This window comes from Corallococcus silvisoli (assembly GCF_009909145.1).
GTDB lineage: Bacteria > Myxococcota > Myxococcia > Myxococcales > Myxococcaceae > Corallococcus > Corallococcus silvisoli.
In genome coordinates this window covers 57672-115342 of the sequence record NZ_JAAAPJ010000009.1, presented here as the reverse complement: position 1 = coordinate 115342, position 57671 = coordinate 57672, and the positions used below count along the sequence as shown (strand labels likewise).

Here is a 57671-nt window from a genome sequence, read left to right as displayed (position 1 = left end):
TCCTCGAGCAGTTCGCCGAGCAGGTCCACCACGCGCGGGTCCTGGCTTTCGCCGAGCGCGCTGGCGGCCTCGCCCCGGACGATGGCGGAGAGGTCCTTCGCCGCGCGGGTGAAGAGGACCAGGTCGTCCGCGTTGTTCTGCGAGGCCAGCTTCTTCACGGCCGCGGCGCGGATCTCCGGGCGGGGGTCCTGGATCTCCGCGAGGAGCTGATCCCGGTTGCCGTTGCACCCGACGAGGAGGGTCAGGGCGAGGAAGAGGGGTCGCACGCGGATTCGCATCGTTCTCCCGGAGCGGCGGACGCTGGAGGTAGGCGGCGGTTATATCAACGCCCCCCCGGGCCGCCCACCGACGGCACGACCCGGGAGGAAGGGTGGCTCAGCGAGGACGGCGGGGACCACCGCGCGGGGCCGGGCGGCCTGCCGCTCCCCGAGGCGCCTTGCTGTTCCAGCGCGGCTCGGAGTCACGCGTCTTTCGCTCTTTCCAGTCCTTGAAGCTGGCGCCCTCGCCCGGGGGGGCCTTCTTCACGCCCGCGCGGACGATGCGCTCGCCGGAGGCGCTGGCCGAGGGTTCACCGCCGCCGCGAGAAGCGCCCCGGCTGCCGGAGCCCTCCGCGCGAGGCTTCCACTCCCGGCGCTCCGGACGGCCCGCGCCGCCAGCGGACTCGCCGCGAGGCTTCCATTCCCGACGCTCCGGACGGCCTTCGCCGCGCGAAGCCCCGCCCGCGCCGGCGGGCTTGCCGAACCGGGCACCCCCGCGCGCGCCACCCTCGTCACTGCCGAAGCGGCCCGCGGGCTTGCCGAAGCGGGCGCCGCCAGCGGGCTTACCGAAACGGGCACCCCCGCGCGCGCCACCCTCGTCACCGCCGAAGCGGGCGCCACCGGCGGGCTTGCCGAAGCGTGCGCCACCGCGCGGCGCGCCCCCTTCGTCCCCACCCCGGCCGGCGGGCTTGCCGAACCGGCCACGCGGAGCACCGCCCTCGTCACCGAAGCGGCCGGCGGGCTTGCCGAAGCGGGCACCCCCGCGCGCGCCACCCTCGTCACTGCCGAAACGGCCGGCGGGCTTGCCGAAACCGCCGCGACGGGCACCGCCTTCGTCACCGAAGCGTGCGCCACCGGCGGGCTTGCCGAAACCACCGCGACGGGGGCTCTCGTCACCTCCGGGCTTGCTGAACCGGCCACGCGGCGCGCTGTCGTCGCCGCTACGGCCCGCACCGGCGGGCTTGCCGAATCGCCCACCACCGCGAGGGGCACCCTCGTCACTGCCGAAACGGCCTGCCGGCTTACCGAAGCGGGCGCCGCCACCGCGCGCGCCGCCCTCGTCGCTGCCGAAACGGCCAGCAGGCTTGCCGAAGCGGGCGCCACCACCGCGCGCGCCGCCCTCGTCGCTGCCGAAACGGCCGGCGGGCTTGCCGAAGCGGGCGCCACCACCGCGCGCGCCGCCCTCGTCGCCGAAGCGACCCGCGGGCTTGCCGAACCGGCCACCACCGCGCGCGCCACCCTCGTCACCGCCACGGCCTGCACCCGCAGGCTTGCCGAAGCGGGCGCCACCGCGCGCGCCGCCCTCGTCACTCCCGAAGCGGCTCGGGCCACGCGCCGCCGCACCGGCGGGCTTGCCGAACCGGCCGCGCGGGGCTTCATCACCGTCACGGCCCGCACCAGCAGGCTTGCCGAACCGGCCGCGAGGCGCCTCGTCACCGCCACGGCCCGCACCGGCAGGCTTGCCGAACCGGGCACCCCCGCGCGCACCGCCCTCGTCGCCGAAGCGACCCGCGGGCTTGCCAAACCGGCCGCCACCGCGTGCGCCCGCCGCATCGCCACCCGCCGGCTTGCCGAAGCGGCCACCCCCGCGAGGCGCACCGCCCTCGGCGCCACCCGCCGGCTTGCCGCCGCGCGAGGCACCGCGAGGCGCACGCTCACCTTCGGGCTTGCTGAACCGGCCCGCGCCGCGCGCGGCCTTCCCGTAGGTGGCTCCCTCCGCGGCGTCCGACTCCGTCATCTCCTCACCGTCGTCATCGAACGACGGCACGTCCGCGTCGAGATCCGCGTCGTCGTCCGTGGCCAGCGTCGCCCCGCGCTTCGCGAACTTCGGCGGACGCGTGCCTCCGTCCTGCACGCCCTTCCAGTCCTTGCGCTCCGGACGCGCCTCGCGCGTCTTCACGCCGCTCGCGGGCTTCTTGTCCGCACGCTCCGCCTTGCGCGGCGCCACGGGCGCGTCGTCGTCCATCGACAGCTCGGCCTCGTCGTCGTCCGCTCCGTTGAAGCCCGGCGCGTGACGCCCATGCCGGCGCGGCGGCAGCCGCAGCTCCGCGGCCGACGGCTGCGCGCGGCCGTCCGCCACCTCGTTGAGCTGGTTCACTTCAGCGACCTTCAGCGGCCGAAGCTCGCCGGGACGCAGCCCCTCCACGCCCACGCCCGCGTAGGCCGGACGGAACAGGCGCACCACCGGGTGCCCCACCGCCGCGCACAGGCGCTTGATGAGGTGAGGACGGCCTTCCGCCACCACGATCTTCAGCCAGGTGTTGCGCTCGGCCTTCTCGAAGATGTCCACCGACACGGGCGTCGCCATGCCGTCTTCCAGCCGCACGCCCCCGCGCAGCTTCTCCAGCGTGGGCATGTCCGGCACGCCCTTCACCTTCGCCAGGTACGTGCGCGGCACCTGGAAGCTCGGGTGCGTGAGCTTGTGCGCCAGCGCCCCGTCATCCGTGAAGAGCAGCGCCCCTTCGGCGTCGTAGTCCAGACGGCCCACGGGGAACAGGCGGCGGCCCGTCTCCTCCACGTAGCTGGCCACCGTGGGCCGGCCCTGCGGATCCGACAGCGTCGTCACGACGCCCACGGGCTTGTAGAGCAGGTAGTACGACGATTCTTCCGGCGGCGTGACGAGCTTCCCATCCACGGTCACCAGGTCCGTGCCCGGCTCCACCCGGCTGCCCAACTCCGTCACCGTCTCGTTGTTCACTCCCACCCGACCACTGGTGATGAGTTCTTCCGCGTGCCGGCGCGAAGCCACTCCCGCGCGAGCCAGGTACTTCTGCAAACGTTCCGCCGCCATGCCTTGCCTTCTTCCAGTTGCCGCCCGTCACTCGGGCTTGGGGCCCTCGCTATCACCCTTCTCGGGCGATGGGGGGCTTTCCAGGATGCTGGAGCTGACCTTCTGGCTGCGCTCCGCCGCCGCCATGGCCTCCTCCAGTTCCTCCAATGCGGCCTCGCTGGCCGCCTCGTTCTTCTCCATCCGCTTCGTGAACCCCGGGTCCGACAGCGCCGCCACCGTCCCGGACGCGGGCGGTGCCGGCGGCGCCGCCTCCTTCTCCACGATGTCCCGGTGCTCCTGGGTCAATTCATGGAATTCCCGGAGCGTGGGCAGCGCGGACAGGTCCTTCAGCGCGAAGAACTCCAGGAACTCGCGCGTGGTTCCATAAAGAATGGGGCGGCCGACTTCTTCCCGCTTGCCCAGGATTTTCACCAGCTTGCGGTCCATCAGCGCCTTGAGCACCGCGCCGCAGTCCACGCCGCGGATGTCCTCCAGCTCGGGCCGGGTGACGGGCTGGCGGTACGCGATGATGGCCAGGGTCTCCACGGCCGCGCGGGTGAGCCGCTGCGGCTTCACCCGGAGGTAGCGCCGGACGTACTCCGCGGAGTGAGGGTCCGTGCGGAACTGCCACCCGCTCGCCACCTCGTACAGCACGACGCCGCTGATGCCCTCGCGGTGGATGCCGGAGAGCTGATCGAGCGCCACGGGGATGGCGTCCCGGGAGATGCCGGTGGCCTGGTAGAGCTCGTCCACGGACAGGGGCCGCTCCGCGACGAAGAGCACGCTCTCCAGCACGGTGCGGATGCGGTCCGCGGACAGGTTGCGGCTCTTGGAGACCAGCTTCTCGAAGGAGCTCTGGAGGTCCGGGACGCTGTCGTCCGAGTCCTCCTCGATGGCCGCGGGCTCCACCCCGTCCAGCTCCGCCTCGTCGGGCCCGGGGCCGGTGACGGCGGCGATCTCCTCCTCGGAGAACTGTCCGGGGCCTCCGGGCGTGCCGGGGGCGGGCATTTCGTCACCGTCGTCGGGACCGTTACCGGTAGTCACTCTCGTCGACCTCCGTGGGGAGCAGCTTCTCCAGCGCGTCCCCGTTGGGCGTCACCTGGATGGGGCCCAGGGGCTCCTCCTGGAAGACCTTGATGAGGCGGCGCTTCACCATCTCCAGCATGGCGATGAAGGTGATGACCACCTCCTGGCGCGTGGCCGCCTCCGTGAACAGCGCCTCGAACACCACCTGCCCGTCCTTGCGCACCCGGTCGGCCAGCCGGAGGATGGCCTCGGACAGGCTCACCCGCTCCAGCACCACCTCGTGCTGCACCTTGGGCGTCAGGCGCTCGAGCACCCGGTCGAGCGCCTCCACCAGCTTCAGGACGCTGATCTCCTGGAGCCCCACCTCGTCCTCGGGGATGGGCACGGCCTCCACGGGCACCTTCCGCGCGAACACGTCGCGGTCCAGGATGTCCTGCTTGGCCAGGTGCTCCGCGGCGTCCTTGTACTTCTGGTACTCCAGCAGCCGGCGCACCAGCTCCGCGCGCGGGTCCTGCGCCTCCTCCACCGCCGCCAGCGCGTCCGCGCCTTCCGGGACCTGGGCCGCGTCCTGCCGGGGCAGGAGCATGCGGCTCTTCAGGTGCGCGAGCGTGGAGGCCATCACCAGGAACTCCCCGGCGATGTCCAGGTTCAGGTCCCGCATCCGCTCCAGGTATTCCAGATACTTGGCGGTGATGAGGGCCAGCGGGATGTCGAAGATGTCAACCCGGTGCTCCTTGATGAGATGGAGCAGCAGGTCCAGCGGGCCCTCGAAGTTGGGCAGCGCCACCCGGAAGGCATCTCCGGGCGTGCGCGGCAGTCCCTCCCCGTCGGGGTCCGGCGGGAGGTCGTCCGGCGGTGGGGGCTTGCGACCTTCGCTCACCGGCCGGCGTCCTTCTGGGAGAGGGGCTTCGTCATGCGAAAGGGCCCGAAAATCCGGCCTTTAGCAGCATGCGCCGGGGGGACAGACCTCCTTAGCAATGCCTCCCAGGTGGGTCAAACATTTGAACAGGAACGGGTGTTCAGGGGATTCCCACGGCCCGCCGGACCTGGTCCATCAGGCGGGTGGCTTCCGCCCGGGCGCGCTGGGCGCCGTCCTGGAGGATGCGCTCCAGTTCCCCCGGGTCGGCCAGCAGCTCCGCGCGGCGCTGGCGGGCGGGGCCGAAGGTGGCGTGGAAGGCCTCCAGGAGCTTCTTCTTGTAGTCGCCGTAGCCCTTGCCACCGGCCTTCCAGGACGCGTCCACGTCCGCGAACTCCGAGGCCGGGAGCATCAGCTTGAGCAGATCGTACAGCGGCGCGTCCTGGGTGGGCTTGGGCGCGTCCACCGGCGTGGAGTCCGTCTTGATGGACATGATCCGCTTCTTGATGTCCTTGTCCTCGCCGAACAGCTCCAGCGTGTTGCCGTAGGACTTGGACATCTTCTGTCCGTCGATGCCGGGCACCGTCGCGGCGAACTCGTGCACGTGGGCGGACGGCAGCTTGAGGATGCCGGGCGCGTGGCCCCGCTCCTTCCCTTCCGGATCCGCCGGGTCGTAGCCGGGGACGTACTGGGTGTTGAACTTCACGGCCCAGTCGCGCGCGAACTCGATGTGCTGGATCTGATCCTTGCCCACCGGCACGGAGTCCGCGCTGTAGAGCAGGATGTCCGCCGCCATCAGGACCGGGTACGCGTAGAGGCCGAAGTCCGGGCTGATGCCGCGGGCGACCTTGTCCTTGTAGCTGTGGGCGCGCTCCAGGTGGGCCTGAGGCACCACGGTGCCGAGGATCCAGTTGAGCTCCAGCACCTCCTTCACGTCGCTCTGCCGGAAGAGGACGGCCTTCTTCGGATCCAGGCCCAGCGACAGGTACGTGAGCGCCGCGTCGCGCGTCAGGTCCAGGGCGAGCTTCGGATCCCGCACGGTGGTGAGCGCGTGGTAGTTGGCGATGAAGTAGTAGGCCTCGCCCTGGTCCTGGAGCTGCACGAACTGGCGCAGCGCCCCGTAATAGTTGCCGATGTGCAGCCTTCCGGACGACTGGACACCTGAGAGAATCCGCATCGCGATTGCGCTCCCCATTGACGGGTAGAGGACACGGCTCGTTCGCATACCCGCCGTCCCCCTGCAACCTTCCGTTGCGGCTGGCCCCCCGTCTTCAATGCCTGACATCCGCCTGCCCGGCCTGCCTGGAACATTTCGCCCGGACAGGAAAAGCCCAGCAGTTCCGGGGGGTTGAGGGGGCTCAGGTCCGACGGTACCCTGGTGGGCGACGCAGCACGTGGCCTGCCTTGGAGGGCGCCAACGGATGGAAGCGTTCACGGGAAACCTGGCCAGCTACCGGCTCCAGTTGGTGATGCCCGCGCTGTTCACGGCGCCGGGGGTGGAGGGGACGCTGCGGGTGGAGCGGGGCGCGGTGCGCCGGGAGTTCTACCTGCGGGACGGGCACCTGGTGGGAGTGGCCTCCACGGATCCGCGCGAGCACCTGGCGCAGGTGCTGGTGAACCTGCGCATCCTGGACGCGCCCCGGGCGGCGGCGGCGTTCGAGGCGGCGGAGGGCGCGAACCTGCCCTATGGCACGTTCCTGGTGCAGCGCTGCTTCGTGGCGCTGCACGAGCTGACCGAGGCGATGGAGCACAAGGCGCGCGAGGCGCTCTTCGACTGCTACGCCTGGGAGTCGGGCGAGGTGGAGTTCACGTTGGGGCTGCCGTTGCCGGGCCGGGCGGTCGGGCTCCGGCTGCCCCTGGGCACGCTGCACCGGGACGCGGTGGCGCGGCTGCGCGAGTGGTCCCTGTTCCGGGAGATCTTCCCCCGGCTGGACATGACGTTCCGCGTGTTCCGCGAGTTCGCGGTGGAGACCTTCTCCGAGGAGGAGGACGTGCTCCTGGACCTGGCCACGGGGGGCGCCACGCTGGGCGAGCTGCTCGCGAGCGCGAAGGAGACGCCCCTGTTCGCCGCGCGCTGGGTGCTCCACCTGTACCGGAGGGGCGCGCTGGCGCCGCACCGTTCGACGGGCCCCACGGTGGGCGAGTCCACGGAGTTCACCGAGCTGTTGGCGCTGGTGCGCGCGTTCCTCTCCTCGCGCAAGTACGACCTGGCGGTGGCGCTGGCGGCGCAGGTGCTGGAGCGCGGGCCGGTGCCGGAGGCGCACGCGCTGTACCGCGAGGCGGAGGTGGGGTTGACGCTGGCGTTGAGCGACGCGCTGTTCGCGTTGGACGGGCGGCTGGTGTTCGAACCCATCCCCCGCCCTGCCCCGCCGGACCTGACGGCGGACGACCTGTACCTGTACTCGAAGCTGCGGGGCAGCCGGAGCATCCGTCAGGCGCTGCGCACGGCGGCGATGGGCGAGCTGGCCGCGTCGCGGTCGGTGGACCGGCTGAGGGCGGCCGGACTCATTCGCGTGGCCCCCATGGCCGAGGGGACTCCGGAGCCCTCGCCCCGGCGCACCACCACGGATCCGTATGGTTTGAACCTGGGGGACCTGGGCGGGAGCTGAGCTCCGGGGCCCGGCGCTCCCGCGGCCGGGACTCCAATGCCAGACACTGGGAGTTGATCGCGCGGCGCACCCGGCCCGAGCGCCAGACCCGCGGGTGGACCCCCTCCCCCGAACGTCACGAGGCGGAAGGGCGCTTCCTCGCCGGAGGCTTCGGCTTGAAGGCGTCGCTGCGCGGGTGGAACTCGTCGTAGACCTTGCGCAGCCGGGCGCTGTTGACGTGCGTGTAGATCTGCGTGGTCGCCAGGTCCGCGTGGCCCAGCATCTGCTGCACCGCGCGCAGATCCGCGCCCCGCTCCACCAGGTGCGTCGCGAACGAATGCCGCAGCTTGTGCGGTGACAAAGGCTTCAAGATGCCGGCCTTCAGCGCGTAGCGCTTGAGCAGCTTCCAGAAGCCCTGCCGGGTGAAGCCCTCACCGCGCGGCGTGACGAACAGCGCCTTCGCCTCGCGCTTGCCCAGCATCTCCGGCCGCGACAGCGACAGATACGCCTGGACCTGCTCGATCGCCACGCGGCCCAGGGGGACGATGCGCTCCTTGGAGCCCTTGCCCTTGGTGACGAGGTAGCCCGACGTGAGCTGCACGTTGTTGAGCTCCAGCGTGCACAGCTCCGTCACGCGCAGGCCGGTGGCGTAGAGCACCTCCAGCATCGCCTTGTCGCGCAGGCCGGTGACGGTGCGCGGATCCGGCGCGGCGAGCAGCTGCTCCACCTCCTCCAGCGTCAGGAACACGGGCAGCTTGCGGGGCGACTTCGGGGTGTCCACGTCCTCCGTGGGGTCCTTGTCCGCCAGCCGCTCCGCGACGAGGAACCGGTGGAAGACGCGGATGGCCGCCAGGTGCCGGGCCTGGCTGCGGCGGCCCAGGCCCTGCTTGCCCAGGCTGACCAGGTGCGCGAGCACGTCCTCCTGGGTGACGCGGGCCGCGTCCTCCCGTCCGCGCGCGCGCAGGTCCGCGAAGTACACGGTGAGGTCCGCCGCGTAGGCGTCCACCGTCTTGCCGGACAGGCCCCGCTCCGCGCGGATGAAGGCGATGAACGCGTCGAGCAGTCCTTCCATGGTCCCTGGAGGGTAGCGAAGACGCCCCCCAGGGCAACTCCCTGGCGGTGGAGTCCACCACGACCGGCTGGCGGGGGAAGCCCATCCCACCCAGCACGCCGTTGCCTTCGGCCGGAAGCGCGGCCAGCCTCTGCCCTTCCCTGAACCAAGGAGCAGCGATGACGCACGCACGGACCTGGATGTGGATGGCGGTGCTGACGCTGGGCAGCGTGGGCACCACGTCCCTGGCCCAGCCAGCCGCCCCCGCGACGACGGCCGCGAAGACCCGGGAGGGCAAGGTGAGGAGCATCACCGGCGCCAGCATCCAGTTGGAGGGCGCCACCGCGGCGGCCCCTCCGCTGACCTACGTGGTCGACACGTCGAAGCCGCAGCTCAAGAAGACCCTGGAGGGCCTCAAGTCCGGCGACTCCGTGCGCGTCACCTACGCGCCCAATGACATTGGCGTGAAGGTCATCACCCAGGTCGAGAAGCTCTGAAGTCGCCCCGTCACGCCGTCCCCACGTCGCTCAAGCGTGGGGTTCGGCGGCGGCCTCCTGCGCGTGCGCGCGCTCCAGCGCCTCCACCACCCACGGCCAGCCCACCAGGATGTTGCCCGGCGAGCGCAGGCACGCGTCCGCCACCGCCAGCACCTCCGCGGGCCGCGAACGCACCGCCAGCGCCAGGTGGCGCCCCAGGAACGGGTGCGGCAGGTAGCTCAGGTTGTGGTGCCGCACCGGCACCCAGCGCAGCGTGGGCCGCCCCGTGAAGCGCTCCACCGCGTACGCCATGGCCTGCGCCAGCACCTCCAGCGCGTAGAACGGCAGCCGGAAGGCGCACGCCAGGAAGGCCACCAGCGCGCTCGCGGCCACCGCGCCCGCGAAGGACACCGACGAGGCGCCGCTCCACACCAGCATGGGCACCAGGCTCGTCGCGATCGCCGCCACCTGCACGTTGCGCACGGACGGCCCCCGCCCGCTCGCGAGCCCCCCGATGCTCCCCGCGGACAGGCCCGACACGATGCCCAGGCAGATGCCCACCACCATCGCCGCGGAGCCCCCGGACTCCGGCCCAAAGGCGCCGCCCGCCGTCGCGTGCAGCCCCGCGAGCATCGACACGCTCGCCAGCGACCCCAGCATCACCCCCGACGCGAGCCCCGACACCAGCGCCACCACCAGCCCCACCGTGGTGCACAGCGCCGCGGAGATGATCCAGAGGCCCCGCATTGGCACGCCCAGCACGCGAAGCCCCAGCCCCGCGACCACCGTGAGGCCCGGCGACAGCACCACCAGCAGCCACAACATCCGCCGCACGAAGGCCCCCGCCGCGCGGCCCCCTTCCGCCTGCTCGCGCCACAACTGCCCGATGCGGCCCGCGGGCGAACGGATGCCCGCCTCACGCAGGCGGTAATGCAAATCAATCGGCCGGAGCACCAGCAAGCCCAGCAGCGCGAGCGCTCCCGGCACTCGCTCCGGTAAATCAACGACTGGCGTTGATGGACAGTCCTCCTCAGCCAAGACTTCCCCCTCTGGAATGGATTTCAGGACTCCAGACTACCCTTGCCTTGCCTCAGGATTTCAAGCGTATCGCCTATCAGTGAAATCACCGTGGACGGCTCGTTCAGGGTCACGCCACCGTCAAGGATGAGTTCCAGCCCGTGCCCCAACGCCGTCTTGATGTCCCGGGCGTCTGACAAAACCGTACCGTCGGTATGTGTGGCGGAGGTGGTGATGAGCGGGCGGCCGAGCGCTTTCGCCAGCTCGCGAGGCAGGGCGGCGTCCGGCACGCGGAGTCCCACCTGCTTCTGCTTGGTCATCATCACCTCCGGCACCAGGCGGGTAGCCTCCAGGATGAAGGTGAAGGCCCCGGGGGTGAGGCCCTTCATCGCGCGGTAGGCGAAGTTGCTCACGTGCGCGTAGCGGGCGACGTCCGACAGGTCCGGGCAGAGCAGCGACAGGGGCTTCTTCTTGTCGCGGCCCTTCAGCTGGTACAGGCGTTCAATCGCCTTCTTTGCATTCAAATCACAGCCAAGTCCGTAGTACGTGTCCGTGGGGTAGGCGATGAGGCCGCCCTTCTCCAGCACCTCCACCGCCCGCGCGACATGGCGCGGCGACGGATGATCCACGTCCACCTCGAGGATGGGGGCGACGGCGGCGGGCATGATGGAAGGGAACTCCTGGAAGGCGCGCGGGTGGCGCGTCCCTGCACTATGCGCCGCCGCCTGCCTCCTCCGCACGGATTTCGCCACTGCCCATCAGCGCGCGCCGGGTCAGCACCGGCCCCACCAACTCGTGCGCGGTGATCATCGCGACGATGAGCACCTCCACCTGGGGCCCGAACGACGGGAAGGTGCGCGACACCAGCGCCGCCAGCCCGAACGTCACGCCCGCCTGGGAGATGAGCCCCATCCACAGGTAGCGCTTGAGGCGCGGGTCGTCCGCGGGGGCGAACCTGCGGCACGCGGCCCAGATGGCCAGTCCGCGCAGCACCACGAGCAGCAGCGCCGCCGGCCCCACCGTCACCAGCGCATCCAGCTTCAGCCCGGCCCCCGCCGCGGCGAAGAAGAGCGCGAACACCGGCAGGCCCGCCTGGTTGATGGCCTGGTGGATGCGGCGGCCCTCGCGCTCGTCCAGGTTGGCGATGAGCGCCCCCGCCGCCAGCGACACCAGCAGCGGCGACAGGTGCAGCCGCGCGCCGCCCTCCGCCGCGGCGAACGACAGGCCCACGAGGAACAGCGGCAGCTCGCGGTTGACGCCCCGCATGTACAGGAGCATCGCCACCGCCAGCAGGCACCCCACCCCCACCGAACCGAACAGCTCCCACCCCACCCCGCCCACCAGCGCGGGCAGGTCCAGGCCGTTTCCAAACGTCGCCCGGGTGATGCCCGCCGCCAGGCCGAAGGCCACCATCACGAACAGGTCCCCGATGATGACCAGCGCCATCAGGAACTCCGTGAAGGGCCCCCGCGCGGACGTCTCCTGCACGATGGCGATGGTCACCGTGGGGGAGAACGACACCACCACCGTGGACAGGAGCGCGCTCACCGCCAGCGCCTGGGGCACCGTCATGGGCGCGAGGAACGGCAGCACCGGCTTGAGCGCGAACGTCGCCCCGAAGCACACCGCGAACGTCACCCCGCACACCGCCGCGCAGAGCAGCGCCACGCGCGCGCCCACCCGGCGGATGAGCCCCAGGTGCAGCTCCGTGCCCGCGACGAGCGCGATGAGGCTCACCGCCAGCCCCTTCACCAGCTCCAACCCCTTCACGCCCGCGCCGGGGATGAAGCCCAGCGCGTAGGGCCCCACCGCCACGCCCACCAGGATGTAGCCGGTGAGGCGCGGCAGGCCCATGCCCTTGGCCACCTTGCCCGCGAACAGGCCGCACAGCAGCAGCGCGCCCGCCGCCAGCAGCACGGGCGTGCCCGCGTCCGCGCGCACCGCCTGGGCCTGGGTGATGGCCGCGAGCAGGGCCATCAGCAGGAGCAACCGGAAGACGGACCCCTTCATGCCGCCACCCCCGCGTCACCGGCGGGGGGCTCCGCCTGGGTCGGGGGGGGCGGGGGCTCCGCGGCCAGCACCTGCCGGAACGCCCCGTGCGCGAGCATCTCGTTGACGACCGCGCCCACCGCCACCACGTCCAGCACCCGCTGCGACATGGAGCCCGGCACCAGCAGCACGTACTCCGCCACCAGGCACAGGGCCAGGCCGCCCTGGGAGATGAGCGCGTAGCCGAAGCGCGGCGGCAGGTCGAGCACGCCCTGCGTGAGCCGCTGCGCCACCCGGCCTCCCAGCACCTTGCCCAGGAAGCGCAGGCCCACGAACGCGGGCAGGAGCGCCCACGCCGACAGGTCGCGCGCGTGAATGCTGCAGCCCACCATGAACACCAGGACCAGGTACGTGGGCCGCTCCACCCGCGCCAGCGCCCGGGCCACGCGCTCCACCGTGCGGCCGCCCATCAGCGCCAGCGTCGCCCCGCAGGCCACCCCGGCCAGCAGCGCCGACAGCCGCAGGTACGCCGCCGCGCCGCCCACCAGCGCCACCATGCCCAGCGTCACCGTGGTCTGCTCCGCGGGGTCCTTGAGCGAGCGCGTGAGGAACGCGAGCAGCGCCCCGCACGCCACGCCCAGGAGCAGCGCCAGCCCCAGCAGGCCCAGGCCCTGCGCCGCGTTGCCGGTGGCGCCCAGCACCAGCCCCAGCGCCAGCACGCCCAGGCCCACCGCGTCGTCCATCATGGTGAGCAGCGCGACGCCCAGGCCGCGCGCGCGCTCCAGCCGCCCGTTGCGGTAGCCCAGCACCGCGAAGTGCCCCGACGACAGGCTCGCCGCCGCGCCCAGGAGCGCCGCCGCGCTCACCGCCATCAGGGGGCGCAGGCCGCTGGACAGCATCAGCGGCACCAACAGCGGCAGCGCCACGAAGAGGAACGCCGTGCCCGCGTGCGCGAGCGCCGCCGCGTACACGGGCCTTGGCAACAGCCGCAAGAGCCGCGGCTCCAGGTTGAGGCCCAGCAGCACGCCCCCCGTCCCCAGCCCCAGCGCGATCAGCGGCCGGAGGGAGTCCAGGTTGCGGGCGGTGAGCACCCCCAGGCCGGAGGGCCCCAGGAGCACGCCGAAGATGAGGAACAGCAGGCCGCTGGCCGCCAGCTGCGCCAGCGCGGGGAAGCGCGCCGGGTCCAGCAGCGAACGGCTGGACGCGAGCAGCGACAACGCCGCGACGATGAGGAAGACGAGCAGCGCTTGCACGATGGGTGCTTACACCCGCCCGCCCCCGCGCGTCATCAACGCCGGTGCGTGGGCGCCGCGATCACGGGCAGGGCCACCAGCCGACCCATCGGAGGGTCGTCCGCGTCCATCTCCAGCTGGACGCGCTGGATCATGCGCTCCAGCTCCTCCTGTGGGAGCGCGGGCAGCACGCTCACGAGCACGATGCGATCTTCATCCGCGCCCAGGGCCAGACTGCGCAGACCGGCGAACACCGGGACCTCCGCGGACAGGGCCGCGGCGGCGCTGCGCGCCCGGATGACCAGCGGTTCCGGGATGCCGAACTCCCGGAGCCGGCGGATCGCCCGCTCGGTTGTTTCCACCTGCTCGAGGAACGTGAGGACCAGGTACACGCGGCCGTCATACCGGAAGACCGCGCGTCCTGTCCCCCGTTACTCGTTGTTGCCCGGCTGGGCGGGCTCGTCCGGGGCGGCGGCCGGCGCGGCGGTGCCCTCCGGGGCGGGAGCCGTCCCCGACTGGAGCTCCGCGGCGGCGCGGGCAGCGCGCTTGCCCTCCTCGATCAGCTTCTTGACCTTCTGCCCGCCCTTGCGGCCGATCTCCTCATAGAAGTTCGGTCCTCGGGTGGCCTTGACGCGGTCGCCACCCTTCTTGCCGATCTCCTCGTAGAACTTGGCGCCGCGCTCGGCCTTCACGGTCTCGCCGCCCTTGCGGCCGATCTCCTCGTAGAAGGAGCGTCCGCGCTCGGCCTTCACGGTGGCGCCGCCCTTGCGGCCAATGGTCTCGTAGAACTCGCGGCCCCGCTCGTTGCGGACGGTCTCCCCGCCCTTACGACCCGCCTCCGCGACCGTCATGCTGCCCTTGTTGTCCTTGTCCGACATGTCCGTGTCTCCTCTCGTGACTGCCCAACCCCGTCCGCGCCTGGGTGTCCCTTGCCTGAAACCTTGGGACGGAAGCGCCCCGATGCAAGCAAGCTCCGTACACCGCCAGCCGTTCTCTCCAGACATTGCATGCATAATCCCCAAGGATTTCGCGCGCTTGTCGGGCCTGCTGGGCATCCGGACAGGACGGGTGATTGCCCGGCAGGACGCTCTCGGTGTTCACAACAATTCATGTCACGTTGCCGATTCCCTGCTCGGTTCCCACCTTGTGCGCAACGCCTGACACATCGGTCTGGCGCGCCTGGGGGAGGCTGCGGTGGCGAGTGGCGGCAGGAGCGGACTGGCGACATGGCTGCGGATCCTCGCGCCGATGCTCGTCTCCATTGGCGGTCTGGTGATGCTCCGGCTCCTGGGGCCGGACTTCATCGATCAGCGCACCATCCGGGAGCTGCTGCTCCCACTGGGGGACTACGCCCCCGTGGCATATGTGGCCTTCCTGGCGATCCGGCCCCTGTCGCTGCTGCCAGGCCAGGTCGTCACGGCGGTGGGGGGGATGATGTTCGGAACGCTGGCCGCCACCCTCTATTCACTAACAGGCAGCTTCCTGTCCGCCACCCTGCTCTACTTCGTGGCGCGGAAGCTGGGCACGCGGCCCATGCAGCGGCTGACGGGCAGCAAGTACCCGGCGATCGCGAAGGCGGCGCGGCGGCACGACTTCCAGTTCACGTTCCTCGCCTGCCTCAATCCCTTGTGCCCCACGGACATCATGTTGATCGCGGGCGCGGCGAGCGGCGCGCGCTTCTGGCCGTCCGTGCTGGGCGTGGTGCTGGGCACCATTCCAGGCACCTTCCTCACCGCGCAGTTCGGCAGTGGGCTCGCGCAGGGACGCACGGTGATGACCGCCGTGTCCGCGGCGGGCATGCTCGTGTCGCTGATCCTGGGGGTCGTCTTTGGCCGCCGGTTCTACAAGGAGATCAGCGACGCGCCCGCGGAGCGGACCGTTCCGTCGGCGGACGCGCGGGACGTGGAGGACCGGCCCCTTCCCGTTTGAAGGTCCTCCTCCCCCCCCGCCGTGGGGCCCGCGCCCGTTCCCGGCGCCCTGGGTCGGCACCGCGCGCGGGCCGGCGGGGCCCCCTTCCCCGTGGGGCCTGGGCCATTTGATGCGGTGAAACGCAACTTCCCGGGCAAGGCGCGGATAACCTACCTGAGCCTACGTCCCCCGGTGGTTGGAGGTTTCCCCCATGAGCACGATCGACCGCACCCGTTCCCTCGCCGTGCCGCCGTCCACCGCGAAGCCCTCCGCGGAGCCGCTGGCGAAGAAGCCCGTGGCGCACGTGCCGGCCTTCCAGAAGTCCTCCTTCGAGCAGGCGCCGACGCGGCAGAACGCCGTGTCGCCGGGGGCCACGGCCCGGCTGACGGGCGCGGCATCCGAGCAGGCCGGGGCGGCCAACAAGGGCCTGCTGGGCGGCATCATCGACGCCGCGGTGGGGGGCATCCAGGACATCCCGCGCTTCATCGAGATGGGCCTGGACGTCTTCAACGCCACCACGGTGCGGGAGGTGACCAGCCTCTTCGGCGGCCCCAAGCCGGACCGCGCGCAGGACGGCATGTTCGTGGGCGCGGGCGGCAAGACGTTGCCGGCGTCGACGAAGCTGGGCGACGTGCCGGGCGTCACGCCGAAGAACAACCCGAACCCGGACAAGACGCTGCTCTACGTCAACGGCATCATGACGCCGACGGACGGCCAGCTGAAGGAGATGCAGGCGCTGGCGGACAGCTCCGGCGCGAAGGTGGTGGGCATCCACAACGCCACGGAAGGCCTGGTGAAGGATCTGGGCCAGTGCATCACGGACAAGCTGGACAAGGGCAAGAACCCCGCCGTGGACACGCTGGCGGACACGCTCTACTCGGAGCTGAAGGCCGGCCGTGACGTGCATCTGGTGGGCTACAGCCAGGGGGGCCTGATCACCGCGCGCGCGCTCAATGACGTGGCGAAGCGGCTGCGGGTGGAGGACGGGCTGTCCGCCGCGCAGGTCGAGGCCAAGATGAGCCACCTGCAGGTGGAGACCTTCGGCGCCGCGTCCACGAAGTACCCGGACGGTCCGCAGTACGTGCACTACGTCAACAACGCGGACCCCGTGCCCACGCTCACCGGCCTGGGCGGCGACGTGGATCCGCTGGCCTTCCTCAAGGACGCGGGCAAGGGCGCGGTGGTCCACCGCTTCACCGACGGCAACCTGAACCCCATCAGCAATCACATGCTGGACACGCTCTATCTGAAGCACCGCGTGGATTTTGATCAGGCCCGGCAGAACCACTTCTAGGTCCCTCGCTCGGGTCGACGACCCGGTGTCCCCTGGACGCGCGCGTATTTCGCGTCGGGGGACGGGCGGGTGAGGCGTCGTCTAGGATGCGCCGCCCATGACGCCCTTCCCTGTCGCTACCGCCCTCACCATCGCAGGCTCCGACAGCGGTGGTGGCGCGGGCATCCAGGCGGACCTCCGCACCTTCTCCTTCCACCGCGTCCACGGCACCAGCGCCGTGACGGCCATCACCGCGCAGAACACGCGCGGCGTGTCTCGTGTGGACCTGCTGCCCCCGGAGTCCGTCACCGCGCAGGTGGACGCGGTCGCCGCGGACATGCGCGTGGACGCGGTCAAGGTGGGCATGCTGGCCCACCGCGCGCTCATCGAAGCCGTGGCGGATCAGCTGGCGCGGGTGGCGATGGGCCCCCTCGTGGTGGATCCCGTCATGGTGTCGCGCGCGGGATCGCGGCTCATCGACGACGCGGCCGTGGAAGCGCTGCGAGGGCGCATGCTGCCCATGGCGGCGATCCTCACGCCCAACCGCCATGAGGCGCGGCTGCTCGCGGGCATGGACATCGAGACGCTGGAGGACATGCGCGAGGCGGCACGGCGCATCCACGCACTGGGTCCCCGCGCCGTGCTCGTCAAGGGCGGCGGCATGGCGGGCGCGCTGCGCGGCACCGACGTGTGGTTCGACGGGGCGCGGATGGAGACGCTCTCGGTCGAACCCGTGGAGACGCCCAACACCCACGGCACGGGGTGCACGCTGTCTGCGGCGATCGCCGCTCGGCTCGCGCTGGGGACGGCGCCGCTGGAGGCCGTGCGGCTGGCCAAGGAGTACGTCACCTCGGCGCTGCGCTACCCGCTCGCGGTGGGGCGCGGGAATGGGCCCATCGGGCACTTCTTTCCGCTCCTCCAGGGATAAAGACAGACATTGAATAAATTTCATGTCTGTCTTATTTGTTTACATGTATTTGTTTGTTTCACGCCCTTCCGTGTATTCATGAGGGTGTTGGATGACCTACTGCTCTCTTGAGCATGTGGGCATCCCATGTTCTGGGTCGCGAGTGTGAGCGGTTGAACTCATTCATCCGCGCACCTGCTCACTCTTTCATGTAGGCATGGCCGATCAGAACACCCGGACTGTTCGATTGTTCAGTCTGGGCTGGCGCGAAACTGCCTCAATGTTTGTTCAGTGTCGGTTCAGGTGCGCGAAAGCCCCGTGAAAAAACCACGGAAAGACTGTTCAGTGCTTTTGAGCGTCGGAATCCAGGCCGTCGATGCCCGGCAGCCGCTGCGCGAGCAGGCCCAGCAGCTCCTGGGTGGAGAGGCGCGCCGCGGCGTCCTTCCCCTCCAGCACGCCCGCCACGAGGGCCCGCTTGTGCTCATGGAGCGAGAGCATCTGCTCCTCGATGGTGCCCTTCGCCACCAGCCGGTACACCGTGACGGGGCGCTGCTGGCCGATGCGGTGGGCGCGGTCGGACGCCTGGTCCTCCACGGCCGGATTCCACCAGGGGTCCAGGTGGATGACGCTGGTGGCGGCCGTCAGGTTGAGGCCGAAGCCGCCCGCCTTGAGTGAAATCAGGAACAGGGGCGCGTCTCCCTCCTGGAAGGCGCGCACGCGCTCGGCCCGGGCCCCCGCGGGCGTCTGCCCGTCCAGGTATTCGTAGGCGATGCCCTGCGCATCCAGCACCTCGCGCACCAGCGCGAGGTGGGACGTGAACTGGCTGAACACCAGTGCACGGTGGCCCTCCTCGCGCAGCTCCTGGATGAGCTCCATGAAGCGCTCCAGCTTGGAGGACTCCAGCTTCGACGCCGCGTCGTACAGGCGGGGATGCGACGCGAGCAGCCGCAGCCGCGTCAGCGCCGCCAGCAGCTCGATGCGCCGCTCCTGGTCCTTCATCTTCTCCCTGCGCGTCTCCAGGTCCGACAGGGCCGCCAGGCGCGCGTCCTCGTAGAGCGTCCACTCCTGCGGGGACAGCACGACGGGCACATGCACGTCCGTGCGCGGCGGGAGCTGGGCCTCCACCTGGGCCTTCGTGCGGCGCAAGAGGAACGGCTGGAGGACCCGGGCCAGCGCGGGCGCGGCGGTCGGGTCCACCTGCTTCTCGATGGGCGCGGCGAAGCGCGCGCGGAACGCCTCCAGGCTTCCCAGCAGCCCCGGGAAGACGACGGCGAAGAGCGCCCACAGCTCACCCAGGTGGTTCTCCAGGGGCGTGCCGGACAGCGCGAACCGGAAGTCCCCCTGGAGCGCCCGCGCCGCGCGGAAGCGCTGCGTGACGGCGTTCTTCAGCGTCTGGGCTTCGTCGAAGACGAGCGTGGAGAAGCGCAGGGCGGACAGCCGTTCGATGTCCCGCACCAGCAGGCCGTAGCTGATCACCAGCACGTCCCGGGGCCCCAGGCGCTCCAGCGTGAGCCCCCGGTCCTCCGCTTCGGAGAACAACGTCACCTTGAGCGACGGCGCGAAGCGCTTCGCCTCGTCCCTCCAGTTGAAGGCCACCGACGTGGGCGCCAGCACCAGCGCGGGTCCCAGCTTCGCGCGCTCCAGGAGCACCGCCAGCGCCTGCACCGTCTTGCCCAGGCCCATGTCGTCCGCGAGCACCCCGCCCGCGCTCCACGACGCCAGCCGCGTGAGCCAGCGGAAGCCCTCCAGCTGGTAGTCGCGCAGCTCCGTCTTGAGCGTCGCGGGCACCCGGGGCTTCAGCTCCTTCGCCGCGAAGATGCGCTCGACCAGCGACTTCCAGGACGCGTCCGCGTCGATCTCCGCGCCCGCGGCGCCCAGCCCCGCCAGGGCCTCCGCCGCCGCGGGGCCCACCTCCAGTCCGTGGCGCGATGCATGGGTGTGATCCGACAGCCGCTCCAGGTGCTCGCGGAGCGCCGCTTCGATCTCCACCCACGTGTGCGCATCCACCTGGACGAAGCGCTCCTTGCGCCGGGCCGCGTCCAGGAGCCGCGCCAGCTCCACGCGCTCGCCCTCCACCGACAGGCCGCCCAGCACGCCGAACCAGTCGCGCTTGCGCTGGAGGATGACCTTCAGATCGTGCGCGCCCCTGCGCGGCACCAGCCGCATGGAGGTGCCCACCCACTCCAGCTCGGGTCGAGGCTCCAGCTCCGCGCACGCGGCCAGCACCGCGAGCCCTCCCTGCGCGCTGTGGAACTGGAAGCAGAACGGCAGCTCCTGGGGCTCCGCGGTGTGCAGGGGCAGCCGGGCCTGGAGCGCGGCGGCCGCCGTCAGCTCGCGCCCGAAGTCGCGCACGGCGTGGAAGGAGCGCGCGTCGCGCCGCACGTACACGTCGCGAGGGCCCTCGCCTGGCAGGAACGCGGGGCCGTCCGGCAGCGGGCGCAGGCGCAGCTCCAGCCGCACCTCGCCCCCGGGCTGCCCCTCCAGCCGCAGCACCGGGAGCTGCTGGGGGAGCACGGACTCGCCCATCACGCTGCGGGGCATGGCCACCGGCAGGCGCAGCGAGAACCGCGAGAGCTGCTCCAGGAGCGCGCCGTGGCTCTCCGGAGGAAACACGTTGCCGTGCCGGTGGAGCACCGTGGCGAGCGCGCGCATCTCCGGGCTGATGTCCAGCACGGTGAGCACGTTCGCGCCCTCGTCCCAGAGGAACACGGCCTCCTCCGGCTTCGACTTGCGCACGCGCTCCAGCAGGGACGGCGGCAGCGCGGTGCCGTCCACGCCCGCGTTCACCATCACCGTGCCGCCCCGGTCCTCGGCGACCAGCCCCACCTTCTCGCGCTCGACGCGCACGGGCAGGTCCTGTGTGCCCTCCAGGGAGAGGCGCGGATGGTCGATGAGCTCGAACAGCAGCGCGCGCGAAGCCGGGGCCACGGAGTCCGTCAGCAGCGCGGCGATGCGCGCGTCCGCCGCGCCAAGCTGCGAGCCGTACTCCTGCAACAGCTTGCGCCGGCCGACCTTCGCGCCCGTCGTGCGCTGGCCCTTCTTCGTGCGCCGGTGCACGTAGGGCGCGACCTCCACGCCGTAGCCTTCGATGACGTCCAGGCGCCAGGAGATCTCCACGCCCCCCGTCCCGCCCGGGCTCTCCTCCACCGCCCGCTCCAGCGCGCGCAGCGTGCGCGCCCACGGCGGCCGCACCAGCTCCTCCAGCGTCTCGCCGAACGCCTCCGTCCAGCGCTGCCGCAGCCAGACGAGCGTGGTGTCCACCGCCGCCAACTGGTGCACGCAGACCGTCGCGCCGCACGTGCAGTCCACCGTCACCGCCGAGGGGCTGAACGTCAGCCGCGCGTCCGGCAGGATGAAGCCGCTGCCCGGCGGGGACACCGGCAGCTCGGAGATGCGCGTCTCCTTGAGGCGGAAGCCCGGCAGGTCCGGCTCCTCCACCAGCGCCTCCAGCGACAGCGCGCGCGCCGGACGGGGCGCCACCCCCGCGGGCACCCGGGAGCGCCACGCCATCAACATCCCGTGGACGACGTGGGTGCGCGCCTCGGCGGGGGGCACGAGCCGGTCGTTGATGGAGGCCCGCGCCTCGATGGCTCCCTGCCGCTCGTCCTCCGCGTAGCGCCAGGCGAGCTTGGGCAGCAGGTCCCGCATGCGCGGCGTGGGCAGCACCTCCGCGGTCCAGCGGTCGAGCGTGTCCTGGGCCAGCAGCTCCACCAGCCGGCGGCGGGAGATGACGGCGCGCACCTGCGGCAGGTACGCGGCCTCCACTCGAGGGGTGAGCAGCGCCAGGCTCAGCCGCGCCAGGTGCTCCAGGCCTTCCGCCTGGAGCCACGCGCGCAAGGCCGCCTCCGTCTGGAACGGGGGCGTGTTGGGATCCTGCGGGGACTGCTCGGCCATGGCGACGACGGGGTCGTCAATCTACCTTGGCGACGCGGCGGCGATCACCGAGGAACTCTTCCACTCCCAGCACGATGTTTTTCGCCACCTCGTCCTGGAAGCGCTCGGACGCCAGGCGCTTCTCGTCCTCCGCGTGCGACAGGAAGGACGTCTCCACCAGGATGGCCGGCATCTTCGCGCCCAGCAGCACGTAGAACAGCGCTTCCTTGTGGCCCAGGTCCTTGATGCCGTCGTACTGGCCCGACAGGCCCGACACCAGGCTGTGCTGCACGGCGTTCGCCAGCCGCGACGACTCCTCCGTGTTCGCCTTGGTGGCCAGGTCCGCCAGGATGAACTGGAGGTCGCTGATGCCCTTCTCGGACGACGCGTTCTCCCGCGCGGCCAGACGGATGGAGTAGCGGTCCGCGGACGTGTTGAGCGTATACGTCTCGATGCCGCGCAGCTTCTGCGTCGCCGCCGAGTTGCAATGCACCGAGATGAACAGGTCGCCGTGGGCCTCGTTGGCCAGCTTCGCGCGCTCCTCCAGGCGGATGAACGTGTCGTCGTCGCGGGTGAGCACCACCTCCAGGCCTTTCTCCCGCAGCCCGTCCGCGACCTTCTTGGAGATGGCCAGCGCCACGTCCTTCTCCATCGTCCCCGCCTTGCCCACCGCGCCCGAGTCGTGGCCGCCGTGGCCCGGGTCGATGACCACGCGCCGCACCTTCAACCCCAGCTGCTCCGCCAGCGTCAGCTCCGCGTTGCGCGTCTGCTTCGCCACCGCCTTGAGCCGGGCCTGCGCCACCTGCGCGTCCACGGGCGCCGTCACCGGGCGCGGGGCCTCCGGCATGGGCGCCACGGCCACCGCGCGCGGCGGCTTCGACACCGCGACCTCCGGCTCGGCCGGCTTCGGCTCGCTCCGGGACGCCGTCGCCACCGGGGTGCTGTCCACCGCCGGAGCGGACGGCTTCGCGGCCACGGCCGGGGCCTCCGGCTTCACCGCCGGCGGGGTGCCGCGGGAGGAGGCCACGGACTCGGTGTGCTTCGTGTCGCCCGCGCCCTTCGCGGAATCCTTCGCGTCCAGGGCCCGGTCGGCGACGGTGGGCGCGTCCTTGATGACCGGGGCCGCGTCCTTGGTGTGGCCTGGACCGGAGGCAGGGGCGCTCGGATCCAGGCGCGGCAGCACCGGGGACGGCTCGCGCGCGAGCTTGGTGATGGCCTCCACCAGGGCGGAGCGGTCCTGTGGCGTGGCCTCGGCGACGGCGGTGTCCGCGGAGCCCTTCACCACGGGGGGCAGCGGCTTCACCGTGGGCTTGGCCGGGGTCGGCCGGGTGGCCGGGGGCAGCGAGGCCAGGAGCGCCTTGATCTCCTTGTTCTGGTCGCCCTTGGGGTTGGTGGACAGCGACTCGGTGAGGACCTTCCGGGCGGCTTCCGGCTTGTCCAGGCGGTTGACGTGGATGCGCGCCAGCGCCAGCGCCGCGTCGTCCGCGAGCCGGTGCTTCGGGTGGGCCTCCACCAGCTTCGAGTAGTCCGTGATGGCCGACTGAAGGTCCTCCTCCACGAAGGAGATGCGGCTCAGCTCCTGGAGCAGGTCGCCCGCGGTGAAGAGCGCGTCCGGCGCGCGGTCGCTCTTCGGGAAGCGGCTGGCCACGGACTCGAAGCGGTGCACCACGTTGAGCCAGTGGTGGCGCAGCTTGCGGCGGGCCGAGTCGTCCTTCAGCGCGTAGTACGCGCGGCGGGCCTGCTGGTACGCCTCCTCCGCTTCGTCGCGCTTGCTGGCTCCGACGGCGCTCGAGGCCGTGAGCAGCAGCACGGGCAGCACGAAGTGGGAGAAGCGTACGCGCATGAAAGCCTCCGGACGTTGCAGCTAGCTACAGGCGTGTGTCACACGGCCCCCGGGGGCCGGCAACTTTTCAGCCCCACCCGGACGTCCTTCAGCGCACCCAGCCCAGCTTCCGCGCCAGCTCCTCGTCGATGACGCGGCACCAGCCCGGCTCGCTCGGCACCACCGCCGCCAGCACCTTGCCGCCGTTGCGCACGGGGGCCCGCTGGGGGCGGCAGCGCGCCCGCACCCCGATTTTCACGTCCTGGCGGAAGAAGTGCCCGGGGAACTCCGCCTCGCCCTTCCCTTCCGGCAGGAACCCGTCGTCCGGCGTGAGCCACACCAGCGCGCCCAGCCGCAGCGGGACCACCTCCCGGCGCCACAGCCGCCGGACCTCCCAGGCGAAGCCGGCCAGCGCCACCAGCGCGCCCAGGCCCAGGCCCCAGGGCAGCCACCCCACCCGGGCCGCCCGGGCCCTCGCGTGGGCCGCCTCGCGGGGGCGCCCCGGCTGCGACGGATCCACCAGCAGCATCACCCGCTCGCCATGCCCCAGGGACGCCGCGGTGTCCAGGTGCGTGCGCACCCCCGCCACCGAGTGCTCCACGTCCGCGAACGTGTAGAGCACGTCCAGCGTGCCGTCGGCGTCCTCGGGCGCGTTCGGAGGCGGCAGGTGGCTGCGGTCCACCAGCGCCTCCACCAGCTCCGCGCGGGCCGCGAAGCGCTGCTCCTCCACGAAGTAGCGCCCCACGAAGCCCGCGCCCAGGCCCAGCAGCGCCATCACCGCCAGGCCCAACAGCACCCCTCGCGCGAGCCGCGCCATCGCCCCCGGAACCTGGGCGAGGCGGACGCGGCGAGGGGCATGGGGGATGGCGAGCTGCATGCGGGCATGAAGCCTACTTCACCCCCGCGACGCGCGCTTCATTCGCGCCCCGCCGTCCCCACGAAGCGGAGGCCACGAAGCGAAGGCCACGCTCCCGGGCGTGGACTCCGGCGAGGACGACACCTCCAGCTTGGGGCGCTTCGCCGCGTCCAGGGCCCCATGGCTCTCGTCTCACGGGCAGGGCGGACTCAATGTGTATTCAGGAAGAGCTCAGCTCCTGCTTCAACTTCGCCAGCAGGTTGAGCGCATCCAGCGGCGTCATGCGATCAATGGAAGCATTTCTCAATGCTTCAAGGACCTCCGCGTGCGCGGGAGGTGTCGCGGGGGCGGCGGCCACCGGAGCCTGCGGCGGCGCGGCCCCGAACAACCCCAGCTGCCCCGCGTTCGAGGGCGCGCGCTTGGTGGAGCGCACCGCCACCCGGGGACGGCCCGCGTCGTCCAGCTCGCCCGACTCCAGGTTCTGGAGCAGCTCGCGGGCCCGCGACACCACCTCCGGCGGCAGGCCGGCCAGCTTCGCGACCTCGATGCCGTAGGAGCGGCTGGCCCCGCCGGGCACCAGCTTGCGCAGGAAGATGACCTTGCCGCCCTGCTCCTTCACCGCGACGCACAGGTTCTTCACCCGGGGCCGCTCGCGCGCCAGGTCCACCAGCTCGTGGTAGTGCGTGGCGAAGAGCGACCGCGCGCCCACCTTGTCGTGGATGTGCTCCGCCACCGCCCACGCGATGGAGAGGCCGTCGAACGTGGACGTGCCACGGCCAATCTCATCCAGGATGACCAGGCTCTTGCGCGTGGCGTGGTGGAGGATGTGGCTGGTCTCCGTCATCTCCACCATGAACGTGGACTGCCCGCGCGCCAGGTTGTCCGCCGCGCCCACGCGCGTGAAGATCCGGTCGCACAGGCCGATGCGCGCCGCCTTCGCCGGCACGAACGAGCCCGCCTGCGCCATCAGCGCCGTCAGCGCCACCTGCCGCATCACCGTGCTCTTGCCCGCCATGTTCGGGCCGGTGATGACCAGCAGCTGCGCGTCCTCGGGATCCAGGCGCACGTCGTTGGGCACGAACGACTCACCCGCGCCCAGCATCCGCTCCACCACCGGGTGCCGGCCGCCGGTGATGCTCAGCCCCTCGCTCGCGTCCACCTGGGGCCGCGTGTAGCCGTACTCCGCCGCGCACCGCGCGAAGGACACCAGCGCGTCCGCCGTGGCCACCGCCTCCGCCGCGGAGCGGATGCCCGGCGCCGCCGCGATGACCTTCGCCCGCAGCTCCTCGAAGAGCTGGAGCTCCAGCACCACGCGGCGCTCCTCCGCCGTGAGCACCTTCTCCTCGTACTCCTTCAGCTCCTCCGTGACGAAGCGCTCCGCGCCCACCGTCGTCTGCTTGCGGATGTAGTCCTTGGGCACCGCGTGCAGGTTCGCCTTCGTCACCTCCAGGTAGTACCCGAAGACCTTGTTGTAGCGGATCTTCAGCGACCCGATTCCCGTGCGGTCCTTCTCCCGCTGCTCCAGCTTGAGCAGGTAGTCCTTGCCGGTCGTGGACAGCGCCACCAGGTCGTCCAGCTCCGCGTGGAAGCCCGGCCGGATGAAGCCGCCCTCGCGGATGACCACCGGCGGCTCGTCCGTCACCGCCCGCATCAGCAGGTCCGCCAGCTCCGGCAGCGCGCCCAGCGGCCCGGACAGCGACTGGAGCAGCGCCGCGTCGCACCGCGCGAGCGCCGCGCCCAGCCTCGGCAGCTGCGCCAGGGACAGCCCCAGCGCACGCAGGTCCCTCGCGTTGCCCGCGCCCAGCGACAGCCGGCCGCACAGCCGCTCCAGGTCGCCCACCTCCTTGAGCGTGGCCACCAGCTCCTCGCGGTACACGCTCTTGCCGGACAGCTCCTCCACCGCGTCCAGCCGCGCGTGGATCTCCGGCAGCGAGTACAGCGGCGCGGACAGCCAGCGCGCCAGCTTGCGCGCGCCCAGGCCGGTGGCGGTGCGGTCCAACACGCCCAGCAGCGAGCCCTTCCGGCCGCCGTCGCGCAGGCTCTTGAGCACCTCCAGGTTGCCCCGCGAGGACTCGTCCATCACCAGGCAGCCCGTGCGCTCCTGACGCGACAGCCGGTCCACGTGCGCCGCCGCCGTCTTCTGCGTGTCCTTCAGGTAGCGCAGCGCCGCCCCCGCCGCCCCGGTGGCCAGCGGCGAGCCGTCCAATCCGAACGCGGACAGCGACTGCACGTTGAAGTGCGAGCGCAGGAAGGCGGACGCCCGGGTGTGCTCGAAGGCCGCGCCCTCGCTCTCCGCCACCGCCGGCGCGCGCGACAGCCGCTGGCACACCTGCACCACCTCCGGCGCGTCGCGCTGGCCCTGCGGCACCAGCAGCTCCCGCGGCTCCACGCGCGACAGGCCCTCCACCAGCTCCGACAGCCCCTGCGCCTCGAAGGTGTAGAACTCGCCGGTGGACGCCTCCAGCAGCGCCGCGCCGAAGCCCGCCTCGCTCCAGCACACGGCCGCCAGGAAGTTGCTGGCCTGCGGCTCCAGCACCTCGTCGTCCAGCACCATGCCGGGCGTGATGACCCGCGTCACCTCGCGCTGCACGATGCCCGGCCCCGCGCCCGGCTCCGTCACCTGCTCGCAGATGGCCACCTTCAGGCCGTGCTCCACCAGCTTCGCGATGTACCGGCGCGACGAGTGGTACGGCACCCCGCACATCGGGATCTTGTCCGAGCCCTTGGCCCTCGCCGTCAGGGTGATCTGCAGGAGCTCCGAGGCCTTCACCGCGTCCTCGAAGAACATCTCGTAGAAGTCACCCAACCGGAAGAAGAGCACCGTGTCCGGATGGAGCGCCTTCACCTCCAGGTACTGGCGCATCATCGGCGTCAGGGAGGCGATCTCCCGCGCACCCGCGGGCGCCTCACCCGTCCCGACGTCCGGCGTCGTCTCTTCCTCGGGCAGCACCACCGCCGCTGCCTTGCCTGTCTTCGTCTGCTGCGTCACCGACATCCCCGACCTTCTCGCATGGGCTTCCAGCCGGATCAACGAACCGGTGCCCCTACCCACCGCGTATGCCTACCACCGCTGTCCGACATTTCGGCAGGGCCCTTTCCGAAAACGGTTTGCAGCCCCCCCGGCCCCCGGCAGGCTGCCCGCCGACATGGCGACCTCCTCCAACATGAACCGTCCTCCCGTCCCCGCCCTGTTCAAGGTCGCGCTCGCGCCGGTGCAGGCCTTCTTCCGGCTGGAGGCCAGCAGCGGCATCCTGCTGGCCCTGTGCGCGGTGGCCGCGCTCGCGTGGGCCAACTCCCCCTGGGGGGCCACCTACGCCGCGGTGTTCGACGCGCCCCTGCGCCTGGAGATCGTGGGCCACGGCGGGCACTTCACCTTCCGCGAGTTCATCAACGACGGCCTGATGACGCTCTTCTTCTTCCTCGTGGGGATGGAGATCAAGCGCGAGCTGTCCTCGGGGGAGCTGCGCACCTTCTCCCGCGCGCTCCTGCCCCTCATCGCCGCGCTGGGGGGCATGGTGGTGCCCGCCCTGCTCTACGTGGCCTTCACCCACGGCACGCCCGCGCAAGGGGGCTGGGCCATCCCCATGGCCACCGACATCGCGTTCGCCATTGGCTGCCTCACGCTGGTGAAGGCCCGCGTGGGTCATGGGCTGGTGGTGTTCCTCACCGCGCTCGCCATCTTCGACGACATCGGCGGCATCCTGGTCATCGCGCTCTTCTATGGCACAGGCCTCCACGTCGAATGGCTGGCGGTCGCCGCGGGGCTGGCGGCGGTCCTCTGGGGGCTCAACCGCTTCTACGTGCGCAACGGGCTGGCGTACGCGCTGGTGGGGCTGGGGCTCTGGTACGCCATGCACCACGGCGGCATCCACGCCACGCTGTCCGGCGTGGTGCTGGGCCTCGCCATCCCGGCGCTGCCCACCCGGCCGGGGCGCGAGGTGCTGGAGGAGCTGGCGGAGTACATCCGCGGGCTCGTGTCCCAGCCGGACGACGAGGGTGAGCGCGCCGCGCAGCTGCTCCACATCGAGGAGGCGCTGGAGGACATCGAGCCGCCGCTCAACCGCTTCGTGCACCTGTGGCACGGCTACGTGGCGTACGGCATCGTGCCGCTGTTCGCGCTGGCCAACTCCGGCGTGGACGTGTCCGGCATGTCGCCGTCCGACCTGCTCAAGCCCCTGTCGCTGGGCATCATCACCGGCCTCTTCGTGGGCAAGCAGGTGGGCATCTTCCTGTTCACCTGGGCGGCGGTGAAGGCGGGCGTGTCCCCGCTGCCCGCCGGGGCGAGCCTCGCGCAGCTGCACGGCGTGTCGGTGGTGGCCGGCATCGGCTTCACGGTGGCCCTCTTCGTGGGCGGACTGGCCTTCGCCGGACAGCCGTCCCTGCTGGCGGAGGCGAAGCTGGGCATCCTGACGGGCTCGCTGCTCTCCGCCGTGGTGGGCTACGTGCTATTGCGCTACGTGGCCCGTCCGCTCCAGCCGGCGGTGTCCGCTCCGTCATGAACCTCCAGGACCTCAACCGCATCCGGCAGATCACCCTCATCGCCGCCCGCCACGGCTTCGGCGAGGTGGCCGAGCGCGCGGGCGTGTGGCGCATGCTCGGCGGCCGCAAGGAGAAGGTGGAGGTTTCAGAGGAGGCCCGGCGCGCGTCCACCGCCCGCCGCTTCCGCCTCTTCCTGGCGGAGCTGGGCCCCACCTTCATCAAGCTGGGGCAGGTGCTCTCCACCCGCGCGGACCTGCTGCCCGCGGAGTTCGTGGACGAGCTGGCCACGCTCCAGGACCACGTGGAGGCCATCCCGCTGGAGGAGGTCCAGGCGCAGATCCGCGAGGCGCTGGGCAAGGACGTCCAGGAGCTGTTCGCGCAGGTGGACCCGCAGCCGCTCGCCGCCGCGTCCATCGCGCAGGTGCACCGCGCGGTGACGCTGGACGGCGAGGAGGTCGTCATCAAGGTGCAGCGGCCCGGCATCGCCCAGCGCATCGACGCGGACCTGGGCGTGCTGCGCTCGCTCGCGCGCCTGCTGGAGGCCGTGGTGGAGGAGACGGGCATCTACACGCCCTCCGGCATCGTGGACGAGTTCGACCGGGCCATCCACGAGGAGCTGGACTTCCTCAACGAGGCCACCAACATCCGGGCGTTCCTGGAGAACCACAAGGACCGCCCGTACCTCAAGATTCCGCGCGTGCACGCGTCGCTCTCCAGCCGCACCGTGCTCACGATGGAGTTCATCCGGGGGGAGAAGATCAACCCCGCCGCCCTGGCGGAGGCGGACCGCAAGCAGGTGGCCCAGAACATCCTGGAGGCCAGCTTCCGCCAGCTCTTCGACGACGGCCTCTTCCACGGCGACCCCCACCCGGGGAACCTGCTCCTCCTGGAGGACAACCGGCTGGCGCTCCTGGACTTCGGCGTCGTGGGCCGGCTCACGCGCCCCATGCAGGAGACGCTGGTGATGCTGTGCCTCGCGGTGGCGCTCAAGGACAGCGACTCCGTGGCGCGCATCCTCTACCGGGTGGGCGTGCCGGACGCGCGCGCCAACCTGATGGGCTTCCGCAACGACATCGAGTCCATCCTGGGCCAGCACCTGCCCACCACGCTGGGGCAGGTGGACGCCCGCACGCTGCTGCGCGACCTGCTGGACCTGGCCGTGAAGTACCGCATCCGCATCCCCAAGGAGTACGCGCTGCTGTCGCGCGCCTCCATCTCCACGGAGGGCATGCTGCGCGGCCTCTACCCGGAGCTGAACATCATCGAGGTCGCGCTGCCCTACGCGAAGGAGCTGATGGCGGGCAGGTACGATCCCACCCAACTCCAGGGCGGGCTGATGCGCACGCTCCTGCGCTTCCAATCCATGGCGCAGGATCTGCCCACGCAGCTGTCGCAGATCCTCCTGGACCTGGAGACGGGCAAGTTCAGCGTCACGGTGCGCGCGGAGCAGTTCGACAAGCTCAACGAGAACCTGCGCAGCGTGGCCGTCATCGCCTTCCTGGGCCTGTGCGCCTGCGGCTTCATCGTGGGCGCCTTCATCGCCTTCGCGCCCCGGCCGCCCATGTACGGCAACGTCCCGGTGCTGGGCATCGTGGGCATCGCGCTGTCGGCGGCGCTCTTCGGCGCGGTGCTCACCTGGTACCTGTTTGGGGGGCGCTTCGGGAAGGTCAGCGTCAGCCGCTTCCTGAAGAAGCGCCGGTAGCCCGGGCCGCCGTGCCCGACGACGTGGTGGGTGTGACACCGGCCCACCCATGGGCAGACAGGCCAGGGGGCGCATGTCACGAGAGCAAGAACCCATCCGTTGAGGGGTGCACAGTCGCGCGCGGCCCGGCTAGGCTGCGGGGCTTCCCGTTCTCCCCTCTAGCCCCCGTGCTCGAATTGTTCGCGAACCCATCCGCCGCCCGTCGTCCGTACCGCGCCCCGCTGGCCACGTTGTTCGCGGCCGCGCTCCTCGCCACCACCGCCGGCTGTGCTGGCGGGCTCGATGATCCCGAGCGCTTCACCGGAGGGACCTCCTCCTGCGCGCCCGGCACCACCGCCACGAGCCTCATCCAGGCGCAGTGCTTCGCGTGTCACTCCACTGAGACGAAGAACATCGGCGCGAACCTGGACCTCCAGGCGGCCGGGTTGCCGGGGCGGCTCTACACCACCACCGCGTCGTGCAACGCGGCGCCGCTGGCGGACAGCGCCAACCCCTCCCAGTCCTTCTTCCTGAAGAAGCTCTCCGCGTCGCCCGGCTGCGGCGCGCAGATGCCCCAGGGCAATCCGCTGAACGCGGCGGACACCGCGTGCATCTCCGAGTGGCTCATCGCCGGAAAGCCGAGCTCCCCGTGAAGACGCGCGCCCCCTACGCCTCGGCCGCCGCCCTCCTCGGCGCGGTGCTGCTCCTGGCCCCCGCGGCCCACGCCGCGCCGAAGAAGACGGCCCGGACGTCGCAGTCCTCTTCGAAGAAGTCGAAGGCCTCCACCGTGGCGGAGGCCCGCCGCGTGGCGGTGCTCGCCTCCGGTCCGCACGCGGACGCCGCGCGCGACGTGCTGGAGGCGGAGCTGGCCCGCCGCCCGGCCCGCTACGAAGTCGTCCCGGAGTCCGCGGTGCGCGCCGCCGCGTCGCGCCTGGGGCAGGACCCCACGCAGCCCGCCGGCGCCGCCGCCGTGGCGAGCGAGCTGGGCCTGAGCGCCGTGCTCGTCGCGGACACGGCCACCGTGGGGAAGAAGCCGCAGGTGCGCATCACGGTGCGCAACGGCAAGGACGGCAAGGCGCTGGCCTCGCCCGCGGCGGCCCGCCCCGCGACGGAGAAGCTGGTGCCCGCGGCCGTGAAGCGCCAGTGGACCGCCCTGGAGCGCGGCCTGCTGAAGTCCCGCGCGCCGGAGGCCGCGGCGGTGGCCCCCACGCCGCCCAAGCCCGTGGAGCCGGAGCCGTCGGTGAAGCCCGCGACGCCCATCGCGGAGACGCCCTCCACGACGCCGTCGGCCACGACGCCGAAGACGCCTGACACGGGGCCTTCCCGCAAGCCGGTGGCCGCCGCGCCGAAGCCGGACGAGGCGAAGGCGCCGGAGGACGGCGCCCCCACGCCGCAGGAGCTGCACTCCGCGCCGCTCGTTGAGGGCGCGGTGGGCCTGCGGCTCTTCGGCCGGTCGCTTCGCTACAAGGACGACGTGTTCGGGGTGCTCCGGCCCTACACGCTGGGCGCCGACGTGGGCGGCTTCGCGCTGCCGGGCGCGCCGCAGGTGTCGGGTGACATCACGGTCTACCCGCTCGCGCGCTTGAAGACGGGCGCCCTGGCGCGGCTGGGCATCACCGGCGCGATTGATCAGTCCTTCGGCTTGAAGTCCACCGGCTCCACGGGCGCGGTGTCGTTCCCCACCGTCGCGCGCGAGTGGCAGGCGGGGCTGCGCTACGTGGTGCCCTTTGGCGCGCGGGACCGGTACGGCTTCGAGATCACCGGCACCTACGGGATGAACACCTTCCGCGTGGACGCGGTGGACGGTGAGCGTCCGGTGGACCTGCCCAACGTGGAGTACAAGACCGCGGGCCTGGGGTTGGGCTTGAGGGCGGAGCTGACGGAGAAGCTCGATTTCAACTTCCGCCTCGGCTACCTGCACCCGCTGGACTCGGGCGAGCTGTCCTCGGACGCCTGGTTCCCCCGGATGTCGGCGGGCGCCGTCACGGGCAGCGCGATGGTGGCGTACCGGCTCAACCGCTTCCTGGACGTGCGGTTGAAGGCGGACCTGCGCCGCTACTTCTTCAAGTTCAACCCCGAGCCGGGCGACCCCTACGTCGCGGGTGGCGCGGTGGATCAGTATCCCGGCCTGTCGCTCCAGCTGGGCTTCCGCTACTGACCGTGCCCTCCCGTCGGTCCGTGTCACGCACGGACCGGCGGTGTGGGGGCTGGGTTCTCGATGCGCTCCGCTCTCTTCGCCCTGTTCGCGGCCGTTGGCGTGTTGCCCCTGGGGCCCGTGGCGCTCGCGGCCAACCCGCCCCTGCGCAGCTCGAACTACGCGATCGACGTGTTCCAGGGACCGGTGCTGGCACCCGTGCGGGTGTCGGGGCTGGCCGGCGCGTACGCGCCCCTCGCGGAGGGCGTGGAGGGCATCGGCGTCAACACGGCGGCTCCGGCGGCGCGCTCGCTCTATTCGACGAAGTACGTCGACTATGACCTGTCGCTGGGCTTCACGTTTCCCAACTCGCTGCGCGACACCGACTTCGATAACAACGGCAAGGTGGGCTTCGCCTACAAGGACTTCCTCTTCACCCAGATGGGTGGGCTGATCCAGTGGGGCCCCTGGGGCGTTGGGGGGCTCGCATCCCTCCAGAACTACACGCTGGGCCTGGACGCGAACGGGCAGCTCCTCCAGCTGAGCATGACCCGCTTCCAGCTCCAGCTCGCGCGCGCGCTGCTCGATCGCGAGCTGGTGGTCGGTGTCGGCCTGCGCGCGGTGTCCCTGGGAATCGACGCGGGTGAGGAGACGAAGACCAACCTCGCCAGCATGTTCGGCATCAACGTCGAGGCTGGCGCCCTCTGGACCCCGCTGGCGCTGCCGATGCGCGCGGCCCTGTCGCTCCGCGCCCCGGTCCAGGGGCGGCTGCTGCCGGGCAGTCCGACCCCCGCCGACGCTGACGGCAACGTGAGGGTCGCGGGCCTCTATCTGCCCTCCTCGGTCAAGCTCCCCTGGGAGATTGAAGCAGGGTTCGCCTACCAGTTCGGCCCCCGCCCTCTCCAGATCGCGTGGGGCCCGGACCGTGAAGAGCAATACAGGATCCTGCCGCGCGGGAAGCTGCTGCTGACGGGCTCGGTGCTCATCAGCGGCGCGGTGTCGAACGCCATCGGCTTCGAGTCCTTCCTGTCGCAGCAACTGGAGCGGTCCGGGCGCCGGGTCGTGTTCTCGCCGCGCGTGGGGGCGGAGATCGAGCCCATCGAGAATCGGCTCCAACTGCGCCTGGGCAGCTATCTCGAGCCCAGCCGCTTCGATGGCATCCAGCCGCGCCTGCATGGCACCGCCGGGGTCGAGCTGCGCCTGTTCCGGTGGTCTGTCTTTGGCCTGACCTCGCCCGAGACCTCATGGCGCATCAACAGCTTCATCGACGTCTCCCGCCTCTATCTCGCCTGGGGCGTGGGCGCCGGCATCTGGCACTAGTCGAGCCGGATTGGCCGCCGTCCAGGACGGGGCCCGACAGCGTTCGTTCAACCTGGACAGGCACAAGGCCTTGCGTGGCACGGCCCCCTTCGAGAGAACCAGTCGTAAATCTGGATAGCTAGCTTTAACAGCAAATGCCGGTAGGCTATACGTGGTCGCAGGCTCCGTCCGGCGCCAAGGGCAGGACCTCCCGTTGAAAGGCCGTGCACCCGGTCATGACGCCTCCTCGACGCATCAGCCCCAAGGCGGGCCTGCTCCTGTTCATCCCGTTTGTCTGTCTGACCCTGGCGGTTCGGAGCGTCGCGTTCGCGCCGCAAGGCGTGGACCTCGACTTCAGCGCGTATTGGGCGGCGGCCCGGATGGCCTTCTCCCACCAGACGAGCCCCTACAACGGCGAGACGCTGCGCGCCGTGGGAGGAGAATGGCTTCCAGGGCGACAGCCCGTACCGCCCTTCATCTACACGCCAACGGCCCTGCTGCCCTTCGGGCTCATCGAGCACCTGGAGTTCGTCACTGCGGCCCGGGTCATGCTCGTCATCAACCTCCTCGCCAGTGCGGCCATGTTTGCCTTCATGGCCTCCGCGCTTGGACTGACGAGAAGCCGGCGAACGTTCAGGTATGGGATTGTCTACACCCTGCTGTTCGCCCCCATCTACTCGTCGCTGGGCATGGGCCAGGTGAACCCGGTGTTGCTCCTGCTGGTCTGCGTTGTGTGGCACGTGCACCGGAGCGGGCGGATGGCGGGGGTGGGAGGCCTGGCCGGAGCGGCCGTGGTGTTCCTCAAGTTCCACTTCGGCCTGTTGCTGCTCCCACTCCTGTTGCGGCGACAGTGGCGGATCGCGCTCTGGGGCAGCGCGTTCCTCCTCCTGGGCGCGGGCCTGTCCTGGGCGCTACTGCCATTCGACGGCTGGAGCCAGTGGCATGAGCACGTCGTGCGGGCCAGCTCGCTCACCCAGTTGCCCAAGGGGCTCAGCGGGGTCACGGATCCGTCCAATCTGAGCGTGCCGGCCCTGACGGGACGCTTCCTGCTGAAGAACCCGGCGTTTCCAAGCAACCCGGTCCCGCCCTGGTTCGCCGCCGCGGTTCCCATGGTGTTGTGCGGCGCCATCGCGAGCATCGCGGTCGGAGTCCTGTGGCGCCTCAGCCGGACGCCCTGGACTCACGAACGCGCGAACCTGGAGATCTGCCTCGTGCTGGCGACCATCTTCGAGGTGTCGCCTGCCTCGTGGGGCTCGCAGTTGGTGTTCCTGCTGCCGGTCATCTACCTGCTGGGCTGTGAGGTGGTCGCGTCGCCGGAGGAGCCTTCCGCGCGGCGGCTCCTGCTGGGCGCCGCGATGTGCGTCGTGGCCGTGCACCCCATCTTCTTTCGGCTCCAGGCCTCCGGTGCCGTCCTGGGCGTGGCCACGCTGCGCTCCCTGGCGCCGCTGCTGTTGTGGGCTTCCCTGGTGATGTGGGCGCTGCGCCACGCTCCTGTGCGCAAGCCCGCCGAGGTGTCCCCCGTCACCACCGCGCCTGCCGTCTGAAGCCGCGCATTCGTCGCGTGGGTTCGCAAGCGCCTTGTCGCGCGCGGTCCCGCGCGTTTGACTCGAGGACCATGGCCCCTGTGCTTCATCGACTGTTCCTCGTGGGTGTCCTCCTCGTCATGGGCTGTGGAGGGCTGCGCCGGTCCCTCGCCGAGGAGGGCTATCTGCGACAGCAGCTGTATGACTACAGCTACGACGTCCCACTGGATGCGCTGTGGGGAGAGGCGGTGGCGGTGACGGCGCGGGCGGCCAGCGCGAAGGAGTGGACGGAGGGCACCCGGAGCGCGGAGGGGGTGCGGACCTTCGCGGTGAACTTCCCCGGGGCCAAGGCCGATTCGCTCGGCGAGACGGGGCTGCTCGTCAGGGGCTGGGAGGCGGAGGGACGCAGCCACCTCCACATCTTCCGCGTGTCCCAGCGCCGGCCACCTCCCCCCTCCGACCTGGGTTCGCGCGCCGAGGATCTGGAGATGAAGGTCCTGGAGCGCTTCCGTCCGGAAGACGCGCGGAGGTTCCAGGAGGGCGCGAAGCAGGCGGGCCAGCGCGCCCCGTAGGTGTCAGTTCATCGGCACGACGAGCACCTGGGGCCGCCGCGGGACGACGTCCACCTCCCGCACCTGCTCGTTCGAGCCCAGTTGGATGCGCACCGAGTGCCGTCCCGTCGGGAGCGACAGCCGGGCCACCTGGAACTCCGCGGGGAGGCTGAGCCAGCCCTGCTCCATCCGGGTGCCCACTTCGATGACCCGGCGGGAGAGGAGGACCCCGGCCACGGGCGGCAGGAGGATGTAGCTCGCCACCAGGCCCGTGTTCACCGCGATGGACCCAGCCCGCTCCGTATCGGAGAGGACCCCCAGCCCACCGCGGCGCAACAGCAGGTTCTCCAGGGAGGTGACGGTCTCGAAGGGCCACGCGTGGCCCCCGACCTCCACCGCGGCCCGCGCGTGGGACCAGTCGCGGGCGCAGACGGACCAGACGGATTCCATGGAGTTGGGCAACACGCAGCGCTGGGGAATCCTCCCCGCCTCCACGATGACGACCAGCTCCCCGTGCGAGTCCTGCGCGCCGGTCTCCTGCTCCCCCACCCCGGGGAGTAGACGCTCCAGCTCCGCGCGCTCCACGCGTTCCAGGCGCCGCGACTCGGCGAGGAGCTTCGGCTCCAGGTGCTTCAGGTGGGACGGCGCTCCGGGGGGCGCGCGCCGGGTGACGCGCCACGCCTCCAGGTAGTCGAGGAACGCCGACTCCTCGTTCCCCGCCAGCTCGTGCGCCAGCCCGCTGACGTACAGGCCGATGGCGCTGCGCTCCAGGTACGCGCGGAAGTCCTCGTCGAAGGGCACGAGCATCAGGTGCTGCTCGAACCGGGCGCGGTGCACCTTCTCCAGGTGCTGTCGCAGGTGCAGCGCGTTCGTCAGGCGCGCCTCCACGGCGGCTTCCTCGGGGCGTCCCAGCTGGAGGTAGTTGAGCGCGTTCAGCGTGTGCAGCGCCTGTCGCTCCAGCGTCCCCATGCGCCAGGGGGCGCTCCCGAAGAGCTCCTCGGACAGCCTCACCGTCTCGCGAGCATCCGCGAGCGCCGCCGTTTCGTTCAGGGCGCGGCTGCTCGCCTCCCACGCCCCCGCGCGGTGCAGCAGCCCGCCCTGGTCCGCGCTGACGAGCAGGGCATCCAGCGAGGCGCGGCTCGCCTCGGCGTCCAGCTCCTTCAGCGCCTCGGTGTACTGGCCCGCTTCCGCCAGGGTGCGCACCTGCGCGGTGTGCAGCACATAGCTGGGGGTGCACGCTGTCAGCAGCGCGAAGAGCGACAACCCCAGGCGGACGCTCGGGACGTGAGGATGCATACGGGCCGTGAGCGTAGAGCGTGTCCGCGAGAGAGGCGAGGCCTGCCCTCGGGGGGCCTCCGCCCCGGGACGCGCCTACCGGTAGACGGGTTGGATGACCGCGCCATCGTCCAGCTCGGCCGGGAGGTCGCTCGCGACGAGCTCGCCGGGCTTCAGCCCCTCCTTCACCTGGATGCGGGTGCCGTCACTCGTGCCAATCGAGATGGGGACGAGCCGGATCTTGTTGTTCTCCACGACCGCGGCGCGGACCTGACCCGAGCGCACGATGACGGCCGCGTCAGGAACGGTCGGGAACGGCGGGGTGGTGACGTTCACCTCGACGTGCACGAACGTCCCCGGCAGGATCCCGACGTTCCGGTTGTCGAGCCAGATCTCGGACAGCATCGTGCGCGTGCGAGGCTCCAACTGGCCCGAGATCCGCGAGACGCTCGCCTGGAGTCGGCGGTTCGGCTGGTCATCCGTCCAGACGACCGCCGGGTCTCCGACGCGGATCGACGTCGCGGCGTCCTGGCCGAGGTACACCGTGATGCGCAGCGTGCTCGTATCCGCCAGGTCGACGATGGGCTGCGCCGCCTGCGTCGAGCCCGTCGCCGCGGGAATGAGCGCGCCCGGGTCGGCATAGCGCGCCGTCACCAGCCCGGAGAATGGCGCTTCGATCACCTGGTAGCTGTGCAGCTCGCGCGTCCGCCTCAGCGTCTCCATCGACGTGCGCAGCTGCGCGTCCGCGACCTCGTGGTCCTGGCGCGACATCACCCCCACCCGGGCCAGCTCCTCGGCCCGCGCGGCCAGCTGGCGGCGCAGGTTGAAGTCCGTCTCGGCCGCGCGCACGTCCTGCTCCGTCTCCGGAGACCAGAGGATCGCGAGCACGTCGCCCTTCTTCACGCTCAGGCCCTTGTCGGTGTTGATCTCGCGCAGGTAGCCCGGAATCTTGGCGTACAGCGTCGTGGACAGGAACGGCCGCGCTTCTCCGGGCAGCGTGAGGCGCCGCGATGCGCCCCCTTTCTCCACCTTCGTCACCAGGACCGTCGGGCCGAGGTTCGCCGCGCGCTGGCGCTGGTCGGCCCCTGCCCGCTCGCTGGCTCGCCGATGCAGATACAGCACCGCGACCGCCGCGACGGCGACGAGCACGAAGACGGCGCCGACGAGCTGGGTCTTGCGGCGGCTCACGGCAGCGGCTCCATTTCCTTCTTCAGGCGGGCGTCGTGGAGGTGCTTCGAGGGCTCCTTGCGCCGCAGGAGGGCGTAGACCAGCGGCACCACGAACAGCGTGACGAACGTGGCGACCAGCAGCCCGCCAATGACCGCCCGCCCGAGGGGCGCGTTCTGCTCGCCGCCCTCGCCCAGCGCGAGCGCCATCGGGAGCATGCCGAGGATCATCGCGAGCGCGGTCATCAGCACCGGGCGCAGGCGCGTCTGTCCGGCGACGACCGCCGCGTCGAGCGCATCGAGGTTCCGCTCGACGCGGATGTCGTTGGCGAAGTTCACGAGCAGGTTCGAGTTCGAGACGGCGATGCCAATCACCATGATGGCGCCCATCAGCGACTCGACGTTGATGGTCGTGCCCGTCGCCGCGAGCATCCACACCACGCCCATGAGCGCGCCGGGAATCGCGACCATGATGATGAACGGGTCGAGCCAGGACTGAAGCAGCGTCGCGAGCAGCAGGTACACCAGCACGATGGCGACGATCATCCCCAGCGCCAGCGCGGAGAAGGAGTGGAACATCGCCTGGCTCTGCCCGCGCAAGGCGATGCTGGCGCCGGGCGGCAGTGTCTTGGTCACCCGCTCGATCACCCGGTTGACGTCGCGCGCGACGCCGCCCAGGTCGCGCCCCTCGACGCTGGCCTGGATGTTGAGGAGCGGCCGGGCCGTGTACTGGTCCAGCCGCGCCGCGTTGGTCGTCAGCGTCGTGGTCGCGATGGTCCCGAGCGTGGGCGCGATCCGCGCCATGGACAGGGTGCCCGCGTACGTCCCGGCGTTCGTCGTCTGCGTCGTCGTCGTGAAGGCCGCGGAGGCGGACAGAGGGGTGGACGAGACACCCATGACGTCCCGGATGTCGAGGACGGGCGTCTGCACCACCACCGGGTAGTTCACGTTGTTCTTCGGGTCGACGAAGAAGTTGGGGTTGGACAGGCTCGTGCCCGTCAGCGACGTCAGCAGGCTCGACGCCGCGTCTTCAATGCTCAGGCCGATCTGCATCGCCCGCGAGCGGTCGACGTTGACCGCGAACGCGGGGTGCTCCAGGACTTGAGGAATGCGCACGTCGGCGATCCCGGGAATGACGCGGATGTCGTCGAGCATGCGGCGCGCGACGGCGTACAGCGGTTCGATCTGCTGTCCCTGGAGCTGGACGTCGATGATCGCCGATGAGCCGAAGTTGAGGGCCTGGGTGATCACATCGCCTGACTGGAAATAGAGGACCGAGCCGGGGAAGCGGGGCACCACCTCGTCGCGGATGCGCTGCCGGTAGAGCGCGCTCGGGCGGTGCTTGGGGGCGAGCTGGATGAGGATGTCGGCGTCCTGCTCGCCGATGCTGTCGCTCTGCACGTAGGCCAGGTTGACGGGGATGGGGACGCCGATGTTGTCGTTGATCGTCACCAGCTCCTCGGCGGGGATGACCTTGCGGATCTCCTGACCCAGCTCCGCGACCAGCCGCTCGGTGTCCTCGATGCGGCTGCCGATGGGCGCGCGGAAGTGGATCTTGAGCTGCCCGGTGTCCACCGTCGGGAAGAAGTCCAGGCCGACCAGCGTGGCGAGCGCGCCCGAGGCCAGGAACAGCAGGAAGAAGATGAGCAGGACGAACACCGGCAGGCCGAGCACCGTCTTCAACACCGAGGCATAGCCGCGCTCCAGGCGCTCGAAGGAGCGGATGCGCCACGCGTTGAAGCGCTGCCAGCGGGAGGGCTTCCTCGACGGATCGAACTGCTCCGACTCGGGCGGCTCCTTGCCCAGCAGCAGGTGTGACATGGCGGGGACGAGCGTGCGCGACAGCAGATACGAGGCGAGCATCGCGAACACGACCGACAGCGCGAGCGGCACGAAGAGGAAGCGCGCCGGCCCCGTCAACGAGACCACCGGGCAGAACACGATGCAGATCGTCAGCGTCGTCGCCAGGGCTGGCATCGCGACCTGCCGCGCGCTGTTGAGCACGGCCACCGCCAGCCGAGGCTCGTGGACGCGGTTGCGGTTGATGTTCTCGATCTCCACGGTCGCGTCGTCGACCAGCATGCCGATGGCCAGCGACAGCCCGCCCAGCGTCATCAGGTTGAGCGTCTGGCCGGTCAGGAAGAGGCCGATGATGCTGCTCAGGATGGCCAGGGGGATGGACGTGCAGACGACGAGCACGCTGCGCCAGGAGCCGAGGAACCCGAGGGTCATCAGCGCGACCAGCAGCGCCGCGGTCGCGCCCTCTCGGACGACGCTCCACACCGCCGCCCGCACGAACACCGACTGATCGAAGTCGATGCGGAGCTCCATCCCATGCGGCGCCGCGGCCTTGAGCGTCGGCAGCATCTCACGCACCGAGTCCACCACCACCAGCGTCGAGGCGGTGCTCTTCTTCAGGATCGCGAGGTAGGTCGCGCGTCGCCCGTTCACGCGCACCACGTTCTCCTGGACCGCGTAGCCAGAGTGCGCGATCGCGACATCTCCCAGGTACACGATCGCGCCGTCGACGAGCTTGATGGGGATCCGGTTGAAGTCCTCGTAGCTCGTCGGGCTGGAGTTGAGCAGCACGTCGAACTGCCGCCACCCGATGCGCGCCGAGCCGGCCGGCAGGATGACGTTCGAGGTCAGCACCGCGTTGACCACGTCCTGCGGGGAGAGGCCCTTGGTGGCGAGCTTCACCGGATCGATGTCGACGCTCACCTGACGCGTGGCACCCCCATAAGGCGGCGGCACCTGGAGGCCTGGGATGGTGAACAGCCGCAGGCGCAGGAAGTTCTGCGCATAGTCGAACACCTCCAGCTCCGACTGGTTGGAGCTGGAGAGGGTCAGCTGCGCGACGGGGATGTTGGAGGCGTTGAACTGCAGGATGTTGGGCGTGGTGATGCCCGGCGGCATGAAGCGCAGCTGCTGCTGCGTCTGGGCGGTGATCTGCGCGATCGCCGCGTTCACGTTCACGTCCCGCGCGAAGTAGAGCTTGATGATGCCGGTCCCGAGGATGGACTCCGCCTCCATGTGCTCGATGCCGTCGACGGTCGTCGAGTACCCGCGCTGCGCGACGAGCAGCACGCGGTTCTGCATGTCCGACGCGGTGAGGCCCGGGTAGTTGTAGACGACGATGACGACGGGGATGTTGATGGCGGGCAGGACGTCCGTGAGCATGCCGCGCACGGAGAGGAACCCGAGCAGCACGATGACGATGCAGAACGTCGCGACCGAGTACGACCGCCGGAGCGCCAACAGGACCAGCCACATGCGTCATCCCCCTAGGGCAGCGATCCGGTAGGAGGGAAATGCCCCGTGGCGTTCAGCAGATCGAGCTGCGCCTGTCGCTCGTCGTTCTCCGCCAGCGCCGCGGAGATCTCCGCGTTGCGCGACGCCAGCTGTGCGTCGATGACCTGGAGGTCGTTCGAGAGTCCGGTGCGGTAGCTCACGGTCGTGAGGCGCAACACCTCCGTGGAGAGCCGCGCCGCCTCCCGCGCCAGCTCCAGCGCGGTGCGGGCGCGCTCGAGTTCGACGAGCGCGGTCCGGACATCGGAGCGGACCTGCCGCACCGTGGCGCCCAGCCGGACCCCCGCCTCGCTCTCCAGCGCGCGGCGCTCCTTGAGCAGCCCGTACCGAAGGCCGCCGTCGTAGACGGGGAACGCCACCATCACCAGCAGCTGCCAGCTCTCGGTGGGGAGGGTCTGCGTCGGCGGGGTCTGGTATTGGACCTCGAAGCTGGCGGACGCGGACGGCATGAAGTCCGCCCAGGAGTCCCGACGCACCTTCGCGGTGGCGAACAGCCGCTCGCGCGCGAGGCGCAGGTCGCTGCGGAGCCGGTCCGCGTCCTCGAGCGCGCGCCGGAGGTCGGACGGCGCCGCCGGGAGCTGGATCTCCGCGGAGACGTCCACGGGGGCGCTCTCCCCGAGCAGGATGCCCAGCTGCTCCTGCAAGCGAACGAGGAGGAACCGGGTGCGCTCCAGCTGGGCGCGGTCGGTGAAGTAGAGCGCGGAGGCGCGCTGGAAGTCGACCAGCGTCCCGTTGCCCGCGTCGAGCCGCGTGCGGGTGTAGTCGACGTGCGCCTCCGCATTCCGCACGGCGTTCTCGTCGGCCTGCACCAGCTTCCGCTGCACCAGCACCGAGAGGTAGACCTGACTCACCGTCACCGCGAGTTGCCGGCGCACGTCTTCGGCCCCGAGCCGCGCCACGGTGACGTTGTCGCGCGCCTGGGACCATTGGACCCAGCGCCGGGGGTCGAGCCCGATCCCCACGGTCCCCGCGGCGTTGAAGCCGATCCTCGGCAGGATGACGCTGGTCGGGGTGCCCGTCGTGAGGCGTGCGCTGTTGAGCTGGGTGTAGGTCGCGGCCAGCGTCCCCGTCGGCAGGGACCCGGCGCGGACCTGCTCGACCACGGCGCGCGCCCGAGCGATCTCCTCCGAGGCGATGAGTGCGTCGGGGTTTCGGATGAAGACCCTGCGCAGCGCCTCGGTGAAGGACAACCGGATGGGCTCGGTCCCTGGTTCTGGCCAGGCGCGTGCGGGCGCCAGCAGTGCGAGGCATGCCCCGACCACTGCCAGCTGCCGGTGATGGCCCGCCCCGCTCCCTGGCTTGCGCATCTGCTCACGCCGCTCCAACCCGCCAGCTCACCCACGACCGAGGCGGCTCAGCGCAACGTCTCCCGAACGACCGGATGAAATGTCGCCCCCCTGGGCTTCCGTCTGGATCACGGCGGAGGAGGAGGCCGCCGACATGATAGGCCTGACGTGAGGTGGAATAAGCAGTCCGGCGGGGCCGGGCATTGTCCTGGGGAGGGCAATGCCCGCGGCAGCCGAGCCCGCGGCGCTGACAGCCTCCGGGCGAGCGTGAGGAGAGGGATTGCCAGAGGCAGGGGGCGCATCCCAGGTTTGGCTTCTACGTACGAACGAAGAGCACGGATGGTGGAGGAGGACGGGGCGCGCGGGCGGGCAAGCCACTGCTGTGTTTCGACGGAGGTTGCCATGCCGAATCAACGCGACTCCCTGAGCCGCCTTCCGCGTCTGCGCGCGGGGCTGCTCCTCGCCGCGCTGTCCGTGACAGGGTTGATGGCCGCGTCGCAATGCGGGGGCGGAGGTGGAAGCTGCCAGGCCTGCCGCGACGACTGTGAGCGCAATGGCATCCCCGCCAGCCAATGCAATTGCGAAGGCTGCACGCAACGCTAGGGGCTCGCCATGCCAGGACTCGCGACCCGTCTGGTGATCGCCCGGCGCGCGCTGGATTCACTCAAGGCGGCGGGTGCGCCCGAGGCCGCCGTCATCGAGGCGAACCCGGAGTGGTACCACCTGGGGGCGCTGGGCCCGGCGCTGGGGGACTTCGTCCCGTTCGAGACCACGGCCGGGTTGGGAGGGGGCCGGGCGCCCTACTACAGCCTCTGGGTGGAGGTCCTTCGGTTCGCCGTGGGGGACCCCACGGACGGCACCCCGGGCGTCGTGCCGGTGCTGCGCACGTTCCAGGAGTTCCTGTCGCGCGTGACGCGGCTCGTGAAGGACCATGACTTCGATGGGCTGGTGGCCTTGAGGGACAGCGGTGGGCTGGACGTGGTGCAGCAGGCCTCCTCCGACCTGGGCCGGGTGATGAAGCGGTTCTCCGACAAGGACAAGCTCGCGGACATCGGCAGGAAGATGGGGCGCAACAGCAAGCCTCCCCTCCTCAATCCCACGACCCTGATTCCGCCGCGGCAGTGGAACGGGCGAGACTGGCTGCACTGGAAACGCCCGGGGACCTTCGCGACCCGGCTGCGAGCCCAGGCCGAGGCCAGCGGCGATCCGCGCTTCATCGCGTACGCGCTGGGCTGGACGGTCGCCTACGCCTCGCTCGCGTGCGGCACGGGCTTCATGAACTCGCTGGTCGGCTCCAGCTACCGGAACCACTGGTGGCGCACGCGCTTCATCGGGCACTTCGTGGATGCCTGGGTCTGGGGCTTCTATGGCGCGGACGCGACGTTGGACGCCACGGGCGCCCCGACGCCTCCCTTCACCGCCTGGCCGGGCCTCTGCGCCGCGCGGCTGCACACCCTGGTGGACGTCGCGGGCGGACTGGACGCGGAGCAGCTGGGCCGGAGCGTCGTCGCGGATGAAGCGCTGCCCCACGTGCTGCCCCCGGCGTTCACGGCCTTCTGGATCAACGCGTGGACGGAGGCCTACGGGTCCCACGAGGGCCCGCTCTTCACCGAGGAGCGGCTCCAGGTCGCCTACCTGCTCCTGTGGATCCAGCTCTGGTTCCAGACGTCCGGGGACGTCATCGGCTGCAATCCCATGCCCCCGGCGGACCCGCCGGATGCGTGTTCGGACAAGACGCCGCCCGTCTGGGCGGACCCCACCCTCATCGATCCCCAGACGAACGCGCCCTTCAAGGCGCCGCCCCCGAACGCCAAGCATGATCCGGACGTGGGGGAGATCGTCTCCGGCATCATCCTGGCGTTGGCGGGGGTCGTCTCCTGCGCGCTGGGCGGCTTCGCGGTGGGCGCGGGCGCCATCGCGGGCGGAGTCGCGATGATGGTCGACGGCGAAGAGACGCTGAACTGGGATGAGCTGGAGTGCCAGCTCCACTGGACCTCCGTCTACCTGTTCAACGGGCTGGACGCGCTCCACAAGCTGACGGTGTTCGCGGGGCTCCAGCCCCCCTTCCCCGCCGATTTCGATCTGCCCTCGCGGCAGCTCACCTTCACGGACAACCTGCCGCTCTCGTACCTGAGCGCCGCGAGCGTCTGCCGGAGCCGGGGCATGGAGGGGTTGCACGTGCCCTGGACGGGCACGCTCAGCACCTGGAACACCTACCCGGATGGGACCGCGGCCGAGCAGCCCATGAGTGATGTCTGGCCCTTCTCCGGGCTGTGGCCCTCCGCGATCGTCGACGACGCGGCCGCGAACGCCGCGACGGAGGACCTGGCCCGGCCGCCCGCGAGCTGGCCCGGAGGCATCCACGGCTCGTTCGGCCCCGCCGTGCAGGCGGGGGTCCAGCTCATCCAATCCCACGCACCGCTGCCGGACTGGAACCTGGACAACGACCGGGGCCGCGGGTGGCTCACCTGGGAGCTGTCGGCGCCCTACACGGACCCGGTGAACGCGGTGCCAGAAAGCGAGGGGTGAGCGATGCGCCGGCAGGACGAGAACGAACCCTGGCCCGAGGGACTTGAAGCGGTCCCCCAGGGCGTCTGGCTCATCGCGCCCCATGGCGACGCGGACGAGGGACTCCGACCCGTGCCCGCGGGCCAACCCTTCTGGGAGTCCCCCTACATCTGGATGCGGGACGCGGAGGGCCAGCTGCTGACCCAGGCCGTCGCCGGTGAGCCGGTCTGGGTCTTCGCGAGGATCCGCAACCGCGGGACCCTGACGTCCTTCCCGACGCACATCTCCTTCGCGTTCATCGACGCGGCGCTCGGCATTCCCCCGAGCGCTCCGAAGGTCTTCGGCGAGGTCCGCACGAACGTGCCTCCGAACCAGCTGGGGCCTGGGGTGGTGGACGTGGCCTGTCCCGTGCCGTGGGTGCCCGGTGCGTACAGCACGCACGCGTGTCTGCTGGTGATGAGCGACGGCGAGCTGTGGGACCGGCCGACGGTGCCCTGGAACCCCCAGCTCGACCGGCACGTGGCGCAGCGCAACGTCACCATCACCGCCGCGAGCCCCGGACAGACGCTCGTGCTGCCGCTCCTCGCCACGCCGTTCATGGAGGGGGCGGAGACGCTGGCCTTCGCCGCGCAGGCCGCCTGGGTCCAGGCGCGCGAGCCGGCCCAGGCCCTGCGCTACGTCCCGGAGGGGCGCGAGCCTCGGGGAACCCAGGTCGAGCCCGGGGTGCTGAAGGAAGCCCTCCGGTGGGAGCGCATCGACGTCGTCGACCGCCGGGAGGAAGGGACCGTGAGGTTCCCGAAGCTGGAGGGCGGCGAGGCCCCGGGCTACGTCACCGTGGGCGAGCGCTTCGAGTCCCGCCCCCTGGAGGTCTGGCGCGTGGACGCCGACTTCACGGTTCCCGCGCCTCCGGATGACTCCCCTTTCCTGCTCCTGCGCATCGCGCAGACAGAGGACGGCCTCATCACGGGGGGCTACACCGTGCTGCTTCAAGTCCGCGAATGAGCCGCCGGACGGCGCCCGGTCCACGGGCGCCGCGCGGGGCCACGCGTCCGTCACACGGGCCGGCGGAAGAGGTCGCCCAGGTCGGCCGGGAGCTGGGACGCCACCGCCGCGACCTCCTGTTCGGGGATGCGGTCGCGCACGGCGGTGAAGACGGCGGTGACGACGCGGAAGGCCTGATCGGGCTTGATGTTCAGGTGGTCCGCCACGTCGGTGATGAACTCATCGCGGCCAATGCGCTTCGCGCGAGACGGCCCCCGGTGCACCGCGCAGGCGCCCAGGATGGCGCCGATGCCGCCGGTCAGCGAGCGGAAGAGCTTCACGTCCTCGCCATCCGACAGCCGCCGGGCGAGCGAGCAGAACACCGCGCTGGCGGCCTCCCGGGCCTCCAGGCCCTGGCTGTGCATGACCGCGTCCCCCTGGATCTCGTCCAGGAACGGCTGGAGCTCGAGCGACTCGTCGCGCTCCTTGACGGGCACGTTGTGGGTGTCCTGCGAGGGAGGAAGGTGCGAGGCCATGGGCGCGTCTCCGAAGGTTCAGGGGCCCCGGAAACGGGGCCGTGTCCGGGAAGACGCTGCGCATGCGCGGGAATGCCTGCATCGTCCCGGGCCCGCCATGCCCGGCCGCCCGCCTCCTGGGAGCAGGCCCGTCACCGGGGCCGGGTGACGAGCTCCCTGCGCCCGATGGGGCTGATGCCCCGGGCCAACAGCCGCCGGGCCGCGAGCACGGACACGCAGTCATCCGTGCTGTGGATGTCGCCATAGAACGTCAGCAGCGTGGCGGGCTCCACCACCCGCATGTCCCCCACCTGCACGGAGGGCACGTTCCGGACGAACACGTCCAGGATGACCTTCGCGCCTTCCAGGTACTTCGCGTACCGGTAGAAGTTCCTGGAGGTCGCGTCGAAGCGCGTCCAGATGCGCGCGAAGCCCCGCGTCCCGAGCAGCCCCACCAGCTCCGCGAAGCGCTCGGGGGCGACGAAGAGGTCCACGTCCTTGTGGTCGTGGTCGATCTTCAGCTCGTCATGCGGTGGGGCCATGAAGTGCCAGGCCCAGCCGCCGGAGAGGGTGACGAGCGGGGCCAGGGCGCGCAGCTCCACCTCCGCGATGCGGAGGCGGTCTGCGTTCCAGGGCTCATCCGCCCGCTGTGGATTGCGTGGGTCGCCCATGGCGTCCTCCCGAGTGGCGCGGAAGGACGCGGCGGAACGACCAGCCTGACGGCTACGGGTGCGTCACCGGGTGGGGCGCGTCGTGGACGGGCGCCTCGTCGCCCCCGTCCCTGCCCCCGCGCAGCCGGTTGCCCAGCCGCGTCTTGATGCGGTCCGCCACCACGTAGAAGGCGGGCACCACGAGCAGGCTCAGCACCGTGGACACCGACAGGCCGCCCAGCACCGCGATGGACATGGGGGCGCGCGTCTCGCTGCCCGCACCCAGCGCCAGCGCCGCCGGCACCGCGGACATCATCGTCGCCGTGGACGTCATCAGGATGGGCCGCAGGCGCACCGGGCCGGCGCGCAGCATCGCCTGCATCGCGTCCAGGCCCAGCTCGCGCTGCTGGAGCGCGTAGTCCACCAGGATGATGGAGTTCTTCTTCACGATGCCCATCAGCAGCAGCAGGCCGATCATGCTGAAGATGTTCAGCGTGTTCCCCGTGATGAGCAGCGCGAACGACGCGCCCGCCACGGACAGCGGGAGGATGGTCAGCACCGTCACCGGGTGCAGGAACGAATTGAACTGCGCGCCCAGCACCATGTACGCCACCGCGATGCCCAGGAAGAGCGCGAAGAGGAGGCTGCTCATCGAGTCGCGGAACGCCACGCTCGCACCGCCCGCCACCACGCGGATGCCGCCGGGCAGATCCTTCCCCAGCCGCTCCACCGTGGCCAGCGCCTCCTCCTGGTTCGACCCTGGCGCCACGTTGGCGTACAGGCTGATGGCGCGCTCGCGGTCGCGCCGGGTGATGGCCTGCAACGCGGGCAGCTCCTGCTGCGACACCAGCGACGACAGCGGCACCAGCGTGTTGTTCGCCGTGCGCACCTTCAGGAGCGCCAGGTCCTCCGGCCGCGAGCGCTGGCTCGCGAGCAGCCGCATGCGCACGTCGATGCGCCGCCCGCCGCTGCTGTACTTGCCCACGCGCACCCCGCCCACCAGCGCGTTCACCGTGGACGCCACCGCCTGGATGGGCACGCCCAGGTCCGCCGCGCGCGCCCGGTCCGGGGTGATGCGCAGCTCCGGCTGGCCCAGCTGGTAGTCCGTGTCCAGGTCCACCACCTTGCCGGACGCCTGGAGCTGCTCGCGCAGGTCCTGGCTCGCCTCCACCAGCTTGTCCCAGTCCGAGCCGCGCACGCTGAACTCCACCGGGAAGCCGCGCTGCGCGGTGAAGCCCGCCTGCGACAGGTCCTGCACCACCGCGCGCAGGCCCGGGTAGCCGTTCAGCTCCTTGCGCAGCACCTGCGCGAACTCCGCCTGCGACATGCGCTGATCCGTCGGCACCAGCGTCAGGTTCATGTTGCCCGCGTTGACGCTGGACCCGCCGCCCACCACCACGAACACGCGCGTCACCTCCGGACGGCTGGCGACGAACGCCTCCGCGCGCTTGAACAGGCGGTTGGTCTCCTCCAGGCTGCTGCCCACCGCCGTCTGCAGGCGCACGGACATGCGGCCCTGGTCCTGCGACGGCACGAACTCACCGGGCAGCGCCTTGAACGCGAACGCGCTCAGCACCAGCATCGCCACCGCGACCAGCAGCACGCGGTAGGGCCGCACCAGCCCCCAGCCCAGCACTCGCGCGTACAGCGCCTCCAGCTTCGAGAACGCCCGGTCCACCACCACGCCCACCCGGCTGCGGTGCTCGCGCGACGTCTTGAGCAGCTGCGCGCACCGCGCGGGCGCCAGCGTGATGGCCTCCACGTAGGACAGGAGCACCGCCACGCACAGCGTGACGCCGAACTGGAGGAAGAACTTGCCGATGATGCCCTTCATGAAGACGACGGGCAGGAAGATGGCCACCACCGCCAGCGTCGCCGCCAGCGCCGCGAAGGTGATCTCCGCGGTGCCCTCGCGCGCCGCGCGCACCCGGTCCTTCCCCTCCTCCGCGTGCCGGAAGATGTTCTCCAGCACCATGATGGCGTCGTCCACCACGATGCCTACCGCCAGCGCCAGTCCCAACAAGGTGAACGTGTTGAGCGTGAAGCCCAGGAAGTAGATGACCGCCACCGTGCCCAGCAGCGACATGGGGATGGCCAGGACGACGTTGAGCGTGCTGGACAGCGAGCCCAGGAACACCCAGCACACGAACGCGGTGAGGATGCACGCGAGCAGCAGCTCGAACTCGATCTCGTGCACGCTCTCCTCGATGAACTGCGTCGAGTCGAAGTTGATGCTCGCGCTCATGCCCTGCGGCAGGTCCTTCTGCAGCTGCGCCAGCACCTGGCGCACCTCCTGGGCCACCGCCACCGCGTTCGCGCCGCGCTGCTTCTTGATGCCCAGCGCCTGCGCGGGCTCGCCGTTGACGCGCGCCAGCCGGCGCTCGTCCTCGAAGCCGTCCTCCACGATGGCCACGTCGTGCAGGTACACCGGGCGGCCGCCCTCCTCGCGCACCACCACGTTCTGGAGCGTCTCCAGGTCCAGCGCCTCGCCCATGAAGCGCACGTTGACCTCGCGGCCCTCCGTCTCGATGCGGCCCGCGGGCAGCTCCACGTGCTCGCGCTGGAGCGCGGCGATGACGTCGGTGACGGTGAGCGCGTGCGCGTCCATCTTCTGCGCGTCCACCCAGATGCGCACGTTGCGCTCCAGCAGGCCGCCCAGCATGACCTCGCCCACGCCGGGCACCGTCTGCAGGCGCTCCTTCACGCGGTAGCGGGCGAAGTCGCTCACCACCTGCTGGGAGAAGGGGCCGGACACGCCCAGCCACATGATGGGCTGGTCCTCCGGGTTGGACTTGGAGACGACGGGCGGATCGATGTCCAGCGGCAGCCGGCGCTGGGCCTGGCTCACCTTGGTCTGCACGTCCTGGAGCGCCAGGTCCACGTTGCGCGACAGGTCCAGCTCCACGGTGATGTTCGCGCTGCCCTGGCGCGCCGAGGACGTGATGCTCTTGACGCCCTCCACCTGCGTGACGGCCTCCTCGATGGCCTCGACGACGTCCGACTCCACCGCCTCCGGGTTCGCGCCCTCCCACGACACGGAGATGTTGATGGTGGGGAAGTCCACGTCCGGGAACTGGCTGATGCCGATGCGCTGGGCCGCCACCAGTCCGAAGATGATGGTCGCCGCCATGATCATCCAGGCGAACACCGGCTTCTTGATGCAGACGTCGGTGATGCTCATGGACGGCCCTCCGCGCCCGCGCCGCCCTCGGTGCGGGCCTCTCGCGGCGGCTGCTCACCGTTGAGCTGGGGCTTGGGGCTCTCCGTGGAGACGCGCACGGCGACGCCGTCGCGCAGCGCCTCCGCGCCGCGCACCACCAGCGTCTCACCGGGCTTGAGCCCCTCCTTCACCTCCACGCGCCCGTCGGACGTGCGCAGCCCCAGCGCCAGGATGCGCTCGCGCGCCTTGTTGTCCACCACCACGAACGCCAGGAAGCCGCGCTCGCTGGGGCGGATGGCCGTCTGCGGAATCACCGGGCTGCCCCCGCGCGACTCCACCGGCACGCTCACCGTGGCGAACGCGCCGGGGCGCAGCTTCTGGGCCGCGTCCCCCGTCACCTCCGCGGTCACCGCCACCATGCGGCTCTGGTCGTCCGCGCTCGCGGCCACGTAGGTGATCTTCGCCGCGTACGTCCCCCCGTCGGAGCGCACCGTGAAGCGCGCGCTCATCCCCGGGGTGATGCGCGTCACGTCCGCCGCGGGCACGTTGAAGCGCAGGAGCAGCGGCTCGCGGCGCAGCAGCGTGGCCAGCACCACGCCCGGCTGCACGTACTGGCCCGTCTGCACGGTGCGCGTCTGGAGGACGCCGTCCATGGGCGCGCGCACGTACGCGTCGCGCTGGTTGAGCTGCGCCTGATCCAGGAGCGCCTTCGCGGACGCCACGTCCGCCTGGGCGGTGGCGGCGCGGGCCTGAAAGGTTTCCAGCTGTTCGGCGGGCAGCAGGCCCGGGCTCTGCGCGTTGACCTCCGCGCGGCGCTGGGCGCCGGCCTTCGCCTCCACCAGCGAGGCCTGGGCCTTCTGGAGCGCGGCCTCCGCGCTCCGCACGGCGATGGCGTAGCGCGCGGGTTCGATCTCCGCCAGCGTGTCGCCCTTCTTCACCGCCTGGCCCTCGCTGAAGTTCACGCGCTCCAGGGCGCCCGGCACCCGCGCGGTGATCTGCACGCGCTCGAAGGCCTCCACCGCGCCCACGGCGCTGACCGCGTACTCCACGTCGCGCGCCTCCACGGGCGCGACCTCCACGGGGAACTGGAGGGGGCCGCGGCCGGACACGCCGCTCTTGCCGCCGCCCTGCGCGGGCGCGTCCTTCTTGCAGCCGGGAGCCAGGGACAGCACCGCCAGCGACAGGGCCAGCATTCCAGTGCGTTGCATTGCCTTCACGGTTCCTTCCCAAGGGGATTGAGTCCGACAGCGGCCCGGAGGCCCAGCAGGGCCACGCCCAGGCTGTAGCGGTTCTGCGCCAGCGCGACCTCCGCTTCGAAGAGGCTGAGCGACGCGTCCGCCAGCGTGAGCGCGGTGGACAGGCCCTGGCGGTAGAGGATGCCGGTCTCCGCGGCGTTCTTCCGCGCGGCGAGGGCGGCCTGCTCGCTGCGCGCGAGCGCCGCCCGGGTCGTCTCCAGGTTCACCCGCGCCTGTTCGATGTCCACCGGCACGCGCCGGGTGGCGGCCTGGGTGTTCAGCTCCGCGGCGTTGGCGTTGGCCACGCGCTCGTGGCGCTCGGCGTAGCGGGTGCCGCCATCGAAGAGGGTCCAGGTGAGGTCCACGGCCAGGAAACCATCGCCGACGTTGCCGTTGAGGCCCGCCTCGTTCGTCAGGCGGTACTGGGCGCTCGCACCCAATGAGGGCAGCAGGCGGGCCAGGGGCTCCTTCGCGTTCTCCCTCAGGGAGCGCACGCGCAGGCGCGCGGAGAGGATGTCCGGCCGCCGGTCCGTGGCGCCCTGGGTGAGCAGGTCGAGGGGGGGCGCGGGGCGCACGGCGTCCGCGAGCAGCGGCTCCGGCGGCGCGAGCTGTCCCTGCACGGGCTCCACGAGGAGGTAGCCCAGCTCCAGGCGGCTCGTCTCCGCGGTGCCCTGGGCCGCGGCCAGGTTGGACTCCGCCGTGGCCAGCTCCAGCTCCGCGCGGGTGACGTCGTTGGTGCTGGCGAGCCCCGCGTTCGCGCGGGCCCTGGCGTCCTCCAGGCTCTGGCGCGCGTAGGACAGGCGCTGCTCGGCGGCCTGATACACCTGCTGGTTGGCCAGGGTGACCAGGAACGCGTTGGCGGCGCTGAAGGCCACCTGCCGCCGCGCCTCCACGGCGTCCAGCTTGGACGCCTCGCTCTCCAGCTTCGCGGCCTTGTAGAGCGGGAAACCGCGCGCGTCGAAGAGCGTCACGCGGCCGGTGAAGGCGGCGCCCAGGGCGTTGAACTTCTGGAGGACGACGGTCTGTCCGCCCACCTCTCGCGTGGACTCACGCAGGCGGCGCGTATAGGTGCCACCGGCGGTGAGGGTGGGCAGGAAGAAGGCGCGGGCGCGGGCGACGCGCGCGTGGGCGGCCTCGGCGACCTGGCCCGCGGCGAGGACGGCCTCGTTGCGCTCGGAGGCGAGCTCCACGGCGCGCTCCAGCGTCATGGGGGCGGCGCCGGAGTCCGGGGGCTGGGGCTTGGGGAAGGCGCTCGCGGGCGACTCGATGGCGGGGCCCGGGTCCGCCCCGGGGGGCGTCTGGGCGAGCGCGTCCGGGGCCCATGCGCAGAGGCATGCACCCAGGGGCGCGGCGAGGAGGGCACGGCGGACGGTGGGCATATGTCGTGCGATGGAGCGGGGCCGATGGGGCGGGGCCAATGTTGAGAGGTCAGCGGCCCTAGCACGGAAGACGTCATCCGGGGGGCAGATGGCGGAGCGTGTCTGGACGATGCCTCCGCGGCGCGTTTAAAGGTCGAGAAGAAGGCTCTTGGGTTCAACTGCCGACGGTGGCGACAGTCGCCCCACTCCGGGTGTGGGGGGCGCGCCCCAGAATGCGTGTCCGATGCGTTTATTCCTGCTCGCTGTGCTGGGTGTGGCCTGGGTGGGGTGCTCCAAGGGCGATGACCTCAAGGCTGGGGCGCTGAGCATCAAGATCCATTACGAATCATTTCGTCCCGGCTGCGTCACGCTGGAGGCCAGCGACCGGGACGACGTGGCGCGCCACACGGTGGCGACCGTGAAGGTCCCCGCGGGCCAGCGCCAGGGCACGCTGTCCGTGGCGGTGTTCCGGCAGTCCGGCTGGAGCCAGAACGTGCGGCTCCGCGCCGTGGCGCGCGAGCAGGGCTGTGACGGCGCGCAGGTCGCGGAGGCGGTGGCGGATGCGGAGATTCCGGGAAAGGGCGTTTCCGATCCCGTGGAGCTGACCCTGCGCGCCGTGGACGCCGATGACGACGGCTTCGTCAGCACGTCCAGTGGCGGCACGGACTGCGACGACCAGAACGGGGCCGTGGGCGGGCCGAAGGTCTGGTACACGGATGAGGACGGCGACGGCTACGGCAACAAGTATCTGGATCCCTCCGCGCCGAGCTGTGAGCGGCCCGCGCTGACCAGCGCCTCCCGTGCGGGGGACTGCGATGACCGCGACAGGCTCGTCCACCCGGACCAGGAGGAGTTCCGGTGCGATAACAAGGACGACAACTGCAACGACCAGATCGACGAGGTCTTCGCCTTGGACGGCGAATGCAAGAATGCCTTCGCGTGCCCGGGAGCGAACACCTGCGACATGACGGATGGCGGCGTCACGTGCTTCAGCACCATCCAGCCCACCGCCTACTTCTTCGATGAAGACGGGGATGGGAAGGCGGGAGCGGATGGTGGTGTGACGTGCGGACCGCCCCCGCCGGGCACGACGGCTGAGTACACCGACTGCGACGAGAGCTCCGTGTACATGGCGAAGGGGCTGCCCGAGGTCTGCGACCGGATGGACAATGATTGTAACAACGCCGTGGACGACGTGAGCCCCTGTTCCCTGGCGTGGGCGGGGAGTCCGGGGGACGCGGGTCAACCCAAGTGGAATGCCATCGCCGTGGGCCGGAACGTGGCCTGGCTCGCGGGCGAAGCCGCGCCACTGCCGGCCACCGCGAACAATGTGCTGAAGATCCAGATCGACGGGGGCATGACGTCCTCCATTTGCACTGGCACGTGGAATGCGGCTTGGGTCAGTGACGGGGGAACGCTGTTCCTGGCCGGCGAGGGGGGCGGGCTGGCCAGCAAGGGCCCCACGCAGACTGACTGCACCGTGATCTCCACGCAGCCCGAAAACAATGTGCCGTTCAATGGCCTCGTGGGCTTCGACTCGACAGACGGCGGGTCGCCGACGCTCTATGCGGTGGCAAGCAATGGCTTCATCTATCGATGGACTCCTCCGGATGCGCCGGTCCTCAACGTGAAGACGGGGATCAACCTCCGCGCGGTGCACGGGACCACAGGGCCTGACACCTTGCTGGCAGTGGGCGCCCGCGACAACAACGGCACTCCCTTCCTGTTCCAGGCCCTTCGCTATGTCCCGGCGGACAATACGTGGGTGAATGAAACGCTGCCCGCGGGCATCCCGAATGGCTACCTGCGCGGCGTGTACGTGGTGAACGCGAACTACGCCTATGCCGTGGGTGACAACGGCGCCTTCCTGGAGCGCAACCACGGGGTCTGGAGCCAACGCCAATCCCTCCCTCCGTCGGAGGGGAACCCGACCGGCGTGGTGGCCTTCGGGCAGCGCGCGGTCTATGTGACGACCGGCGCAGGCACGATCCAGTTCTTCAACGGTACGCGCTGGGATACCGCCTACACGGGGACCCCCTCGCTGCGCTCCATCGACGGCACGTCGCCCACGAGGATTGGCGCGGCCGGAAATCTGGGCACCTACCAGTTCTTCAACCGCCCCTAGCGTCATGGACCTGCGCGCCGAAGCCCTCGGTCTCCGCTACGGCGCCAGGACCGTGCTGAAACCCACGGACTGCCATCTGCCTCCGGGCACGCAGGCGCTGATCCTCGGGCGCTCGGGTTCGGGCAAGACGACGCTGCTCAAGGCCTTCGCGGGCCTGCTGCTCCCCTCCTCCGGCCGCGTCACATGGGACGGTCAGGACGTCGCGAGGCTCACGGCGCAGGAGCGGCGCAGGCAGCAGGCGTCGTTCGGCTTCGTGTTCCAGACGGACGCGCTCTTCGACTCGCTGACGGTGCGGCAGAACGTGATGCAGCCGTTGCTGCGCAGGCACGTGCCGGAACCCGAGGCCCGCGAGCGCACGGACGCGGTGCTGCGCTCGGTGGGCCTCGCGGACGCGGCGGACACGCTGCCGGAGCGGCTGTCCGGAGGCATGAAGAAGCGCGCGGGGCTCGCGAGGGCCCTGGCGGCGAGGCCCGCCGTGTTGCTGGCGGATGATCCGTTCGCGGGCCTGGATCCAGGGACCGCGAGGCAGGTGGCCCGCGTGCTGCTGGAGGTCGCCGGCCAGGGAACGCTGCTCGTGGCCGCGCCGGAAGCACCCGTGGATCTCCCCCTGCCCCGCTGGCTGTATCTGCGAGGCGGCGGACTGGTGCACGATGGGGCCCCGGCGCCGGAGCTCGAGCAGGCGCCGGACGAGGCCCTTGCATGAGTCCCCCATGGCGTCACCCGTGAGCACCGCCGCCCTGGCCTGGCTGGGACGCTCGGCGATGCGCGCGGTGGGCGGAGTGGGCGCGCTGGCGCTGGTCGCGGGCCGGACCGCGTGGGGGCTGCGGAGGCTGGAGCGCCGCGAGCTGGCGCGAGGGCTGGTCCAGTTCGGCTACGAATCGCTGCCCCTGGCCACGGCGACGGCGGCGCTGGCGGGCGTCATCGTGGTGGTGCAGGCGGTGCTCTACATCCAGCGCTTCGGGGCGCGGGCGTTCCTGGGCTGGGCGGCGGGGTATGGCGTGCTGTGGGAGTTCGGCCCGCTGCTGCTGGGGCTGATCATGTCGGCGCGCATCGGCGCGAGGAACGCGGCGGAGCTGGCCACGCTGAAGGTGGGCGGACAGATTGAAGGCCTGCGCGGCATCGGCCTGGATCCGTTCGCGCTGCTGGTGGCGCCCCGGGTGGTGGCGATGGAGGTGAGCATGCTGGCGCTGAGCACGTTCACGTTCCTGGTGGCCATCCTCTGCGAGGCGGTGGCGGCGAAGCTGACCCTGGACCTCCCGGTGCGGGTGTTCTTCGGGACGTTCGCGGACCTGCTGAGCCCGTCCGACATCCTGGGGGGCGTGTTGAAGACCGGGGCCTTCGGGCTGGCCATCTCGCTGGTGTCCACGGCGGTGGGCCTCCGGGCGAAGGGAGGGGCCCGCGCGGTGGGCGAGGCTGCGGCGAGCGCGGTGGTGCTGGGCTGCGCGGCCATCTTCCTGTTGGACTTCCTGCTGACGACGGTCCTCTCCCGGTGGCTGTCATGAGGCGCGTGCTGTCCTTCTTCGGCGCGCCGGGGGTGATGCTGGCGCGCACGGTCCGTGCAGGCACGCGGGAGGGCGTGCCCCTCCGGGAGGTCCTGGCCCAGGTGCACGAGCTGGGCGGGCGCAGCGTGTGGCTGGTGACGTCCGGCATGGCCTTCTTCGGGGCGGTGCTGGTGATGATCGCCAACGCGCAAGCCAAGAAGCTGATCGGCAACGTGGCGGTGCTGGGTCCGGCCTACTTCGAGATGCTGGTGCGCGAGCTGGGGCCCGCGGTGTCGGCCCTGCTGACGGCGGCGCGAGCGGGGGCCAGCCACTCGGCGGAGCTGGCCACGATGAGCGTGAACGAGCAGGTGGAGGCGCTGGAGATGTCCGCGGGGGATCCCTACGCGGACCTCGTGGCGCCCCGGGTGGTGGCGGGGGTGGTGGGGGTGCCGCTGCTGGGCGTGCTGGGAACGCTGGCGGCCACGGCGTCGGCGGTGCTGGTGGCGAGCCTGGCGTTGGGCATCGACGGACGGGCGTTCATGGACGCGAGGTACGTGGATGGCTGGGATCTGCTGGTGGGAGGACTGAAGGTGCTGGGGTGCGGGCTGTACATCCCGCTGGCGGCGGCGGTGGCGGGGCTGAAGGCGCGAGGGGGCGCGGAGGCGGTGGGGCACGCGACCACCGAAGGCGTGGTGGCGGCCAGTCTGGGATGTCTGTTGATTGACCTGACGGTGTCGCTTGCGTTCCAGTTCGTGCGCCTGTGAGCGATACCGGTCCGGACACGCTGGTCTTCGAGGACGTGGCGATTGCCTTCGAGCAGGGCCGCCCCGTGCTGCGGGGGCTGAGCGCGGAGGTGTCCACGCGCGAGCTGACCTTCATCGTGGGGGCCAGCGGCTCTGGAAAGAGCGTGCTGTGCCGGCTGGCGGTGGGTCTGCTGAAGCCCGACGCCGGGAAGGTGACGCTGTTCGGGGAGCGGGTGGACACGCAGGCGGAGCGGACGCTGGTGGGCATCCGCCGACGGGCCCCGTATCTGGTGCAGGGCCCCGCGCTGTTG

The 57671-nt window shown here is 71.1% G+C and carries 44 protein-coding genes (2 of these 44 cut by a window edge); 19 read left to right on the top strand and 25 right to left on the bottom strand.

From position 1 onward, the window contains the following. The 5 genes from GTY96_RS19240 to trpS all read right to left on the bottom strand — a co-directional run. Nucleotides 1-278, bottom strand: the start of a protein-coding gene (locus tag GTY96_RS19240; RefSeq protein ID WP_143904660.1) for a HEAT repeat domain-containing protein. It extends 1840 nt beyond the left edge of the window; 278 of the gene's 2118 nt are visible here — the first part of the coding sequence; it begins with the start codon at nucleotides 276-278; its stop codon lies beyond the left edge, outside the window. A 97-nt stretch (nucleotides 279-375) separates the two neighbouring features. Then, complete coding sequence (locus GTY96_RS19235; protein ID WP_161665473.1) at nucleotides 376-3048, bottom strand: pseudouridine synthase; 2673 nt, start codon at nucleotides 3046-3048, stop codon at nucleotides 376-378. Between the two features lie 27 nt (nucleotides 3049-3075). After that, the gene (gene scpB, locus GTY96_RS19230) at nucleotides 3076-4071 is read right to left on the bottom strand and encodes an SMC-Scp complex subunit ScpB (protein ID WP_143904661.1); all 996 of its coding nucleotides are present in this window, start codon (nucleotides 4069-4071) and stop codon (nucleotides 3076-3078) included. Further along, on the bottom strand, nucleotides 4058-4870 hold the full coding sequence (locus GTY96_RS19225) for a segregation and condensation protein A (protein WP_201756230.1): 813 nt from the start codon (nucleotides 4868-4870) through the stop codon (nucleotides 4058-4060). The genes scpB and GTY96_RS19225 overlap by 14 nt, the downstream gene beginning before the upstream one ends. Nucleotides 4871-5072: 202 nt before the next feature. After that, on the bottom strand, nucleotides 5073-6086 hold the full coding sequence (gene trpS / locus GTY96_RS19220; protein ID WP_143904663.1) for a tryptophan--tRNA ligase: 1014 nt from the start codon (nucleotides 6084-6086) through the stop codon (nucleotides 5073-5075). Between the two features lie 244 nt (nucleotides 6087-6330). Between trpS and GTY96_RS19215 the strand changes: the two genes are divergently transcribed. Further along, complete coding sequence (locus GTY96_RS19215) at nucleotides 6331-7518, top strand: DUF4388 domain-containing protein (RefSeq protein WP_161665472.1); 1188 nt, start codon at nucleotides 6331-6333, stop codon at nucleotides 7516-7518. 115 nt (nucleotides 7519-7633) lie between these two features. On the opposite strand, the gene xerD is transcribed toward GTY96_RS19215, so the two are convergent. Next, nucleotides 7634-8569: a site-specific tyrosine recombinase XerD gene (gene xerD, locus GTY96_RS19210; RefSeq protein ID WP_143904665.1), complete on the bottom strand. Its 936-nt coding sequence runs from the start codon at nucleotides 8567-8569 to the stop codon at nucleotides 7634-7636. A gap of 158 nt (nucleotides 8570-8727) precedes the next feature. On the opposite strand from xerD, the gene GTY96_RS19205 reads away from it, so the two are divergent. Continuing rightward, nucleotides 8728-9045, top strand: coding sequence for a hypothetical protein (locus GTY96_RS19205; RefSeq protein WP_143904666.1), 318 nt, complete (start codon nucleotides 8728-8730; stop codon nucleotides 9043-9045). Between the two features lie 30 nt (nucleotides 9046-9075). Here GTY96_RS19205 and GTY96_RS19200 read toward each other — a convergent pair whose 3' ends face one another. From GTY96_RS19200 to GTY96_RS19175, 6 genes are all read right to left on the bottom strand, one after another. Then, entirely contained in the window at nucleotides 9076-10011 is a 936-nt protein-coding gene (locus GTY96_RS19200) for a hypothetical protein (RefSeq protein ID WP_255442514.1), read from the bottom strand. 74 nt (nucleotides 10012-10085) lie between these two features. Further along, entirely contained in the window at nucleotides 10086-10706 is a 621-nt protein-coding gene (locus GTY96_RS19195) for an L-threonylcarbamoyladenylate synthase (RefSeq protein ID WP_143904668.1), read from the bottom strand. A 46-nt stretch (nucleotides 10707-10752) separates the two neighbouring features. Further along, a complete protein-coding gene (locus GTY96_RS19190; RefSeq protein ID WP_143904669.1) occupies nucleotides 10753-12051 on the bottom strand; it encodes a cation:proton antiporter in 1299 nt (432 codons plus the stop codon). Continuing rightward, nucleotides 12048-13283, bottom strand: coding sequence for a sodium:proton exchanger (locus GTY96_RS19185; RefSeq protein ID WP_143904670.1), 1236 nt, complete (start codon nucleotides 13281-13283; stop codon nucleotides 12048-12050). The genes GTY96_RS19190 and GTY96_RS19185 overlap by 4 nt, the downstream gene beginning before the upstream one ends. 35 nt (nucleotides 13284-13318) lie before the next feature. Then, entirely contained in the window at nucleotides 13319-13654 is a 336-nt protein-coding gene (locus GTY96_RS19180; protein WP_143904671.1) for a hypothetical protein, read from the bottom strand. Nucleotides 13655-13693: 39 nt separating this feature from the next. Beyond that, complete coding sequence (locus tag GTY96_RS19175; protein ID WP_143904672.1) at nucleotides 13694-14140, bottom strand: general stress protein; 447 nt, start codon at nucleotides 14138-14140, stop codon at nucleotides 13694-13696. A 370-nt stretch (nucleotides 14141-14510) separates the two neighbouring features. On the opposite strand from GTY96_RS19175, the gene GTY96_RS19170 reads away from it, so the two are divergent. The 3 genes from GTY96_RS19170 (at nucleotide 14511) to thiD (ending at nucleotide 17371) form a co-directional block, all read left to right on the top strand. Further along, nucleotides 14511-15191: a TVP38/TMEM64 family protein gene (locus GTY96_RS19170; protein WP_235685719.1), complete on the top strand. Its 681-nt coding sequence runs from the start codon at nucleotides 14511-14513 to the stop codon at nucleotides 15189-15191. A gap of 190 nt (nucleotides 15192-15381) precedes the next feature. Beyond that, on the top strand, nucleotides 15382-16464 hold the full coding sequence (locus GTY96_RS19165) for a hypothetical protein (RefSeq protein WP_143904673.1): 1083 nt from the start codon (nucleotides 15382-15384) through the stop codon (nucleotides 16462-16464). A 97-nt stretch (nucleotides 16465-16561) separates the two neighbouring features. Beyond that, nucleotides 16562-17371 (top strand): bifunctional hydroxymethylpyrimidine kinase/phosphomethylpyrimidine kinase, encoded by an 810-nt coding sequence (thiD, locus tag GTY96_RS19160; protein ID WP_143904674.1) that lies wholly within the window; start codon nucleotides 16562-16564, stop codon nucleotides 17369-17371. A 321-nt stretch (nucleotides 17372-17692) separates the two neighbouring features. Here thiD and GTY96_RS19155 read toward each other — a convergent pair whose 3' ends face one another. The 4 genes from GTY96_RS19155 to mutS form a co-directional block, all read right to left on the bottom strand. Beyond that, complete coding sequence (locus GTY96_RS19155) at nucleotides 17693-21244, bottom strand: DEAD/DEAH box helicase (RefSeq protein ID WP_161665471.1); 3552 nt, start codon at nucleotides 21242-21244, stop codon at nucleotides 17693-17695. Between the two features lie 16 nt (nucleotides 21245-21260). Continuing rightward, nucleotides 21261-23066: an N-acetylmuramoyl-L-alanine amidase gene (locus GTY96_RS19150; RefSeq protein WP_143904675.1), complete on the bottom strand. Its 1806-nt coding sequence runs from the start codon at nucleotides 23064-23066 to the stop codon at nucleotides 21261-21263. 88 nt (nucleotides 23067-23154) lie between these two features. Next, nucleotides 23155-23922, bottom strand: a complete 768-nt coding sequence (locus GTY96_RS19145; RefSeq protein WP_143904676.1) for a DUF3592 domain-containing protein — start codon at nucleotides 23920-23922, stop codon at nucleotides 23155-23157. A 199-nt stretch (nucleotides 23923-24121) separates the two neighbouring features. Beyond that, the gene (gene mutS / locus GTY96_RS19140) at nucleotides 24122-26896 is read right to left on the bottom strand and encodes a DNA mismatch repair protein MutS (RefSeq protein WP_161665470.1); all 2775 of its coding nucleotides are present in this window, start codon (nucleotides 26894-26896) and stop codon (nucleotides 24122-24124) included. Nucleotides 26897-27047: 151 nt separating this feature from the next. Here mutS and nhaA point away from each other — a divergent pair, with 151 nt between their 5' ends. From nhaA to GTY96_RS19105, 7 genes are all read left to right on the top strand, one after another. Continuing rightward, nucleotides 27048-28400, top strand: coding sequence for a Na+/H+ antiporter NhaA (gene nhaA / locus GTY96_RS19135; protein WP_201756217.1), 1353 nt, complete (start codon nucleotides 27048-27050; stop codon nucleotides 28398-28400). Further along, nucleotides 28397-30082: an ABC1 kinase family protein gene (locus GTY96_RS19130; protein ID WP_161665469.1), complete on the top strand. Its 1686-nt coding sequence runs from the start codon at nucleotides 28397-28399 to the stop codon at nucleotides 30080-30082. Before nhaA ends, GTY96_RS19130 begins: the two co-directional genes overlap by 4 nt. Before the next feature lie 167 nt (nucleotides 30083-30249). After that, entirely contained in the window at nucleotides 30250-30714 is a 465-nt protein-coding gene (locus GTY96_RS19125) for a hypothetical protein (RefSeq protein ID WP_143904679.1), read from the top strand. Next, nucleotides 30711-32219: a hypothetical protein gene (locus tag GTY96_RS19120; protein WP_161665468.1), complete on the top strand. Its 1509-nt coding sequence runs from the start codon at nucleotides 30711-30713 to the stop codon at nucleotides 32217-32219. Before GTY96_RS19125 ends, GTY96_RS19120 begins: the two co-directional genes overlap by 4 nt. Before the next feature lie 60 nt (nucleotides 32220-32279). Next, complete coding sequence (locus GTY96_RS19115; protein WP_235685718.1) at nucleotides 32280-33515, top strand: hypothetical protein; 1236 nt, start codon at nucleotides 32280-32282, stop codon at nucleotides 33513-33515. Nucleotides 33516-33730: 215 nt separating this feature from the next. Next, on the top strand, nucleotides 33731-35038 hold the full coding sequence (locus GTY96_RS19110; protein WP_161665467.1) for a glycosyltransferase family 87 protein: 1308 nt from the start codon (nucleotides 33731-33733) through the stop codon (nucleotides 35036-35038). A gap of 71 nt (nucleotides 35039-35109) precedes the next feature. Continuing rightward, nucleotides 35110-35589: a hypothetical protein gene (locus GTY96_RS19105; RefSeq protein ID WP_161665466.1), complete on the top strand. Its 480-nt coding sequence runs from the start codon at nucleotides 35110-35112 to the stop codon at nucleotides 35587-35589. Between the two features lie 3 nt (nucleotides 35590-35592). Here the strand turns inward: GTY96_RS19105 and GTY96_RS19100 are convergent, their stop codons facing one another. The 4 genes from GTY96_RS19100 to GTY96_RS19085 form a co-directional block, all read right to left on the bottom strand. Continuing rightward, entirely contained in the window at nucleotides 35593-36864 is a 1272-nt protein-coding gene (locus GTY96_RS19100) for a hypothetical protein (protein ID WP_161665465.1), read from the bottom strand. Between the two features lie 75 nt (nucleotides 36865-36939). Beyond that, nucleotides 36940-38031, bottom strand: a complete 1092-nt coding sequence (locus GTY96_RS19095) for an efflux RND transporter periplasmic adaptor subunit (RefSeq protein WP_143904684.1) — start codon at nucleotides 38029-38031, stop codon at nucleotides 36940-36942. Continuing rightward, complete coding sequence (locus GTY96_RS19090; RefSeq protein WP_161665464.1) at nucleotides 38028-41282, bottom strand: efflux RND transporter permease subunit; 3255 nt, start codon at nucleotides 41280-41282, stop codon at nucleotides 38028-38030. Before GTY96_RS19090 ends, GTY96_RS19095 begins: the two co-directional genes overlap by 4 nt. Before the next feature lie 11 nt (nucleotides 41283-41293). Continuing rightward, on the bottom strand, nucleotides 41294-42508 hold the full coding sequence (locus GTY96_RS19085) for a TolC family protein (protein ID WP_161665463.1): 1215 nt from the start codon (nucleotides 42506-42508) through the stop codon (nucleotides 41294-41296). 708 nt (nucleotides 42509-43216) lie between these two features. On the opposite strand from GTY96_RS19085, the gene GTY96_RS19080 reads away from it, so the two are divergent. Further along, nucleotides 43217-45133: a hypothetical protein gene (locus GTY96_RS19080; RefSeq protein ID WP_161665462.1), complete on the top strand. Its 1917-nt coding sequence runs from the start codon at nucleotides 43217-43219 to the stop codon at nucleotides 45131-45133. Between the two features lie 3 nt (nucleotides 45134-45136). Next, complete coding sequence (locus tag GTY96_RS19075) at nucleotides 45137-46114, top strand: hypothetical protein (protein WP_161665461.1); 978 nt, start codon at nucleotides 45137-45139, stop codon at nucleotides 46112-46114. 50 nt (nucleotides 46115-46164) lie between these two features. Here GTY96_RS19075 and GTY96_RS19070 read toward each other — a convergent pair whose 3' ends face one another. From GTY96_RS19070 to GTY96_RS19050, 5 genes are all read right to left on the bottom strand, one after another. Beyond that, the gene (locus GTY96_RS19070) at nucleotides 46165-46629 is read right to left on the bottom strand and encodes a DUF2267 domain-containing protein (protein ID WP_143904688.1); all 465 of its coding nucleotides are present in this window, start codon (nucleotides 46627-46629) and stop codon (nucleotides 46165-46167) included. Between the two features lie 131 nt (nucleotides 46630-46760). After that, nucleotides 46761-47279, bottom strand: a complete 519-nt coding sequence (locus tag GTY96_RS19065; protein WP_161665460.1) for a hypothetical protein — start codon at nucleotides 47277-47279, stop codon at nucleotides 46761-46763. Between the two features lie 52 nt (nucleotides 47280-47331). Next, entirely contained in the window at nucleotides 47332-50439 is a 3108-nt protein-coding gene (locus GTY96_RS19060) for an efflux RND transporter permease subunit (RefSeq protein WP_161665459.1), read from the bottom strand. Further along, a complete protein-coding gene (locus GTY96_RS19055) occupies nucleotides 50436-51626 on the bottom strand; it encodes an efflux RND transporter periplasmic adaptor subunit (RefSeq protein ID WP_201756216.1) in 1191 nt (396 codons plus the stop codon). The genes GTY96_RS19060 and GTY96_RS19055 overlap by 4 nt, the downstream gene beginning before the upstream one ends. Nucleotides 51627-51631: 5 nt before the next feature. After that, on the bottom strand, nucleotides 51632-53032 hold the full coding sequence (locus GTY96_RS19050; RefSeq protein ID WP_161665457.1) for a TolC family protein: 1401 nt from the start codon (nucleotides 53030-53032) through the stop codon (nucleotides 51632-51634). A gap of 223 nt (nucleotides 53033-53255) precedes the next feature. On the opposite strand from GTY96_RS19050, the gene GTY96_RS19045 reads away from it, so the two are divergent. The 5 genes in view from GTY96_RS19045 to GTY96_RS19025 are tightly spaced (at most 52 nt apart) and all read left to right on the top strand, a layout consistent with a single transcriptional unit that may run on beyond the window. Further along, the gene (locus GTY96_RS19045; RefSeq protein ID WP_161665456.1) at nucleotides 53256-55136 is read left to right on the top strand and encodes a putative metal-binding motif-containing protein; all 1881 of its coding nucleotides are present in this window, start codon (nucleotides 53256-53258) and stop codon (nucleotides 55134-55136) included. Nucleotides 55137-55188: 52 nt separating this feature from the next. Next, nucleotides 55189-55839, top strand: coding sequence for an ATP-binding cassette domain-containing protein (locus tag GTY96_RS19040; protein WP_255442525.1), 651 nt, complete (start codon nucleotides 55189-55191; stop codon nucleotides 55837-55839). Between the two features lie 7 nt (nucleotides 55840-55846). Then, nucleotides 55847-56638 (top strand): MlaE family ABC transporter permease, encoded by a 792-nt coding sequence (locus GTY96_RS19035; RefSeq protein WP_143904695.1) that lies wholly within the window; start codon nucleotides 55847-55849, stop codon nucleotides 56636-56638. Next, complete coding sequence (locus GTY96_RS19030) at nucleotides 56635-57381, top strand: MlaE family ABC transporter permease (protein WP_143904696.1); 747 nt, start codon at nucleotides 56635-56637, stop codon at nucleotides 57379-57381. Before GTY96_RS19035 ends, GTY96_RS19030 begins: the two co-directional genes overlap by 4 nt. Beyond that, nucleotides 57378-57671, top strand: partial view of an ATP-binding cassette domain-containing protein gene (locus GTY96_RS19025; RefSeq protein WP_161665455.1) — the 5' end (the start) only. It continues 450 nt past the right edge of the window; the window shows 294 of its 744 coding nt (coding positions 1-294); its start codon is at nucleotides 57378-57380; its stop codon lies off the right edge, out of view. Before GTY96_RS19030 ends, GTY96_RS19025 begins: the two co-directional genes overlap by 4 nt.

What these genes read in the sequence shown, in the direction of transcription:
- GTY96_RS19235 (WP_161665473.1), bottom strand. Translation starts at nt 3,048, where the DNA reads ATGGCGGCGGAACGTTTGCAGAAGTACCTGGCTCGCGCGGGAGTGGCT.
- trpS (WP_143904663.1), bottom strand. Translation starts at nt 6,086, where the DNA reads ATGCGGATTCTCTCAGGTGTCCAGTCGTCCGGAAGGCTGCACATCGGC.
- GTY96_RS19215 (WP_161665472.1), top strand. Translation starts at nt 6,331, where the DNA reads ATGGAAGCGTTCACGGGAAACCTGGCCAGCTACCGGCTCCAGTTGGTG.
- xerD (WP_143904665.1), bottom strand. Translation starts at nt 8,569, where the DNA reads ATGGAAGGACTGCTCGACGCGTTCATCGCCTTCATCCGCGCGGAGCGG.
- GTY96_RS19205 (WP_143904666.1), top strand. Translation starts at nt 8,728, where the DNA reads ATGACGCACGCACGGACCTGGATGTGGATGGCGGTGCTGACGCTGGGC.
- GTY96_RS19195 (WP_143904668.1), bottom strand. Translation starts at nt 10,706, where the DNA reads ATGCCCGCCGCCGTCGCCCCCATCCTCGAGGTGGACGTGGATCATCCG.
- GTY96_RS19190 (WP_143904669.1), bottom strand. Translation starts at nt 12,051, where the DNA reads ATGAAGGGGTCCGTCTTCCGGTTGCTCCTGCTGATGGCCCTGCTCGCG.
- GTY96_RS19175 (WP_143904672.1), bottom strand. Translation starts at nt 14,140, where the DNA reads ATGTCGGACAAGGACAACAAGGGCAGCATGACGGTCGCGGAGGCGGGT.
- GTY96_RS19170 (WP_235685719.1), top strand. Translation starts at nt 14,511, where the DNA reads ATGCTCGTCTCCATTGGCGGTCTGGTGATGCTCCGGCTCCTGGGGCCG.
- GTY96_RS19165 (WP_143904673.1), top strand. Translation starts at nt 15,382, where the DNA reads ATGAGCACGATCGACCGCACCCGTTCCCTCGCCGTGCCGCCGTCCACC.
- thiD (WP_143904674.1), top strand. Translation starts at nt 16,562, where the DNA reads ATGACGCCCTTCCCTGTCGCTACCGCCCTCACCATCGCAGGCTCCGAC.
- GTY96_RS19155 (WP_161665471.1), bottom strand. Translation starts at nt 21,244, where the DNA reads ATGGCCGAGCAGTCCCCGCAGGATCCCAACACGCCCCCGTTCCAGACG.
- GTY96_RS19150 (WP_143904675.1), bottom strand. Translation starts at nt 23,066, where the DNA reads ATGCGCGTACGCTTCTCCCACTTCGTGCTGCCCGTGCTGCTGCTCACG.
- GTY96_RS19145 (WP_143904676.1), bottom strand. Translation starts at nt 23,922, where the DNA reads ATGCAGCTCGCCATCCCCCATGCCCCTCGCCGCGTCCGCCTCGCCCAG.
- mutS (WP_161665470.1), bottom strand. Translation starts at nt 26,896, where the DNA reads ATGTCGGTGACGCAGCAGACGAAGACAGGCAAGGCAGCGGCGGTGGTG.
- nhaA (WP_201756217.1), top strand. Translation starts at nt 27,048, where the DNA reads ATGGCGACCTCCTCCAACATGAACCGTCCTCCCGTCCCCGCCCTGTTC.
- GTY96_RS19130 (WP_161665469.1), top strand. Translation starts at nt 28,397, where the DNA reads ATGAACCTCCAGGACCTCAACCGCATCCGGCAGATCACCCTCATCGCC.
- GTY96_RS19115 (WP_235685718.1), top strand. Translation starts at nt 32,280, where the DNA reads ATGCGCTCCGCTCTCTTCGCCCTGTTCGCGGCCGTTGGCGTGTTGCCC.
- GTY96_RS19110 (WP_161665467.1), top strand. Translation starts at nt 33,731, where the DNA reads ATGACGCCTCCTCGACGCATCAGCCCCAAGGCGGGCCTGCTCCTGTTC.
- GTY96_RS19105 (WP_161665466.1), top strand. Translation starts at nt 35,110, where the DNA reads ATGGCCCCTGTGCTTCATCGACTGTTCCTCGTGGGTGTCCTCCTCGTC.
- GTY96_RS19100 (WP_161665465.1), bottom strand. Translation starts at nt 36,864, where the DNA reads ATGCATCCTCACGTCCCGAGCGTCCGCCTGGGGTTGTCGCTCTTCGCG.
- GTY96_RS19090 (WP_161665464.1), bottom strand. Translation starts at nt 41,282, where the DNA reads ATGTGGCTGGTCCTGTTGGCGCTCCGGCGGTCGTACTCGGTCGCGACG.
- GTY96_RS19080 (WP_161665462.1), top strand. Translation starts at nt 43,217, where the DNA reads ATGCCAGGACTCGCGACCCGTCTGGTGATCGCCCGGCGCGCGCTGGAT.
- GTY96_RS19075 (WP_161665461.1), top strand. Translation starts at nt 45,137, where the DNA reads ATGCGCCGGCAGGACGAGAACGAACCCTGGCCCGAGGGACTTGAAGCG.
- GTY96_RS19070 (WP_143904688.1), bottom strand. Translation starts at nt 46,629, where the DNA reads ATGGCCTCGCACCTTCCTCCCTCGCAGGACACCCACAACGTGCCCGTC.
- GTY96_RS19065 (WP_161665460.1), bottom strand. Translation starts at nt 47,279, where the DNA reads ATGGGCGACCCACGCAATCCACAGCGGGCGGATGAGCCCTGGAACGCA.
- GTY96_RS19060 (WP_161665459.1), bottom strand. Translation starts at nt 50,439, where the DNA reads ATGAGCATCACCGACGTCTGCATCAAGAAGCCGGTGTTCGCCTGGATG.
- GTY96_RS19055 (WP_201756216.1), bottom strand. Translation starts at nt 51,626, where the DNA reads ATGCAACGCACTGGAATGCTGGCCCTGTCGCTGGCGGTGCTGTCCCTG.
- GTY96_RS19050 (WP_161665457.1), bottom strand. Translation starts at nt 53,032, where the DNA reads ATGCCCACCGTCCGCCGTGCCCTCCTCGCCGCGCCCCTGGGTGCATGC.
- GTY96_RS19045 (WP_161665456.1), top strand. Translation starts at nt 53,256, where the DNA reads ATGCGTTTATTCCTGCTCGCTGTGCTGGGTGTGGCCTGGGTGGGGTGC.
- GTY96_RS19035 (WP_143904695.1), top strand. Translation starts at nt 55,847, where the DNA reads ATGGCGTCACCCGTGAGCACCGCCGCCCTGGCCTGGCTGGGACGCTCG.
- GTY96_RS19030 (WP_143904696.1), top strand. Translation starts at nt 56,635, where the DNA reads ATGAGGCGCGTGCTGTCCTTCTTCGGCGCGCCGGGGGTGATGCTGGCG.